Origin of the sequence: Okeania sp. SIO2F5, assembly GCF_010692685.1 — a bacterium.
GTDB lineage: Bacteria > Cyanobacteriota > Cyanobacteriia > Cyanobacteriales > Microcoleaceae > Okeania > Okeania hirsuta.
In genome coordinates this window covers 1-50507 of sequence record NZ_JAAHGU010000042.1, presented here as the reverse complement: position 1 = coordinate 50507, position 50507 = coordinate 1, and the positions used below count along the sequence as shown (strand labels likewise).

At 35.6% G+C, this 50507-nt stretch carries 44 protein-coding genes and 1 pseudogene; 20 read left to right on the top strand and 25 right to left on the bottom strand.

What is annotated here, in order from left to right; all coding sequences use genetic code 11:
• Positions 1-497: 497 nt before the first annotated feature.
• Both F6K27_RS15535 and F6K27_RS15530 read right to left on the bottom strand, forming a co-directional pair.
• Complete coding sequence (locus F6K27_RS15535) at positions 498-1940, bottom strand: sodium:alanine symporter family protein (protein ID WP_287277341.1); 1443 nt, start codon at positions 1938-1940, stop codon at positions 498-500.
• A 426-nt stretch (positions 1941-2366) separates the two neighbouring features.
• The gene (locus F6K27_RS15530; RefSeq protein WP_287277339.1) at positions 2367-3989 is read right to left on the bottom strand and encodes a DUF3352 domain-containing protein; all 1623 of its coding nucleotides are present in this window, start codon (positions 3987-3989) and stop codon (positions 2367-2369) included.
• Between the two features lie 645 nt (positions 3990-4634).
• Between F6K27_RS15530 and F6K27_RS15525 the strand changes: the two genes are divergently transcribed.
• Positions 4635-5558, top strand: coding sequence for a TIGR01777 family oxidoreductase (locus F6K27_RS15525; RefSeq protein WP_287277351.1), 924 nt, complete (start codon positions 4635-4637; stop codon positions 5556-5558).
• Between the two features lie 247 nt (positions 5559-5805).
• On the opposite strand, the gene F6K27_RS15520 is transcribed toward F6K27_RS15525, so the two are convergent.
• The 3 genes from F6K27_RS15520 to F6K27_RS15510 form a co-directional block, all read right to left on the bottom strand.
• Positions 5806-6024 carry a hypothetical protein gene (locus tag F6K27_RS15520; RefSeq protein ID WP_124146484.1) on the bottom strand — a complete coding sequence of 73 codons (219 nt, stop codon included), beginning with the start codon at positions 6022-6024 and terminating at the stop codon, positions 5806-5808.
• A 977-nt stretch (positions 6025-7001) separates the two neighbouring features.
• A complete protein-coding gene (locus tag F6K27_RS15515; protein ID WP_287277337.1) occupies positions 7002-7424 on the bottom strand; it encodes a hypothetical protein in 423 nt (140 codons plus the stop codon).
• A 211-nt stretch (positions 7425-7635) separates the two neighbouring features.
• Complete coding sequence (locus F6K27_RS15510) at positions 7636-7992, bottom strand: iron-sulfur cluster assembly accessory protein (protein ID WP_287277335.1); 357 nt, start codon at positions 7990-7992, stop codon at positions 7636-7638.
• A 451-nt stretch (positions 7993-8443) separates the two neighbouring features.
• Here F6K27_RS15510 and F6K27_RS15505 point away from each other — a divergent pair, with 451 nt between their 5' ends.
• From F6K27_RS15505 to F6K27_RS15490, 4 genes are all read left to right on the top strand, one after another.
• A complete protein-coding gene (locus F6K27_RS15505) occupies positions 8444-10078 on the top strand; it encodes a DUF6930 domain-containing protein (RefSeq protein WP_124146487.1) in 1635 nt (544 codons plus the stop codon).
• Between the two features lie 94 nt (positions 10079-10172).
• Positions 10173-10463, top strand: a complete 291-nt coding sequence (locus F6K27_RS15500; protein WP_287277349.1) for a lectin MOA-related protein — start codon at positions 10173-10175, stop codon at positions 10461-10463.
• A 271-nt stretch (positions 10464-10734) separates the two neighbouring features.
• Entirely contained in the window at positions 10735-12204 is a 1470-nt protein-coding gene (gene zds, locus F6K27_RS15495) for a 9,9'-di-cis-zeta-carotene desaturase (RefSeq protein ID WP_287277334.1), read from the top strand.
• Positions 12205-13083: 879 nt separating this feature from the next.
• Positions 13084-13542, top strand: coding sequence for an SRPBCC family protein (locus tag F6K27_RS15490; protein WP_287277332.1), 459 nt, complete (start codon positions 13084-13086; stop codon positions 13540-13542).
• A 994-nt stretch (positions 13543-14536) separates the two neighbouring features.
• On the opposite strand, the gene F6K27_RS15485 is transcribed toward F6K27_RS15490, so the two are convergent.
• The 3 genes from F6K27_RS15485 to F6K27_RS15475 form a co-directional block, all read right to left on the bottom strand.
• Positions 14537-14770: a 2Fe-2S iron-sulfur cluster-binding protein gene (locus F6K27_RS15485; protein ID WP_124146492.1), complete on the bottom strand. Its 234-nt coding sequence runs from the start codon at positions 14768-14770 to the stop codon at positions 14537-14539.
• Between the two features lie 59 nt (positions 14771-14829).
• Positions 14830-16296, bottom strand: a complete 1467-nt coding sequence (gene cobQ, locus F6K27_RS15480; RefSeq protein WP_124146493.1) for a cobyric acid synthase CobQ — start codon at positions 16294-16296, stop codon at positions 14830-14832.
• 641 nt (positions 16297-16937) lie between these two features.
• The gene (locus tag F6K27_RS15475; protein ID WP_287277330.1) at positions 16938-17345 is read right to left on the bottom strand and encodes an Npun_F0494 family protein; all 408 of its coding nucleotides are present in this window, start codon (positions 17343-17345) and stop codon (positions 16938-16940) included.
• A gap of 359 nt (positions 17346-17704) precedes the next feature.
• Between F6K27_RS15475 and F6K27_RS15470 the strand changes: the two genes are divergently transcribed.
• From F6K27_RS15470 to F6K27_RS15445, 6 genes are all read left to right on the top strand, one after another.
• The gene (locus tag F6K27_RS15470) at positions 17705-18145 is read left to right on the top strand and encodes a peroxiredoxin (protein WP_287241555.1); all 441 of its coding nucleotides are present in this window, start codon (positions 17705-17707) and stop codon (positions 18143-18145) included.
• A 375-nt stretch (positions 18146-18520) separates the two neighbouring features.
• On the top strand, positions 18521-18661 hold the full coding sequence (locus F6K27_RS15465; protein ID WP_287277328.1) for a hypothetical protein: 141 nt from the start codon (positions 18521-18523) through the stop codon (positions 18659-18661).
• 562 nt (positions 18662-19223) lie between these two features.
• The gene (locus tag F6K27_RS15460) at positions 19224-21170 is read left to right on the top strand and encodes a C39 family peptidase (protein ID WP_287277327.1); all 1947 of its coding nucleotides are present in this window, start codon (positions 19224-19226) and stop codon (positions 21168-21170) included.
• 249 nt (positions 21171-21419) lie between these two features.
• Complete coding sequence (locus F6K27_RS15455; protein WP_287277325.1) at positions 21420-22400, top strand: alpha/beta hydrolase; 981 nt, start codon at positions 21420-21422, stop codon at positions 22398-22400.
• Between the two features lie 100 nt (positions 22401-22500).
• The gene (locus F6K27_RS15450; RefSeq protein WP_287277323.1) at positions 22501-23418 is read left to right on the top strand and encodes an AraC family transcriptional regulator; all 918 of its coding nucleotides are present in this window, start codon (positions 22501-22503) and stop codon (positions 23416-23418) included.
• 115 nt (positions 23419-23533) lie between these two features.
• Positions 23534-24142: a hypothetical protein gene (locus F6K27_RS15445; protein WP_287277321.1), complete on the top strand. Its 609-nt coding sequence runs from the start codon at positions 23534-23536 to the stop codon at positions 24140-24142.
• Positions 24143-24408: 266 nt separating this feature from the next.
• Here the strand turns inward: F6K27_RS15445 and plsY are convergent, their stop codons facing one another.
• From plsY to F6K27_RS15420, 5 genes are all read right to left on the bottom strand, one after another.
• On the bottom strand, positions 24409-25083 hold the full coding sequence (gene plsY / locus F6K27_RS15440; protein ID WP_287277319.1) for a glycerol-3-phosphate 1-O-acyltransferase PlsY: 675 nt from the start codon (positions 25081-25083) through the stop codon (positions 24409-24411).
• A 390-nt stretch (positions 25084-25473) separates the two neighbouring features.
• On the bottom strand, positions 25474-26457 hold the full coding sequence (locus F6K27_RS15435) for a DUF3086 domain-containing protein (RefSeq protein WP_353735994.1): 984 nt from the start codon (positions 26455-26457) through the stop codon (positions 25474-25476).
• A 714-nt stretch (positions 26458-27171) separates the two neighbouring features.
• Positions 27172-27576 (bottom strand): DUF3119 family protein, encoded by a 405-nt coding sequence (locus F6K27_RS15430; RefSeq protein WP_287277317.1) that lies wholly within the window; start codon positions 27574-27576, stop codon positions 27172-27174.
• A gap of 29 nt (positions 27577-27605) precedes the next feature.
• On the bottom strand, positions 27606-27728 hold the full coding sequence (locus F6K27_RS15425) for a hypothetical protein (RefSeq protein ID WP_275670421.1): 123 nt from the start codon (positions 27726-27728) through the stop codon (positions 27606-27608).
• 226 nt (positions 27729-27954) lie between these two features.
• Positions 27955-28704, bottom strand: a complete 750-nt coding sequence (locus F6K27_RS15420) for an MlaE family lipid ABC transporter permease subunit (RefSeq protein ID WP_240039106.1) — start codon at positions 28702-28704, stop codon at positions 27955-27957.
• Between the two features lie 127 nt (positions 28705-28831).
• On the opposite strand from F6K27_RS15420, the gene F6K27_RS15415 reads away from it, so the two are divergent.
• The 3 genes from F6K27_RS15415 to F6K27_RS15405 all read left to right on the top strand — a co-directional run bounded on the left by F6K27_RS15415 (position 28832) and on the right by F6K27_RS15405 (position 31112).
• Positions 28832-29239: a hypothetical protein gene (locus F6K27_RS15415; RefSeq protein ID WP_353735991.1), complete on the top strand. Its 408-nt coding sequence runs from the start codon at positions 28832-28834 to the stop codon at positions 29237-29239.
• 827 nt (positions 29240-30066) lie between these two features.
• Complete coding sequence (locus F6K27_RS15410) at positions 30067-30507, top strand: Hsp20/alpha crystallin family protein (protein WP_287300887.1); 441 nt, start codon at positions 30067-30069, stop codon at positions 30505-30507.
• A gap of 164 nt (positions 30508-30671) precedes the next feature.
• Complete coding sequence (locus tag F6K27_RS15405) at positions 30672-31112, top strand: Hsp20/alpha crystallin family protein (protein ID WP_287300887.1); 441 nt, start codon at positions 30672-30674, stop codon at positions 31110-31112.
• A gap of 124 nt (positions 31113-31236) precedes the next feature.
• Here F6K27_RS15405 and F6K27_RS15400 read toward each other — a convergent pair whose 3' ends face one another.
• From F6K27_RS15400 to F6K27_RS15390, 3 genes are all read right to left on the bottom strand, one after another.
• Positions 31237-31551: a type II toxin-antitoxin system VapC family toxin gene (locus tag F6K27_RS15400; protein WP_287277311.1), complete on the bottom strand. Its 315-nt coding sequence runs from the start codon at positions 31549-31551 to the stop codon at positions 31237-31239.
• Between the two features lie 222 nt (positions 31552-31773).
• Complete coding sequence (locus tag F6K27_RS15395; RefSeq protein ID WP_287277309.1) at positions 31774-32040, bottom strand: hypothetical protein; 267 nt, start codon at positions 32038-32040, stop codon at positions 31774-31776.
• A 30-nt stretch (positions 32041-32070) separates the two neighbouring features.
• Positions 32071-32208: a hypothetical protein gene (locus F6K27_RS15390; protein ID WP_287277307.1), complete on the bottom strand. Its 138-nt coding sequence runs from the start codon at positions 32206-32208 to the stop codon at positions 32071-32073.
• A gap of 168 nt (positions 32209-32376) precedes the next feature.
• Between F6K27_RS15390 and F6K27_RS15385 the strand changes: the two genes are divergently transcribed.
• A complete protein-coding gene (locus F6K27_RS15385) occupies positions 32377-33279 on the top strand; it encodes a DNA cytosine methyltransferase (RefSeq protein WP_287277306.1) in 903 nt (300 codons plus the stop codon).
• Between the two features lie 1068 nt (positions 33280-34347).
• Positions 34348-34527, top strand: coding sequence for a hypothetical protein (locus F6K27_RS15380; protein ID WP_287277305.1), 180 nt, complete (start codon positions 34348-34350; stop codon positions 34525-34527).
• 436 nt (positions 34528-34963) lie between these two features.
• Here F6K27_RS15380 and F6K27_RS33665 read toward each other — a convergent pair whose 3' ends face one another.
• Entirely contained in the window at positions 34964-35302 is a 339-nt protein-coding gene (locus tag F6K27_RS33665) for a Gfo/Idh/MocA family oxidoreductase (protein ID WP_353735993.1), read from the bottom strand.
• Between the two features lie 223 nt (positions 35303-35525).
• On the opposite strand from F6K27_RS33665, the pseudogene F6K27_RS15375 reads away from it, so the two are divergent.
• Positions 35526-35756, top strand: a pseudogene (locus tag F6K27_RS15375) (Uma2 family endonuclease); the annotation flags it as partial.
• 317 nt (positions 35757-36073) lie between these two features.
• On the opposite strand, the gene F6K27_RS15370 reads toward F6K27_RS15375, so the two are convergent.
• The 3 genes from F6K27_RS15370 to F6K27_RS15360 all read right to left on the bottom strand — a co-directional run bounded on the left by F6K27_RS15370 (position 36074) and on the right by F6K27_RS15360 (position 39180).
• A complete protein-coding gene (locus F6K27_RS15370; RefSeq protein WP_287277303.1) occupies positions 36074-36352 on the bottom strand; it encodes a hypothetical protein in 279 nt (92 codons plus the stop codon).
• Between the two features lie 171 nt (positions 36353-36523).
• Positions 36524-37480 carry an FAD-dependent oxidoreductase gene (locus F6K27_RS15365; protein ID WP_287277301.1) on the bottom strand — a complete coding sequence of 319 codons (957 nt, stop codon included), beginning with the start codon at positions 37478-37480 and terminating at the stop codon, positions 36524-36526.
• A 353-nt stretch (positions 37481-37833) separates the two neighbouring features.
• Positions 37834-39180: an NACHT domain-containing NTPase gene (locus F6K27_RS15360; RefSeq protein WP_287277299.1), complete on the bottom strand. Its 1347-nt coding sequence runs from the start codon at positions 39178-39180 to the stop codon at positions 37834-37836.
• A gap of 294 nt (positions 39181-39474) precedes the next feature.
• Between F6K27_RS15360 and F6K27_RS15355 the strand changes: the two genes are divergently transcribed.
• A complete protein-coding gene (locus F6K27_RS15355; RefSeq protein WP_287277297.1) occupies positions 39475-40257 on the top strand; it encodes an SH3 domain-containing protein in 783 nt (260 codons plus the stop codon).
• Between the two features lie 177 nt (positions 40258-40434).
• Here F6K27_RS15355 and F6K27_RS15350 read toward each other — a convergent pair whose 3' ends face one another.
• From F6K27_RS15350 to F6K27_RS15330, 5 genes are all read right to left on the bottom strand, one after another.
• Positions 40435-40740, bottom strand: a complete 306-nt coding sequence (locus F6K27_RS15350) for a sensor histidine kinase (protein ID WP_375339714.1) — start codon at positions 40738-40740, stop codon at positions 40435-40437.
• A gap of 97 nt (positions 40741-40837) precedes the next feature.
• On the bottom strand, positions 40838-41017 hold the full coding sequence (locus F6K27_RS15345) for a hypothetical protein (protein ID WP_124146848.1): 180 nt from the start codon (positions 41015-41017) through the stop codon (positions 40838-40840).
• A 44-nt stretch (positions 41018-41061) separates the two neighbouring features.
• Positions 41062-41262, bottom strand: a complete 201-nt coding sequence (locus F6K27_RS15340) for a hypothetical protein (protein ID WP_287277296.1) — start codon at positions 41260-41262, stop codon at positions 41062-41064.
• 186 nt (positions 41263-41448) lie between these two features.
• Positions 41449-41655 (bottom strand): hypothetical protein, encoded by a 207-nt coding sequence (locus tag F6K27_RS15335; RefSeq protein ID WP_287277294.1) that lies wholly within the window; start codon positions 41653-41655, stop codon positions 41449-41451.
• Between the two features lie 597 nt (positions 41656-42252).
• Positions 42253-47880 (bottom strand): response regulator, encoded by a 5628-nt coding sequence (locus F6K27_RS15330; RefSeq protein ID WP_287277292.1) that lies wholly within the window; start codon positions 47878-47880, stop codon positions 42253-42255.
• A 721-nt stretch (positions 47881-48601) separates the two neighbouring features.
• On the opposite strand from F6K27_RS15330, the gene F6K27_RS15325 reads away from it, so the two are divergent.
• Positions 48602-49351, top strand: a complete 750-nt coding sequence (locus F6K27_RS15325; protein ID WP_375339390.1) for a MotA/TolQ/ExbB proton channel family protein — start codon at positions 48602-48604, stop codon at positions 49349-49351.
• A gap of 234 nt (positions 49352-49585) precedes the next feature.
• Entirely contained in the window at positions 49586-50161 is a 576-nt protein-coding gene (locus F6K27_RS15320) for a biopolymer transporter ExbD (protein ID WP_287277290.1), read from the top strand.
• Positions 50162-50507 lie beyond the last annotated feature (346 nt).

Here is a 50507-nt window from a genome sequence, read left to right as displayed (position 1 = left end):
TAAGAGGGAAGATTTGGGGAGAGATAATACAAAAAATTCAACACTCCTTCAACTGAATTTTCCTCAAAATTAATGCGCGAAAAGACTTGACTACCATAATTATATAGATCTCAAATGGGTTCTATAGCGCTTTTCACATAGATAGACTACAGTTAGTATGGGCAACCCAAAAGCATTGATTTTTCTACTCCCTCTCTTTGTGCGCGTTCCCTCTCTTAGTCAACATTCCCTCTCTTGGTCAGCATTCCCTTGCTACTAACTTCGTCGCGGGGTCGCACCGCTACTCCCTACCCAAAAATAATTTTGTGGTCTACTTAAATCAATTGCCCTGTAATTGTTATAGCGCTACGCATTAAGGTGTTTGACATTAATAGAAGCTGAAGCCGTTTTGTATTCCCCTGTTGCCTATTGCCTCTCTTGGTGCCCATTCCCTTGCTACTAACTTGGTCGCGGGGTCGCACCGCTGTTGCCTGTTGCCTTGCGCGTAGCGCTATTTCTCACCCAATAACTTTTGAAGGAGATTCATTGAACATTTCTCCTGCTTGTAAACGCTTCATATAACTTGCTTGGTCTGTTGCCACTTTACCACAGAGAAAATAAGCACCAAGCAAACTCGGAAAAGCAAGAGTTATTTTCATAGCATCACTAAACTCAATGACTGCTTCTGGGTTAGTAACCGTACCGACAAAGATACCTACTAAGAACAAGATTTTATAGATAATCACACCTCGGTTTCCAAATAAATATTGCCAGCAAACTTGACCATAGTAACTACTAGAAATCATCGTAGAAAAAGCAAACAAAATTATACAAATTGTCAAAATAGCAGGAAACCAGTCAATCACAGTAGTAAAGGCGGCTAAAGTTAGCTCTGAACCGTTGAGAGTCGCAAATTCAGGATTATTGTAAACGCCAGTAATAATAACTACTAAAGCGGTCATATTACAGATAATGACAGTATCAATAAATGGTTCTAGCATTGCTACAATACCTTCTCGAACAGGTTCATCTGTCTTTGCCGTAGCATGAGCGATCGCTGCCAAACCCAATCCTGCTTCATTAGAAAAAGCTGCACGGCGAATCCCTTGTATTAGCGCTCCCACAAAACCCCCTGCCATAGCTTGGGGAGCAAAAGCGCTATGAATTATAGTAGAAATTGCGTGAGGAATAGCAGTAAAGTTAGCTAAAATCACCCATGAACCTGCCAGAAAGTAAACGCCACACATTGTCGGTACAATGGCAGCAGCTACTCCAGCAATACGTTGAATACCACCTACTATTACTAACCCCACTATTAATACTAAAATTAATCCATAAACCCAGCTTCGTTGAGCAAAAAAAGGTATCACATTAGCAACAACTACTTGAGACTGGTTAGACTGAAATATGCTGGAACTACCCAAGACAGCAAAGATATTGAACAATGCAAACATTCCACCTAAAAATTGACCTAATTTTTTTTGTCCTAAGTCAGCTAAACCCATTGATATATAATACATTGGCCCTCCAATGCTTGTACCATCTGGGTTAACTACACGATATTTTTGTGCCAAAGTACATTCAACAAACTTTGTACTCATGCCTAACAACCCTGCGATCGTCATCCAAAAAGCTGCGCCTGGTCCGCCAAAGCTAATAGCAATAGCAACTCCAGCAATATTTCCTAGCCCCACAGTTCCAGATAAAGCAGTTGCCATAGCTTGAAAATGAGAGACTTCACCCTCATCATTAGGGTCATCGTATTTTCCCCAAATAACATCTATTGCGTGTTTAAAAGCTCGAATATTAATAAACTGCATTCGGAGAGTAAAAAAGAGACTGCCACTAATTAGCCAAAGTACAATAAGTGGTATCCCTTGGTCGCCACCAATACGATAAAAAATGATAGCATCTATATTTTTTAATAATTGAGAAAAAGTAACAGAAATCCAATCTAACATTTGGTTAGTAGTTCCTAATAATATTTAATACCATATTATACCAAGTAGTATATTTTTTGATTATATTTATTTTAACGACGAAATAATAGTTGTTTTTGTCAAATTTAACTGTAAAAAACAAATAGTTTTCAATCGTTTTCAGCCGATAATTAAGGTAAATTGAAATCTACTTTTGCCAATTCCAAATTTTATTGCCATATCCATAAATAGATGATATGGATGAACAGTATAAAATTTATAAATTACTACTATCTACAAAGTTGGCAAATCTATACAAAAAGAATCATTACCTGAATTAAAATCAGGCTTGAAGTCCGATTTTTCTGTTAGAAAAAATCTACTTTTAAGGTTTTACTCACTTAATCGCTTTTGATAATTTGGGTGCGTTACGCTATCGCTAACAGCACCCTACAAACTACAAACTGACTACTTTTTCTGCAACACCCACAAAATTTCCATCTCATTCGTCAACTCATCCGACCAACTCGCCGTCACCCCAATACCACGAATTGAACTCAAAACAACCTTCATATCCCGTGGTATCATCAGATTCACAAACGGATAACGATTCGCCCAAACCATCATCTGCTCCATATTCAAATAAAAATACCCCTGATTCGATGTTGGTAAAGACCCCACGACTTCCTCAAAATCATCACTCCCAATTAAACCACGATCTGGCATAGTCATCATCACCTCTATCAACGGTTCACCAAGTGCCACAAACAAAGAATCATCATCCAACCACCCATACCCCAAAAAACTACCAATACCAACCATCTGCCACTCCGTCACCGATATCTCTCCCACCTGTTTTTCCTTCAACGACACACCTGGTTTTTCCATCGCTACTCTATTTAACTTTCTCAACATCACATTAGCAGCAAAGCGATCGCTAGTCTCCAAAATCATCGCTCCACCAACGCCAGTCTGTACCAATATTCCTTCATTTGACCCAATTAAACCTATAGCAAACTCCCCATCCATCCAACCAAACACTTCTCGATCTACATCCAAATCTAAATCTTGAAACGTCTTCCTCACCATCTCCAACAGATCCTGCAAATCTTCACTACCCTGCGCTTGCGCCACAAACTGCGACCAAGCTAAACTAATATTCTTCCCACTGACCGACATCATCGTCTCCGCTGGAAACCGTTGCAAAACCTCACCCGATGCTGTTTCAGTCTGCTCTGGAGGCAAGGGAGAATTCAACTTAGTCACTGTCCGCAAGCGCAAACCAGCATCATCCACTCCTATTCCCATCACCACAGAATTTATTTTTTCCAACTGCACTAAACTTGCAGTAGACAACTGTTCATTCTCCGGTAAATCATCAGTAAATGCTTTCATCAACTCACTATAATTAGGAATAAAAATAGTAGCGAGGGCATTTTCCACCCCCGCACTCTGCTGTAAACTTTCAGTAGCATTTTCTTGCATCGCCAAAGAAACCTCACCCTGAAACGTATCAATAGCATCTTCCACTACTGCTGCAACGGTCGCGATCGCTAAATAATCTCCCAAAATTGCCAAATTAAAAGTTTTCCCACTCTCATCAGTAACTTCCCGAATAGTCACCCCCTGATATTCCTTCTCAATAACTTGATTTTCCTCATCTCCTTTTAATTTATTGGCAAATTTCCAAACCTCTAACTTATTTTTAATTCCCACCAACATCAAAATATTCACCGGATCGGTATCTTCCCCTGACTCAGCGGGAACAAAAGCAAACATTATTCCTCCCAACCAAGGTTGAATGTCTTTTTCCCAATCAATATTAGCTTCTGCTAAATTTTCCTGCTGAAATTCTGCATAACTCTGGCTAATTAATTTTCTGGTTTCGGGAGTACCAAATTGTTGTAATTTATTTAAAGCTTGTTGATTAGGATGAATAAAACTGGCCATAATTGCCGATTCAGGTACTATTTGGGCGCTGTTCAGAGGGTTGGAGACTTTCGCGGCCACATTTCTCAAGTAAAGATAGGTAGCAATACTGACTGCTGTAATGATGGTTGCACCAGCAATTAGAAAGTGTGATTTTTTCATAGAATTTTTTTTATAATTTAATATCTACTAGGTAAGTATAAGTAGAAGTAGGTAGACAAAATTCTTTTTAACATCCACTACCCGTTTATATTTTCTCTTTCCTGTTTTCTACCTGTAACAAATATTAAATTAATTTTGCAGACTAGGTAGGGTAGGTTGGTTGGCTTGAAAAATAAAACTCAACATTATTTAATTTATAGGTTTTGATTGGGTTTCCCTGGTGCTTGACCCAAGCTACTATATTGTGGGCAAAGTTTTTTAGTATCAGTCTAGTAGGTTGGGTTGAAGAATTGAAACCCAACATTATTTGGGTTGGGTTTATCCTGTGGATAAGCTGCGCTAACGCTGGTACTTGACCCAACCTACTAAGCTAAGAATCATTAGACATCTCGAGAAAAGAGGGAGTAGGGAGTACAGAGCAAGAAGTAGGGAGAAATAATTGATGATTTATGTGGGATAATTGATGTTATTTTTTATTATTGGAGATGTGTATTTAGATTCTATATTCCCTGTTCCCTGTTCCCTGTTCCCTATTCCCTATTCACTATTCCCTTTGACAAAAATTGGGTATATGGTTTAAATGCAAAACAGCTTATATGATGTCTTACAAGGATAAATTAAGTATTGTGGGCAAATTTTTTAGTAATGAAAGTAGCTATTACAGGAGCAACAGGGTTTGTTGGCAGTCGCTTGGTAGAGCGTTTACATTCGGAAGGGGAACAAATATTAGTTTTGACCCGCAACCCGGAAAAAGCTAAACGAATTTTTCCTGACTCAGCCTACCCTAATTTAGAGATAGTTGCCTACCAACCAAAACAGTCTGGTGCTTGGCAAAAGTTTATAGATGGCTGCGATGGTGTGGTTAATCTGGCAGGAGCTGGTATTGCTGATGAGCGTTGGAATGCTAGTCGGAAGCAAGAAATTATGGACAGTCGCAAGGTAACTACGGAAAAATTGGTGGAGGCGATCGCTCAGGCTAATTCTAAACCATCGGTATTGGTCAGTGGGTCGGCTATTGGCTATTATGGTACGAGTGAAACCGTAACTTTTGATGAACATAGCAATAGTGGAAATGATTTTCTGGCGGAGGTTTGTCGAGCTTGGGAAACTGCAGCTGAACCTGTAAAAGATTTGGGGGTGAGGTTGGTTATTTTGCGGATTGGTATTGTACTCGGTATGGGGGGTACTGTCTCAAAAATGCTAACTCCGTTTAAGTTATTTGCTGGTGGGCCTATTGGTAGTGGTAAGCAATGGTTTTCTTGGGTACATATTGATGATTTGGTTGGTTTGATTTTACATTCTATGCGCCACCCGGAAATAGAAGGTAAATTCAATGCTACTTCTCCTAATCCTGTACGAATGGGAGAATTTTGTCAAGATTTAGGATTAGTTTTAAATCGACCTTCTTGGTTACCTGTACCTGATTTTGCCATTGAATTGTTATTAGGAGATGGTGCAGTGGTGGTATTGGAAGGTCAAAAAGTCTTACCAAAACAGACTCAAGCTTCTGGCTTTGAGTATCAATATTCAACTGTTAAGTCGGCTCTGAAAAATATTTTAGCTCCTTGACATACTCCCGGTGGTACGCTTAGGTGACACCACGGGATTCTTCAACTCAAAAAAGAGTTGCGGTTTATACAGAGGTGATGCCCTCCCCCTGTTTGTTTTCTATTGTAATATGGATGGCTATCATCCTGAGTCTCCCTTACAGGAAAGCGCGGGACTTTCCGTCATGGGAGTAAAAAAAAATTAAGCTGCCTTAAACTTAAAGGCAGCTCTATCAAATAATTTTTAAATCTATAGGTAGTTAAAATCTTTATTTCTGAGCAGTTGCGGATTCTTTGACTAATTCTTTAATTTGTTCCAAGTTATCTGGATCTACATAATGACATACTGCGTCATCTAGACAAATTAAAGCCCAGCCAGACTCATCTATGCTCATTAGTTTATAATCTCCTTGCTGTATAAAAAATCCTTTGTGATTACGAGTTTCTGGCTTTAAACTAACTTCTTTGTTGTTGTTATTAATTGTCATTGTATTTCAACTCCTTTGTATTATCTAAAAATTAGGTCTGGCTCTCTGATATAGAGATTTTTACTAAAGACTAAACAAGTTGTTAAATTTTCCCAGACTTGCTTATGTATATTAGGCACAGCCTCACACTCTAAAAATCTTTTTCTGAATTTATTTGTGCTTTAACTACCTATTCATTTTTTTTGCTTAGTGTATGTTATTGTTTTACTTTCAGCAATTTTTGTAGGTCATAATAGGCTATTAATTCAGACATTTTATCTGTGTTTTAGGATTGTACAGATAATTTCCCCTTATCCTCATTTATGCAGACAACTTTATGATATTATTTGAGTAAATATCTTGAGGAAGTCAACCTTTAACTTGAATTTTATATAATGCCAATATTAGCATTCTTCAAGTTTTCGCTAGATGATTTAGAGGTAGTTTGTAGAGCTAGATGCTCTATGTGGGATGTTCTCAATTTACAGCGATTAAGTAATCTCTTAAAGTTCTAAACATCATAACATTATTTTCTTGGATATTTCATAAAGTTTTTATATGAATTATTAAGTTTTTTTAATATACATATTTTAACTTCTTGAATAAGTGAAGAGTAGTTTAACTAGGAAAAGGAAAAAAAGATTTAATGTTGAGAATTTATGCGAGTTCTATATCTTTGAAAAATAGCTTTTAATGTTTTGCTTCATCTATACAGTTATCAGCTCAACTCAAAACTATTTATTATCATCCTTTAGTGGTTTATGGATGCTATAACACTGCTTTTTTATACTGTATAGTTTATCTTTGAAGAGTTTCATGTGGCTCATGACAAAGATATTAAAACCTGTCATAATTTGTGGCAATTTTCTGATGAATATATAGGGTAGGAAGTGTCCGAATCTACGCCTAACCAGACAGTTCAAATGCTGTGTATCAAGAGCGTTAGTTCTTGAGGGTAAAAAGCTCCACCCTCAAAGAAGTATGGTGGGATATTTCACTTAAATATCGAATAACCAACTCTTAACTCGACTTAAACTAGGCCAATCAGCTCTTCTCTCAAAACCATCCTGAATGTTACTTTTAATTTCCTCAAGCCAATCTGAGTCAGCCATAATCATTTGTTGTGCCCTTTCTACATGAGTTCTTACACCCTTTTCTCCAATTTCCAGCATTGCTAAAGCTAAATTAATTCTCCCTTGTGGATCGTCTGGATTAAGTTTAACTCCTGTCTTCGCTGCTTTGTAAGCTGATTTAGGTTTTTTCTCTAATAGATATAACCATGATAAACTTATCCAACTACTACTACTTTTAGGAGAACGATTTGTAATATCTTTAAATACTGGAATTAAAGTTTTTGGTTCTTCTCCAGCTTTATATCTTTCTAATCCTTCTTTATATAATTCTTCAGGTGTCTGAGTCATAATATTCGATATTTTCTACTTAAAAAAATTAATGACAATAAGTAAGTTTAAGATTGTACATTAATATACTCAATTTACATAGATAGGGGCACAATTAATACTGTACCCCTACTCTCCAGTTTGCCCATTATTAAGCAGTTGCATTTACAGAAGTTCTAGGAAAGACTAGACCTAGATAGCTTCTGACAAATATGATTTGATTTGATTAATTTTAGGCAGAAAAGGAACTACCACAGCCACAGGTTTGAGTTGCATTAGGATTACTAAATTGAAACCCACCCCCAATTAAAGCATTACTATAGTCGAGTACTAAACCGTAGAGATATAGAATACTCTTGCGATCGCAAACTACCTTAAATCCATCATAATCATAAACTTCATCATCTTCTCTAATAGTATTAGGGTCAGCAAAATCCATCGTGTAGGACATTCCAGAACATCCACCTTGACGCACTCCTACTCTGAGGCACAGGTCTTTTCCTTCTTTCTCTCTGAGATGATTAACCTGGGCTAAGGCAGCTTCGCTCATCATGATACCTTTTTGCTGAGACTGAGTAGCTTGTGTCATTTTTATTTCTAGCTCCTTGTACTATTGCTCTAAAATAGTAATTCCTTACTATTTATATATTCTATTTCATATTTATATTTCTAGATAAAGATTGTAACTATACTTTTTGAATAGTATCCTCAGTCAAAAATCATCATTTTTTTAAATCTGGCCTTATTGTGGTTTAATACCTTAATATATGGGTACCAAAAACTTAAAGACTGTCGCTAATAATGTTAAAATTATTAAAATTATAGATAGAGAGTTATATAGTAAGTCTATATATTTTTATGTTAATTATGATTCATCGCTCAATTGATCCGAGCAGTCATTAAGATAGTAGAAAATAAAATTCCCGTCACATTAGCAAAGCTGTATAGAGAAAAATGTATATCAAAGTACATTAAGAATATGGCTTAATGCAACAAGGAAAGAATATTTACCGATTGCTTCACTTTCACAGGCTTAGTCTATGGCAGCTCTTAATCCTTCAACAATTCGTAGGTTACAAAAATTACAACAAGTTCCAAGTGTGTGGGAAGGCGATCGTCGCCCTATATACTCAGACTCAAGCTCTAACCCAGAGTTAGAGTCAGAAACAACAAATGAATGTATTATTTGGGTCGATGGCTCCCATGGAATGGTACGAGCAATGGACATGGTGACGTCAGAAATTGGCCCAGAAGCAATTGTTCGGACACTGCTGCGAGCAATGGAAAATCCTCAAAGTCCAGCTCCAACAATTAGACCTCAAAAAATAGTAGTCAAAGACCGAGAAATTCAATTTTTTCTGAGGGGAGTTTTACAAGACCTAGGAATTACCATTGATTATGTCCCGGATTTACCTCTAATTGATGAAATATTTCAAGGACTACAGGAAGTAGCAGAAAATCGTCCTCCTAACTTACCTCCTGACTATGCGGAAGCTTTACTTGAAAAAGCATATCAAGTTTGGGACGATGCACCATGGGAAATATTAGGAGAACATCAAATTATTTCCATAGAACTTAATCAATGGGATATCAAAAATCTCTACATCTGCGTCTTAGGTAAGTTGGGTATGGATTATGGCATCTTACTATATCGTTCTTTAGATTCTCTCAAAAGGTTTCGGCAACGAGTAGCTTATGAAAAATCTTTTGAAAATTTAGAGGAAGCTTTTTTGGGACAAGATTGTTTGTTTGTCACTTACGATCACCTTCAAGAAGAAGAGGCAGATGATGAGAGTGAGAATATCGACCTCCAAAATTTATCTGCATCAGAAATTCAGCCCAATTTTGGTAATCTACATCCTTTAGAAGGTTTAAGGTCTGTTCTATATGAAGAGGAAGCAGTTACCACATTAGTGGCAATAGAAGCACTCCATCGTTTTTTACGCTCTTGTCGCAAAAAGATGACAGGTAATAAGTTTCCTAGTATCAATAGTCGCTACCGTATCCCTATACCAGAATCTGAACAAATAATTTCAGTCAAAGTGGCCACTATGCCAGAAGTGGCAGAAGAATTATATGAAATGGCTACCGAGGCCGATCTTGAAGGAGATGAAGAATTAGAAATTGAAATGCCCATGCTGAAGAATGATTTGGTCCCGGCCAATTCTTTCTTAAGTTTAGGAATGGTACCTTGGGATACAGTGGCATATCTACGAGACAATACTAAACTACACCAGGCAGCAGAAGTAGATCTTAAATTATTAGGAGAAGGTTTACCAATAGTTTTGATTCAAACTTCTCTGCCAAAAGCAACTAAATTGATAGATGATTTACAAGAAGCTCAAGGACTTCATGGTATCGGGTTTAATATAGGAGAAGATCCCATGGAAGAAACAAGCTACGATTTGGGCATATTTAAAACTTATGATGGTGTGCTTCATTTATTTGGTGAATTTGTGCAGAATGACCCAGTACACAAGAAAGCTAAACAAAAATGGGACAAGCGTTGCCAAGCTACTGATGGTTGGTGTGGTTTAATTATTGCCAGGGGTATTACAGGTGCTTCTCGTGGTCAACCAGATTTTAAGGATATGATGGCTTTGTTTGAAGTGCGCTTTCTCTCTACTAAAGAATTGGGGATAGGGCCATTACAATTAATGCCAATATCTTTGTGAAGAAGGAAGAAGAGATAACTAAGAAGAAGAGATAACTAATAAGTATGTGCCGAATGCCTTTAAGTAGGGAGATAAGTATAAAAATCAAGAAAAAATAAATTACTGTACTTTTGGGATGACAATATATCGTTTTGATTGTGATGATTTTGCTCTTTTGCTCAAGGCTGACTTTGCAAAAAATTCTTATCAAAGTAATAATTTAAATCATTCTCATGCCTTTGGAATTTTGTGGGGCAACTGGATAAATAATGGCGGTCATGCTATTAACTGGATGATTAATGAAGATTGTAAGTTGCGTCTTATAGAACCTCAAAACGATAATGTATTCTTTCCAAACGATCCAGATGGAGAACTATTCAGTCATATTTATTTTATGTTTTGCTAATGAAATAATTGATCAATTGTAATAGAGATTTTAAATAAATAGGTCGTTATATATGAATCAAAACAAATATATGACAACCTATTTCTGTAAGTAAGAATAAATGGTTGTGCGATCTTAATTAAATTATCTTTCCACAGGTCAAAAAGTAATATGCTAAGACTACAATTTCCCTACATTTCTTCAGAGCAAATTACTTTCTCGAAGCTCAAAAAAGTTTCTTAATTGGTATAATTATTAAGAATTGTAAAAAAAATGATAAAGGAAGTAAATAATGCGAGTCGCGATCGCAGGTGCAGGATTAGCAGGTATGGCCACAGCCGTCGAATTGGCCGATGCTGGACATCAAGTAGAAATATTTGAATCTCGCCCTTTTGTTGGGGGAAAAGTTGGTAGTTGGGTAGATGCGGATGGAAATCATGTAGAGATGGGTTTGCACGTTTTCTTTGGTTGCTACTACCAACTGTTTGAATTAATGAAAAAAGTAGGAGCTTTTGAGAATCTCCGCCTCAAAGAACATACTCACAATTTTATCAATAAGGGGGGCAAAACAGGTTCTCTAGATTTTCGTTTCCTGACGGGAGCGCCTTTTAATGGATTAAAAGCTTTTTTTACCACATCTCAATTATCTGCGCAAGATAAGTTACAAAATGCGATCGCCCTGGGCACCAGTCCAATAGTTAGAGGGTTGATAGATTTTGATGGGGCAATGAAAACTATTCGAGATTTGGATAAGGTAAGTTTTGGAGATTGGTTTCGTGGCCAAGGTGGCTCTGATGGTAGTATCAAAAGAATGTGGAATCCTATTGCTTATGCTCTGGGGTTTATTGATGCAGATAATATTTCTGCTCGATGTATGTTGACAATATTCCAATTATTTGCTGCAAAAACAGAAGCATCGGTGCTGCGGATGTTGGAGGGGTCTCCTTACGAATATCTCCACAAACCAATTGTTGAATATTTGGAGGCCAGGGGGACAAAAATTTATACTAGGAGACGAGTCAGAGAAATTCAGTTTATGGAGAATGATGGGGAAACTCGTGTCAGTGGGATAGTTGTCGCTAGTGGGGAGACTGAAGAAACTATTGCTGCTGATGCTTATGTGTTTGCCTGTGATGTACCGGGTATTCAGCGCATTTTGCCGGAAGCTTGGCGCAAATGGCCAGAGTTTGACAAAATCTATAAATTAGATGCAGTACCAGTAGCAACGGTACAGCTCAGGTTTGATGGTTGGGTGACAGAGTTACACGATAAAAACCAACGTCAGCAATTAGAGCGTGCTGCTGGTCTTGATAATTTACTTTATACTCCAGATGCGGACTTTTCCTGTTTTGCGGATTTAGCATTAACGAGTCCAGGAGATTATTATCGGCAAGGACAAGGTTCTTTATTACAGTTGGTGTTAACACCAGGAGACCCTTTTATCAAAGAGAATAATGAGGCGATCGCTCATCATGTCTTAAAGCAAGTCCATGAATTATTTCCTTCTTCACGGGAATTAAATATGACTTGGTATAGTGTGGTGAAATTGGCTCAGTCTTTGTATCGGGAAGCTCCTGGTATGGATTTATATCGCCCTAATCAACAAACACCAGTGCCTAACTTTTTTCTAGCAGGTAGTTATACCCAACAGGATTATATTGACAGTATGGAAGGAGCAACTATTTCTGGAAAGCAAGCTGCTCAGAAAATTTTGGCAAATGTGGAAAATATTTTGGGGCGAACTCCAGTTACCGCCAGCTAAAATCAAGTGTTTAAGAAGTAGTTAGTAGTTAAGAGAATAATATTTGGGTTGTTTGGGCAGTATTCCGGTAGGAAAAGTCAGTAGTTTCTGAAGGCAAAAGGCAACAGATAAATGTCTTAAATTTAATATGTAGCGCTATAGTATTATTTTGGGTTGAATATTAATAAACATCTCCAAAAATCAAAAATAAAAGCAATTTTTATCTATAAATTGTCAATTATTTATCCCTGTTCCTTGTTAAGAGTTCCCTGTTCCCTCTTTTGTGGAGATGTCTAATGATATAGCACGGGAAAGAGTTACTTAGGATATAGGCGTTGCATATTTGTGGGATGAATTGTATGCTTGGACAAAAAAGAAGTATGAAGTATTAAGGATGAGATTTTCCTGTTCAAAAAAGATTCATCCCTTGATTCAGCAACGCCTAGGATATAGGATGATTACCTTAGACTGTCCGATTTTTTTCCCAGTCTTGTTTGTTCCCTGCTATATATCTATATACATTAGATAATTGCTAATCAAGCTGACAGTAGACTACATTTTTAACAACAACTGGCAAAATTATCATACCAGTGTAGTTTCAGCACAACTACTGCCTACTAATTACTCAATATTGAATACATCTAAAACTATAGTGCTACACTATATTTGACTCTTTAGCGCTCAAAAATGCGTAAGTTTTAAAATGTAGCACTCGCCATTATTGTATTTGAGTAATGAAATAGCTGTTTGTGTAGCACTCTGCATAAGAAAAAACGGAACATCAATTATCAAATTTTTTCCTTCTACGATACAAGTAATTTTGCCTTTTAAAGTTTAAATATTTACTTTAAAAAATCGTTCTATATAATAATCAATTTAAAATAATTTAAAATATTACTTATGAGTAATTGGCTAGAACATAGCGTACAGATAGAGGTAGCTGCTCCAATTGATTTAGTGTGGAATCTTTGGTCAGATTTAGAACAAATGCCTCGATGGATGAAGTGGATAGAATCTGTTGAAGTTCTTAAAGATAATCCAGACTTATCCAAGTGGAAATTAGCTAGTGGTAATTTTGAGTTTAGCTGGCTTTCTCGAATTCAGAGAATAGTTACCCATCAAATTATTCAGTGGGAGTCTGTGGATGGTTTACCCAACCGAGGTGCAATCCGTTTTTATGACCGTCATGGTAGTAGTATCGTCAAGTTAACTGTAGCCTATGGAGTTCCTGGCTGGTTAATTAAGATTATGGATAATTTATTTTTAGGTAGGATGGTAGAATCTACTTTGATGGCAGATATGGAAAGATTTCGTGATTATGCTGTTGCTGTCAAGCAGAATGAAGAAGGAAAAAGTTGAAAAAGTTAACTATAATTATGGGTAATTGGTAATAGTTTAAGTAGTTTAAAATTTTATTTAATTCACATGAGATGAAAAGGCAAGCTGATGAGTTTTCCACCTTTTAAATCAATGAGATATAACAATTTTAAGAAAAAAAAATTGAAATCTCTGGCTAGAATTAACTATTTAAATCTAATTTAGTTAATATGTTTTTGCTTTTAAAGTTGGGTATTGATTTGGCTAAACCACAACCTAAGTCTGAAATGATTATGGATAATCTTCTAGTAAAATTTTAATTGTTGAATAATGAAATTATTTTAATTAAGGCAAAGAAAAAAGGATTGGAAATTTTAATTTCAACTTTTGAAGAAGTGCTTAAAGGTATAATACCAATTTTCAAAAATAATGTTAGGAATAATAAGTGCAATAAAAAAATTTTGCAGGAAATGTACCTTTGACAAAAAAGAGAATTTATGACCTAAAAACTGGTATTAAATCTATTCATTCTGACTCCTGACTCCTGACTTCCCCTCCCCTCCTGGGAGGGGTTAGGGGTGGGTTGACTTCTAAGAAGTACCCTACCTATTTGTAGCAAACATTTATAAAATTGGTATAACAGGAGGATTTAATGCTCAAATAGGTGCTGAAAGAGAGGAAGTTCAAGAATTACTTTTATTAAAAAAATACCTTGAGAAACTTTCGATTCTCAACAAAGTCAAATATCAACTATAAAAATCCCAATTGTCAGTCAAACAGCTTAAGAATATTAAAACAAATTTTAAACGAAGCTTGTAACGGCATTAAAATTTTAGATTTTGAAAACAAAATAGGAACAAGCAAAAATAAATTAAACTCTTTGCTGGATTTAAGTAGCAACTTATATAGTATCGATACAACAATAAATATAAGTCAAAGAGTTAAACTTCTATTAAGTAGCTAAATCAAATTAATTACTATTATTTATACCCCGTAATTTTTTACTAGAACCTACAACCTATCACCCAAATTAAGATTACCAGTCCATGTCTACAGACAGATTTATCGTCATTTTTTTCCGTCCTGGAGGAACTGCTGTAATACAAGCGCAAATAATTTGACCACCATCAATTTCAACTTCACAAGCATGACAAGAACCCATTAAACAACCTGTAGGAATAGTTACTCCAGCACGTTCAGCAACTTCTAGAATAGGTTCTCCTGACTCTGCCTCAACAGTAACATTATCTGGCAAGAAAAGTATTTCCATAATTAAGCAATAATTATTTGATTAACTGTTAGCTTATAGTGAATTTTAATCAGTAAATTTTAGTTAAATATCAACTTTAAATTTAAGTGACGATTAACTTGATCTGTAACTGAATCTAACATTATTTCTCTTTGTTCTCTATAGTTAGCAACACCAGTCGGCAGACCTTCGAGACCTCGTTTTTTACGCAAGAGATTTAACCAGGAACGACGCCAAGGACTATTATCAAAAATTCCATGTAAATAGTTACCCCAGACAGACTGATTATTATTAATAAATCCCAAATCACGATCATTAAATAAAGGATTTACCATATCTGGTTTTGTAATTTTGGTTCTACCTTGATGAATTTCATAACCGATTACTGGTAAATTAGCTAGAGGATAATTAGCAATAACTTGTCGCTGACGAGAAATTTTTTGAGCAGCAATTACAGTTTTGAGTGGTAGTAGTCCTAGTCCTTGATATTCTCCCTTTTGTCCTTCTAAACCCTGAGCATCAATTAAAACTTCACCAAGCATTTGAAAACCACCACAAATTCCCATAACTGTACCGCCAGCAGCTTGGTAATCCTTGAGAGCTGTTGCCATGCCACTTTTTTGTAATATTAATAAATCGCTAATAGTAGTTTTAGAACCAGGAATAATTACTGCATCAGGATAACCTAAATCATCATTAGGATTGAGATATTTAATCTTGACACTAGACTCTGCATCTAAAGGATCAAAATCAGTAAAATTAGAAATTCTTGGTAATTTAATAATTGCAATTATAATCTCAGTATTAGATTTAGTAGAACGTTGGTCTAAAAGACTTAAAGAATCTTCGGCAGGAAAGACTTCATCAATCCAGGGAATTACGCCAATTACAGGAATATTAGTTCTTTTTTCTAACCATTCAATACCTGAATCTAAAAGCGATCGCTGTCCTCTAAATTTATTAATTACAATCCCTTTAATTAAACTTCTTTCTTCTGGATCTAGCAGTTCTAGAGTACCAATAATATGAGCAAAAGCACCACCTCGATCTATATCAACTACTAAAATTGTAGTCGCATTCAAGTACTTGGCTACTCGCATATTAGTTAAATCTCGGTGCTTTAAATTAATTTCTGCTGGACTACCTGCTCCTTCACAGACTATAATGTCGAATTCCTGAGATAAAAGTTGTAAACATTCTTTAATAGCCTGCCAACCAATATTAAAATATTTCTGATAATAATCTATGGCTCCTACTGTATCTAATACTTTTCCTTTGAGGATAACTTGAGAAGTCATATTTCCTTGAGGTTTCAACAAAATAGGATTCATTTCTACTGCAGGTGTAACTCCTGCGGCCCAAGCTTGTACTGCCTGAGCATAACCTATCTCTCCACCACTAGATGTGACATAAGAGTTCAAAGCCATATTTTGTCCTTTGAAGGGGGATACTCTCCATCCACGACGTGATAAAATTCTACAGATAGCTGCAGTGATCAGAGATTTCCCCGCATGGGAGGTAGTTCCCACTACCATAATTGCTTTCATAGCTGTTTGTAATAAAGGAATTATAATTAAGATTTTTCTATCTGCAATCTAAAATATATATAGCTAGCTTTGTGTAATCTTTTACTATACCAATTTTATGTGAGGCTGCACAGAATTATGAAATTTATGAACAAGTCTTTCTTGAGCTACAGTCAACTCTGATTAAAATTTTTTCTATGGAACTTCTTATGAATTTGGTAAAATACTTGTATTTTTGGCGTTGGTGAGTCAAGCTATGAAACCTAAATTTAGCGAAATATAAAATGCTTTTCAGTTAATAGTTAGACAATTGCTATTAAAGCACAATCATAGCCACGCATCACCAACGCCGTATTTTTTTTACTTTACAAGCTGATAAAGTATATAAGCTTTCGAATAAGGTAGATAAGAAATTGAGAGAATATTTGGTGGTATATGAGGTACAAATATTAACTATAAAGTGCGGGCATCTTGCATACCATAGAACCTCACTGATATTAAACATATTGTAAGAGCAAAAGAAAAGCATTTTGAGCTATTAGCGCTTTTTTTTGAAGTTAATAATCTATATTCACTTAATTTCAGAATCTATAACTATAAAGTTGAGGTTTGACTAAAAAATTACGATCGAATTCTTCAAAACTTGAATATTTTTGGCCCATCTAAATAGGAAGTCGAAACCAACGATTAATTAAATTATAGAAGCGATCGCTCACAGAGGGTTGAGACCAACTTCCCTTTGGAGAATATTTTTTAACTAACTTATGGCCCAGAGGTGTGAGGCGAAAACCATCTGTAATACCCTGTCCATCAACTTCTCTCCTTAATACACCCACCTGAATGAGCCACATTAGATAATTTTCAGCAGCTAATTCTGATATAAGCGAACGAGTATAGGCATTTTTGAAGCCTATCTCTGATGCTATTGATTTTAATTCCACACTTCTATCCGACATTGTTACAAATAAGCTGATGTTAAACGGACTACAACTAAGCGCTATTTCCGCCCTTTTTTCAGTATTAGTAGGGTATTGGAGTGATATTAAGTTTGCAGATTTTATAGAGGCCATTGTTATTATTTTTTTTTATTAATTATACCATATAAGTAAGTTTTTTTATCTTGTTCATAATACAAATAATATTACATTAAAATAAGCTATACAAATAATACTTGATTTTTTTTTACTAAGTAGTTTAGAAAACAATTTATAGGGTAAGTAATGCTAAATCCGGTTTATAGAGCCTCACAATTGTAAAAATGCGGAGATAGGGTGTGGGGAAAATAAGGAAGAGGTTTAATCTTAGATTATATAAAATATTTTTGATAAGCGGATTTGGTATAAAAAGTTTTTCAAAGCACAAAATATCTTAAAATAACAGAAAGAAAACAAGGCCATACTGTAAACCTATTAAGGAGAAAACAAAATCTATGCCATTATCTGTTGGCACTAAAGCACCAGAATTCACTGTAAAAGATACCAACGGCAGCACCGTTTCCTTATCTGATTTTGCTGGCAAAACAGTTGTCCTATATTTTTATCCCAAAGATGATACTCCAGGTTGCACTAAAGAAGCTCAAAGCTTCCGAGATAACTATGCTGAATACCAAGGTAAAGATATGGTTGTTCTTGGTGTAAGCATGGATGATGAAGCTTCCCACAAAGCTTTCACTGAGAAATATGGTTTGCCTTTCCAACTATTGGCAGATGTTGATGGCGCTATCACAAAAGCTTATGATGTTGAAGGTGGTGGATATCCTAAGCGTGTCACCTATATTATTGACTCCACAGGGAACATTTCTCACGTCGATGAGAATGTGAAAACTGGTAGTCACGCTCAAGATATTTTAGAAGTTATCGGTGCAAAATAATTATAGCCAGGGAATAGGGAATAGGGAATAGAGAATAGGGAATAGGGAATAGGGAACAGTGGGAAAAACATTTCCCTGTCTTACGGTTTATGATCAGTCTATGTCCTCAGCAACCCATTCTTTGCTATAGTTTGTACTAGACATCTCCGATAATAAAAAATAAAATTGATTATCGCACAGAAACTATCAATTCTTCCCCTCCTGGGAGGGGTTAGGGGTGGGTTCCCTACTCCCTACTCCCTCTTTTCTGGAGATTTCTACTAATTTTCAGTATCTAATAAATTTTCCGAAAAATATTTTTTTACTCATCACCTGTAGAATTATCTACAGGTTTATTTGTTGTAGTAAATTTTAGTTTTAGAATAAATAGAAATTATGAGTAAAGATACCCTTTCCTATCTTGGTCCGACCGAATTTCTAGTTAATCAACCTACTATTATTACAAGTAAATTTAATCCCGAACAAATCCATAGTATTGCTCTATTAGCAGAAGATAAATACTTTGAATGTTACTAAAAATCTAGCTACAGGATGATGGCACATAATTTTAGAATCAGGGTTTAATACTTCAGGAAATCGTTGGTTACGACTGAAAGGAACGGATATAAATAATATTTTAGTTATTGAACAAACAATTAATATTACTGTTAATACTGAACCGAATATTTACCCATCATTAACATTAATTACCCTCACGAATACTGTCTTTCAAGAAAGATTAGAATATCTAGATAATTTAACTGCTCAAGAAAAAGCAAATCTATCAGCAGGTCAAACTTATCGACTGCTAAATTATCAGTTAGTAGATAACTATCTACAAGTTGAACTTGCAACACCTATTCCACTCATTGGCAAATTTGGCTATTTTAATTCTCAACAAGTACACTTATCTAAATGGGCAAAAATTCTCTACTTCAATCGTGCTAATTTACCTGAAGCACCCCCAGATAAAGCCTTACTATGGGTCAAAGAAAGAACTCAAATTAAACTTAAACCGGAACCTTATTCCCAACTAGCATCCAATGAACAAATAGAACTTTTTTCTGGAGAAACTTATGTTATCCAAGGTTATGCAAGTGTGGAAGATCATTTTCGAGTATCTTTAACTAAAGCTATCCCAGGTTTTGGCGATACAGGATATATCGATCCACAAAAAGTGGAAATTATCAGACAAGGGGAAACAGTAAAATATAATCAAACAGCGATCGCTCTGAAAACCCTCAACAATACCGTCATCAAAAAGCAACCAACAAACGAAGCATATTTAAAACCAGATGAAAAATTAATTCTGCAAAAAGGAATGGTTTATGGTGTCTCCAACTACACATACCAAAATAACCATACCAGAATATTACTCACAGAAAACCTACCCGACTTTGGTAACGAGGGGTACGTTTATCCAGATTTTGTGCAATTAACTGAAGCTAGTCAAGCTTTTGCTACTGCTGCCACACTCAAATTTTTAGGTCCTACAGAAGTTTTGGTGAATCAAAGCACAACTCTCCGGGGTACTTATGATCCTAGTCAAGGAAAAACTGTAACAGTGACTGCGGAAGATAAATATCCATTGCCAGTGAATCTTGACTCAGAGTCTGGTTTATGGGAAGTCAAATTAAGTAGAGGATTTAATACAGCGGGAACACGGTGGTTACGCTTACAAAATCTTGATAGCAAGGGAAATGTTGTTGATAGTAAAGTAATTAATATTTATGTAAGTTCAGAACCAATATCTGCGGGAAAAGATGTTAAGTTGAAACTTGTCAAGGATACTTTTTTTAAATTATATCCTATAGATAGTTCTAAGCTTAACGATCAACAAAAAGTTAGGGTTGACGCAGGAGAAATTTTTACTGTTGAAAAATATGGGTTAGTTGATGGGCATTTAAAAGTAGTATTGAGTAATGGGATATCACCGATAGGAAATTTTGGCTATTTTTATGAACCCTATGTTGAAATGACAAAAGGTTCTAAACTTCTACTATTTGATTTTACCGATGTTCCAGATACTTATATCAGCGCTAAAATATTAGTAGTTCAAAAAACTTTTATTAAGGGTAGTCCAGAAGATTCATCTCAACTTGATGATAATCAAAAAGCAGAATTATCTCTAGGTCAGACTTTGGCAATTACTGGTTACGCTTCCACTAAAGGACATTTTCGCGTAACTCTGCTGGAATCTATTCCTGGTTTTGGTAAAGTAGGATATATATATTGGCAGCACGTTAGAATCAAGAAACAAGAAGAGGAAATACTCTACGATCCTAATGCTATTACGATGACGGTTCGAGAAACTACCGTGATTAAAAAGCGACCTTTGTTTTCATTTTTGTTAGGTCGCTCAGAAAGGGTAACGTTACCTATTGGTCGGGTATACGGGGTGAATAGTTATGCTGTAGAGGGAAATCATCTCAAAGTTGCTTTGACTGAACAAAAGGGTGAATTTGGTAATACTGGTTATGTGTTTCCTAGTTACTTTTTGTTTAAACGTGGGAATAAATCTTTTAATCCCATTAGAAATAAAATAGAACTGAATGTACCCTATTTCTCTCAACGTGATAACCCTCGGTTTTATTGGTCTACTTGTAATGTGACATCGATCGCCATGATATTTGCTTATTATGGAGTACGGCCTTATTGGGGTGGGCAGTTAGAAGATGAGTTATTGGAATGGTGTTTTAATAATTATGGTCAGGGTTCAGAAACAGACCACAGTGTATTATCAGCTTTAATTCGTGCTTATGATTTTGAGACAAGTTTTAGTACTACCCGTGAGTGGTCTGAGGTAAAAAATGAGTTGAATAACCGTCGTCCAGTAGTTGTGGCAGGAGACTTTACTGCTAGCGGTCATATTTTGACAGCGATCGGATATAACTACAAGGGTTATATTGTTAACGATCCTTGGGGGAATGCTTTAACTGGTTATTCTGATACTGAAGGTACTCGTTTAACTTATCCTTATGATTACATGGATCGAGTTGCGGGTCCTAATGGAGGTGTTTGGGCGCATTTTATTCGGAAAAAGTAGTATAGCGCGTAGCGCTAGGGAATAGGCAATAGGCAATAGGGAATAGGAAGTCCAGTAGGGTGTGTTAGCAGTAGCGTAACTGAGCAAGACCCTACATCTATTGTCAGATCAGTGCCTAAGTCCTGTTCATTTAAAACATAAGTTGCAAAAATGTATCCAAATTCCGCAGTTTTGTTTATTTACTCATCTCAAATAACTCAATAACATAGTAAATGTAAGCAAACTTCAAACCTAATTGAACAGGACACCATGATGAAATTACAAAATTTAAAATCTGGAAAAAATGATATTACCTTTAAATCTCAAGGACTAAACCTTTCAGCTCACCTCTACACACCAGAAGGTTTTGATCCAAATGGTAGCTATCCCGCTATTGTCTTTTCGCCACCCTTTAACCAAGTGAAAGAGCAAACCGGAGCCGTTTACAGTCCTGAGCTTGCCAAACGCGGTTATGTAACTATCGTTTTTGATCATATCGGTTATGGCGACAGCGAAGGGGAAATTCGTAACAACGAAAATGCATTTGTGAAGATTGAAAGCATCCGCGATGCGGTTAGCTTCATGGGTACACTTCCCTTCGTTGACCGTGACAACCTCTTTGGCATCGGCGTTTGTGCGTCAGGCGGTTACATGGCTTTGACTGCCACGACAGATAAACGCTTGAAAGCGATTGCCTCTGTGTCCGGCATGATGGGCAATAAGGCTAGCTACTTTGAAGCGATGGATCGTGAGACTGTTACGGCCTTAATCGCTACACAGAATGCAGGGCGTCAAAAAGCCTATGAAACAGGCGTAGTCGAATATGTTGATGCGCTTGGCATGGGAGCAGAAGCGGAAGCGATAAAGAATGGAGCAACACCAAGTGAAGGTTATGATTATTACATGACCAAACGTGCTGGTGCGGAAACTTACCCCAACTACTCGCACCTGTCGCCATCCTTCATGCTTGAAGCTCCAATGCTGGCCGATGCGACAAGTTACGCACCTTACCTCTACACGCCATACATTGGCATCATTGGTGAAAAGGCGATGGAGCCTGCTAGTGGTGTTCTCATGACAGGACCACTAACAAAAACTTTCTTCGATAAAGCATCTGACCCGAAAGAGTTTGTTGAAATCGAAGGCGCATCCCATGTTGACCTGTACGACAGAGACGAATTTGTTTCTGGAGCCATTGACGCCATAGACAGGTTCTTCAAAAAGCATGGTGGCGCACAAGTCAAAGCCTAACTACAAGCAAGTCCCAGTGGTGGCCTAATGTGGCTAAATGAAGTGGATCGCCCATGCCTCCTCTAGGCAATCTACTTCAAAAAAGATAAGGTGATTTAATATGAATACAAAAAAGATACATTTCAGTAATTTGACGAAGTACCACAGCTTTTTAGGACTTCCAGATCCGGAGCATCCTTTGTTTTCTGTGGTAGGTATGTCGTCCAACAAGACAAATGATACAAAATGTGCCGATCGGGATATTACACTAAGCGGTGATTTTTATTCGGTATCACTCAAGCATATTACATCCGGCGAAATCTTTTACGGTCGCACAAAATATGACTGTAAAAACGGCACAATGATTTTCATGGCTCCGAAGCAGGAAGTGAAGGTTGTGGGGCTAAATGTAAAATCAACAGGCCGCACAATTGTTTTCCATGAGGATTTTATCCGTGGGTATTCGATCAAGGACGAAATCAAGAAATATAACTATTTCAGCTACGCAGTAAACGAAGCCCTACATTTGTCGCAAAAAGAGGAACAGATGATTTCAGGGTTGATTGATCAGATAGAATATGAATATCACAGCAACCAAGACGAATTCAGTAAAGAGCTTATTCTCTCACAGCTAGACACGTTGTTAAAATATGCCAATCGTTTCTATCACCGTCAGTTTTTGCATCGTAAAGAAAATAACTCTAATTTACTTGATAAATTCATTGATGAAGTTGAGCGTTATATGAATGAAGATCAGATTTATGGAAAAGCAATTCCAACAATTGAAGAAATTGCAAATAAACTGAACATGACTCCTCGTTACTTAAGCGATGCTCTAAAGGTAGAAACAGGCAAAACAGCTATAGAAAATCTTCATTTACATTTGCTTGATAAAGCAAAAGATTTATTGTTAGATTCTAATGCAACAGTAGCAACAGTAGCTTACGCTCTCGGCTTTGAATATCCTCAATATTTCTCACGATTATTCAAAAAGAAAACAGGTATAACACCAACCGAATACATAAAATCCTATAATTAATTAGATGAAACAGTCTACTACTTCTACTTATTTTTTTCCTCAAAAAATGGTTTTGTAAGATTTGTTTCTCAAATATGTATAATATCTAAAATTTCAAGCATTATTTAAGAATATTATGGAAGATTTACTAACAATAGAAACAGCAGCTAATTCAGTTATCAAAAATTCTCCGAATAAACCCTCTCCAGATTCTGTGGTTTCTGCACTTATTCAAATTGAAAAACAGTCAAAAAAACAAGACAAAAAGTACAATATTGAACAATTATCAGGCAATTGGCAATTATGTTTTATTACTGGTACGAAAAAAACTAGAAAACGAGCGGGTACTGTTCTGGGAGCTGGACGTTATATTCCGAATTGGGTAAAAATTACGCTCTCCTATTTTTCTCCTCTCAATACTTCTGAAACACCTGAGCAATTAGAAATAGGTAGAGTAGAAAATACCGTGGAATTTGCTGGTTTAAAACTATCTCTTTCTGGTCCGACAAAATTTATAGATAAAAAAAATATTTTGGCGTTTGATTTTACAAAAATTACAGTCAAGTTATTAGGAGTAAAACTCTATTCTGGATATATTCGAGGAGGTCAAGAAAGTGAAGATAAGTTTGCGACTGAAAGTGTGGGAAAGCAAGCTTTTTTTGCTTACTTTTTGATTCAAGAAAAATTTATTGCTGCTAGAGGTAGAGGTGGGGGGTTAGCTATCTGGGGAAAATTGAAAAATTAGAATTTCAACAATTAATTCAGAAGGAAGAAGGAAGAAAGTTTTAGTTATCTAGGAGATTAGTTATCTACAACATAAGAAAGAATCTTTGCGTTGTCTGAGTTTTAAGCTTTTGATCTTTTCTTTTGCAGGTTTAATACCCCACCGTTAACGGGAATGCTTAAATTTTTTTGGGGTTTGTAGACACTAAGTGGGGTGTCGAAGACTATCAATAAGCAATTTTCCCCTCTGCCTTCTGCCTTCTGCCTTCTGCCTTCTGCCTTCTTCAACTAAGATTCCGTTGACAACTTTTGCCCAATTCTAGGTTCCTTACCAGCTAAAAGTCGTTCAATATTGCTGCGGTGGCGCCAAATTACATACATACCACCAGTAATAGCAAATATTTCATAAGGTATTGGCTGACCTGTGAAAAACATTAATCCAGAAACAGAAATAGCCGCAATTATAGAACTCAGAGAAACAATACGACTAATAGCTAAAAATACAGCAAATACAGAAAGTGTTCCTAAACCGACAACCCAAGACATTGCTAACAAAATACCCAGACTAGAAGCAACTGATTTGCCTCCCTTAAAACCAATCCAAATAGACTTAGTATGGCCGAATATAGCTATTAGTCCTGCTAAGATTACCATCCATTCTTTTACTATATAAACATCAGGTATTCCAGCAGCAATAGTTAAGTTTTGCACAAACAAAAGAGAGTAAATATAGCGGACTAGAGCGATCGCTAATACCCCTTTTAAAATATCAATAATTAACACAACCAAAGCAGGCCATTTTCCAATGGATCTTAATACATTCGTCGCACCTGTAGAACCCGAACCTTGTTCGCGAATATCGATTCCGTAGAACCACGAACCTATCCAATAACCACTAGGAGTAGCACCCAATAAATAGGCAATAATTAATATTACCCCATTTAAGAATAACCAGCTAATCATTAAATTATTCCTTTTAAAAAGCATCAATAGGAGGGACAAATTTAGCATAACTAATTATTGCTTCTATATCCAGAATCCCTCAGAATTAGCTTTTCGCTTGCTCCAATCCAGAAATATTTATACTTCTTTGACATGTAGCAGAAGGAAGAAGGCGATTAGTTATCTAGGAGAGAAGGAAAAATCTTGCATTGTCTGAGTTTTAAGCTTTTGATATGTCTGTGCCCTTTCCTTCGACTACTATATAGTCATCAATCTAGCCATTAATTTTCTATCTTTTTATTTTGGGTTTAATACCCCACCGTCTAGAGGGTGTTTACAATTAGTTGGGGTTTGAGTGCCCATCCATTTTTTCTTCCTTCTTCCTTCTTCCTTCTTCCATTTTTAGTCTGATCAAAATCTATCTATTGAGTTTTGAGTTCCAGGTTCAGGAGCAAAGGCTAACCATAGAGGAAACTGTAACATTGAGAGACTAATTTTATCTTCCGTATCATCAATCACAATTATCGGTAATTTTCCCTGTTTCACTAACCGCTCTGCTTTTTGGGCCAATATCTCTGGATCTTCAAATAGAGCCACACCTCTATCTGGACTAAAATCACGGCGGTCAATGCCTAAACAATCTTGTAAACCCCGTCGCCATTCTCCTAAACGTTCCGGGGAGTTAGCAAGTATCAGAGCGCGTACTCGTGTATCGTACAAATCTCTTAATACAGAAACAATTGTCGAAGCAACCAAAATATTTTGCAAGCGACTGCCCATAGTTCGCAGGGCACCACGACCACCCTGAGAAAAAAACCAGCTAGAAACTCTTTCTGCATGAATAGGTTCAAATGTACGCCGTAATTTCCAGGGCGGGCCATAATAATCTGGCATCTTCCGATATTCATCAAGAATTTGGCGAATTTGTCTAGCTTGATCCTCAAAACCCATTTCCGCAAATTGGGGATTTTCAGCATTTCTGACAGACCGAGGAGAATTTTCCATAACAGAAGGAGTTGGAGGTTCCTGTATCTGTGGAGTTAATTCTAACTGTTCGGCAGCAAGAGCTAAATCTTGTAAACTTCCTACTAAATAATCTTTAAATCCCTGAATTCTAATTGCCAAATCCTGAGAAGCACCTGCAAAAGTAGTTCGCATCTCTTTCTGAATACGTTCTTTGCGACGTTCTAGTTTTTCGACTTCTACTTGCAATACTTGTCTACGGGACTCTAACTGATTCAAAGCTTCAGGTAACAGACGCCCTATGGCCTCAGTTTGCGCCATTACTTCTTGCTGTAATTTGGCCTTGGTTTGTTGTAGGACAGCTATTTCCTCCTTCAAATTTTCTTCTTGCTGTTGAAGGCCATTAACTAGTGGTGTTAATTCTGTTTCAATTTCTGCAACTGGGGGAGTGGTAGGTTCTTCTTTGATATTAGGAATATCTGTAAAATTCTCTTTTACAAATGGGGGAGTTGTAGATTCTTCTTTGATATTAGGAGTATCTGTAGAATTCTCTTCTACAAATGGAACATACTCTGCATCTATTTCTGTAACTGGGGGAGTTGTAGATTTTTCCTTGATATTAGGAGTATCTGTAGAATTTTCTTCAACTAATGGAACATACTCTGCATCTATTGGTTGAGTCGTGGTAGACTTGTAAGTCCTGACACTTTGTTTATCTGTAGGAATAACTTGAGTCTCAACCTCTTCATCTAAATCCCAAGGTGAAGGAACTATTTCATTTATATTATCTGAAGTTGTTGTTGATTGGTCTTTTTGTTCTTCTGATTGTGTTTCGTCTGGGTACATAATGGAAAAAAATTATCAAGACTTTATGCTATTTTCATTCAGGGTTTTAAACTGAATAGTTTTTATTTTCTACTTTAAGCTTTTGTAGATATTAGCTCAAAGGCAACGATTCATTAATGTCAGCATTCAGCGGTCAGCTATCAGCTATCAGCTATTGTTTTTAGTCTTAGATAAAAGCTTTACTAATTGAGTCAGAATTAAATCTTACTACAAAAGCTGGCTTTAAAGTCTATATATTAAAATCCCCTCATCAGAGCTGAGAGCTGACAGCTAATAGCTGAATGCTTAGATAGAAATTTACTAAGCTTCTATTGAATTCTGATTTGAGGGTAAGTGTTTTTCTAGGCAATTTTTTAGTGTTTTAGGGTCAAAAATAATTGGTAGAAAGTGAATGCTTTTAACTTCCCTAAAATAGAACAAAATTGGCACGGGAGACCAGAATATTTCCCAGTTTAGCCAATCTTGATAAGGAAAGTTTCGTATTAGTTTTTCTGAACGATATACTTCTAGGGTTGTATCAGTAAATTTGAGACGGATAGTTGCTGTTTGAAATAATAGAAATATACCAAATAGAGCGATCGCTAGACTTACCCACAGTTGCCAAAAGGCCAAAGGCAATGCACTAATTATTAGCACAAGAGGTATTTTATAACTAGGGGCAAGTTCGGTAGTTTGTTGTGTTTCGGATGTAGAAATAGTAGTCATTTTAGTTATCAGTTATTAGTTATTAGTTATCAGTTATCAGTACCTCTAGTTAAAGTCAGAGGCTTGAAATATTGAACTTTATTTTCTTTTGGTCGATTAGATAAGGCTTGCTGATTAAATCTAAAAGCATTGACATATAAAGGCTTTAGCATTTTTGGCCTCGAAAAAAAGTGCCTGGTTTTTAGCTCTATTATGCTCAAAAAGGAGCGTATTTTGGCAAGACTTGGGCAGAAAAATCATTCTTATAATTCTTACTCCTACCTCCTCTAAACTCCAATTTATCCTGTCTCCTGTCTTCCCCTCCCAGGAGGGGAGGGGTTAGGGGTGGGTTGTCTCCTGTCTCCTACCTCTCTACTCCCTACTCCCTATTCCCTAATATTAAAAACTTTGCTTCATTGCCCCACCAATTCCTTGAAACATTGCCCAAGATAGAAAGAAATTAAAGATAAAAATAGATATTAAGGCTGTCACAACTGCTGTGGTTGTAGATTGGCCTACTCCTTTTGCCCCACCAGTGGTAGTTAAACCCCAACTTGTACCAATTACAGCAACTAAAACACCAAATACCATTGATTTAAGCAATCCACTGCATAAATCCCAAAGAGTTAGAAAAGTATGGACAGAACTAATATATATACTCTGGGAAATATCGTACATATTAACTGCCACTATAAGTCCACCTAATATGGCAGCTATTAAACATAACAAAGTTAAGATTGGCATCATTACAGCACAAGCAATAACTCTAGGAATAACTAAATAATCTACCGGATCGGTTTTCAGCATATACAGAGCATCAATTTGTTCTGTCACCTTCATCGTGCCTATTTCCGCTGCAAATGCCGAACCTACTCGCCCCGCGACAACAACTGCTGTCAATACAGGGCCTAATTCCCTGGTTAAAGTTATAGCCAACATACCCCCAACCATATTAGCTGTACCGAAGGAAACAAGTTCCCTGGCAACCTGAATGGTAAATACCATACCTACAAAACTAGCTGTCAGTAAGACAATAAGTAAGGATTCTGGACCAACTATCGCCATTTGCTCAACAGTGTTACGACGATGAATTTTGCCCTTTAGGACATGAAAAAATACTTGGCCTGCTAAATATGCTGCAGCCAACATCCGTTGTCCCCATACCCCGAAAATTAACTTAAAAGTAATCTTACTCAATAGAAATTAATAAATTAGAAGACTAAACAAAACTAATGAGAGAAATTTACCAATCTTCAACAAGATTGTTTAACCAACGTTGAAGTTTTCTGACAGATTGAGTGATTTTGAGCGATCGCTCTCTATCTTAGAAAGTAAGTTAGCTATATCAGCTGACTTGCTACTAAGTGGCATTATGACTGAACTTATTTTTACATATATGAATATTTTGCCTAATCTTCTACGTTCTTTGTTACTTACAAGTATCTTTAGCTTTGTAACTCCTATTCTGTTAATTGGGGTTAGCTGGACGAGCTTTGCCTTAATTAGTCATTTTCCCAGTTTACGGACAATTGGTCAATCTGGTGTTGCCCAAATTTGGCAATTCTTAGCGACTTTTGGTAGTGGCCATCCCGCCCAAGGATGTTTGGTCATTGCTGTCACTTTTAGTTTAGTAGGGGCGATGTTTGATACTTATGCATTTTGTCAAAATCCCAGAGGACATTAGAAAAGAGGGAGATGAGGAGATAGGGGGATGGGGAGATGGGGAGATGGGGAGATGGGGAGATGGAGAGATGGGGAGATGGAGAGATGGGGAGGCAAATTTTTACCTTTTCTTCTGTTTCTCTAGTGCAGGATGGCGGAAATAACTGACCAGTTATATCATGTCCGGTTGAACAGTGATAAATAAATAACTACGGAGTCCTCAGGAGTCAACCCACCCCTCGCCCCTCCCCCTCCGGTGGAGGGGAACGACCGAGTCAGGAGGGAAGAGAGAAGAAGGAAGAGGAAGAACTTAGTTGAAGGAAAAAGTTTTTTTATAACTAATTATCCGGGCATGATATTACAAAATCCTAAAACAATTACAAATCAAAAATGATTGACTCTCTTGAGTGCGTCTTACATTCTGAGGAAACTTCGCCAATTAGCACTCGCTTTTAACTTCCGCGTAGCGACACTAGCTTCTGGGTTCTGAGTTCTGCTTCTGACACCTAAAAACACGTATCGCGCGCAAAGATACCAAATGACTTCTATAGAAACTAATAACGATATTTTTTTCCAAAAAATTATAGATGTTCGGCAATTGCGATCGCAATTTAGGAAGGAACCGAATTTCATTGTTTGTCTACCTAAATTATATTAAAAACAAGTTGAATGAAAACAACTTCAACTGAGTTTTCAAGGTAAGTTTTGGTAGTTTAAAAACTGAAGTACGGGAAATGCTATCGCATCTCTGTTATTAACCGAACTTACTGATTACCAAAACTCTACTAAAATTATCAACAACAACGAATTCAATTAATACATAAAACATTTATTTAGGAGGCAACAACTATGGCTATTGTACGTTTTTCCCCATGGCGTGAAATTGATTCATTACAGAAAGAAATGAATTGTGTCTTTGACAATTTTGCTCCTTATTTAAACGGTGAAGAAAAAGGAATAGCATTTACACCAGCAGCAGAAATGGAAGAAAACCATGATGCTATTGAGTTAAAATTGGAAATTCCTTGTTTAGAGGCTAAAGATTTAGATGTACAAGTAACTGCGGAAGCTGTAGCAATTAAAGGAGAGCGTCGTCAGGAAGTTAAAACTGAAGAAAAAGGTATGACTCGTTCTGAATTTCGTTATGGTGCTTTCCAGCGAATAATTTCTCTACCAGTTCGGGTTCAAAATGACCAAGTCAAAGCTGAATATAAAGATGGTATTTTGCATCTACATTTACCTAAAGCGGAAGCTGAAAAGAATAAAGTTGTGAAGGTAAATATTGGCTAATATTATCTCTACAGAGATGCGAAATATCAGAAAAACTGAAGTACGGAAAATGCGCTCGCATCTCTCTAAGTAACCGAACTTACTGATTACCAAAACTCTACTAAAATTATCAACAACAACGAATTCAATTAATACATAAAACATTTATTTAGGAGGCAACAACTATGGCTATTGTACGTTTTTCCCCATGGCGTGAAATTGATTCATTACAGAAAGAAATGAATTGTGTCTTTGACAATTTTGCTCCTTATTTAAACGGTGAAGAAAAAGGAATAGCATTTACACCAGCAGCAGAAATGGAAGAAAACCATGATGCTATTGAGTTAAAATTGGAAATTCCTTGTTTAGAGGCTAAAGATTTAGATGTACAAGTAACTGCGGAAGCTGTAGCAATTAAAGGAGAGCGTCGTCAGGAAGTTAAAACTGAAGAAAAAGGTATGACTCGTTCTGAATTTCGTTATGGTGCTTTCCAGCGAATAATTTCTCTACCAGTTCGGGTTCAAAATGACCAAGTCAAAGCTGAATATAAAGATGGTATTTTGCATCTACATTTACCTAAAGCGGAGGCAGAAAAGAATAAAGTTGTGAAAGTAAATATTGGCTAATATTATCTCTAGATAGAGATAGGAAAAATTAGTAGGGGCGAACAGTTGTTTGCTCCTACTATCTATTGGGAGTTACACAATTTTTAAACCCAAATAATGAAGCTAATATAGCTCCAAATTCTCCTCACTTTCTCTCCTCTTCCCAATCTTCATAAATTAGCCAGTCAATTCGTTCAAATTCCCTAGTATTATGAGTAACTAAAGTTAAATTATTTGCCATTGCTATTGCAGCAATTTGTAAATCATTACTGCCTACTGGTGTCCCTTTTTTCTCTGAATATGCTCGAATTATTTCATAAACTTCCGCTGATTTATCATCAAAATCAAGTGAAATAAATTCTGACAAAAACTCCTTTTGTCTTAATAATATTTTGGCAGGATTATTACTTTTATTTGCACCATAAAATAACTCAGCTTTGACGACAGAATAAACAAACATGTCCTTAACAGCGACTTGCTATAGCCGTTCTCTGATTAGAGTAGAACGCCGATTCAAATACCTAACAATTACATTAGTGTCTAATAAAAAACCCATTTTTTACCGAAAAATCCTGGTCTAAAGCCTCCCCTTTTAAGGGGATAAAAAAAGAGAATACCATATTTTCTTGCCTCCTTATTGCAGAGGTACTGATAACTGATAACTGATAACTGAAATTACCCTTCAGAAACATTCTCGCACACTATCATCTAAACTTTCATCAATGCCTCCATTATCAATTACAATAGGGTCATCTGCACAAGAACCAGCCGTTCTTTCAAAGAAACCTCTACTCCATCCTAATTCTTCAGGAGTTTTAATTGTTTTACTTGCTAATTCTTTCGTTAGAATAACTTGAATCTCCTCTGTTAAAGTCCTACCGTTATGTAAAGCTTGATCCTGTAATTTTTCCAGGATTTCTGGTTCTAAATCATCAAGAATAATAGTCATAATATTACCTCCTTATTAGTTCTAATTTAATCATTTAATAACAGCTCCTAATAAATCGCTCATTTCTCCCTGAGATTTATTCAAATTATGATCATCAACTGTCAAAGTTTTCGGATCGGCATGACGAGAAAAATCCTGAGCTTTCCTAATATTACCACCATATAACAATTCCCAAAAAGTGTGAGGTATAAAACTCTATGCTTTAGGCAACAGGCAATAGTTAAGTAAAGATAAGAGTTTAGCTCAGGGTTACTCAGAAAAGCTATATACAATATTGAAAGCTGACAACTGATAACTGATAACTGATAACTGAAATGACTGCTATTTGGAATATAGATGCACAAAATCAACGTAATTGACCTTTTCTGCGGATGTGGTGGTATGTCGTTAGGCTTTCAAAATGCAGGCTTTAATATAGTTGCTGCTTTTGATAACTGGGAACCAGCAATTAAGGTATACCACCAAAATTTTCATCACCCAATTTATGAATATGATTTGAGTAAAACTGACTTTAATTATCAAACTTTTATTCAAGTTAAACCAGACCTAATTATTGGCGGTCCTCCTTGTCAAGACTTTTCTAGTGCAGGTAAGCGTAATGAAGATTTAGGTAGAGGAAATTTAACTATTTCCTTTGCTCAAATAGTGACTAATATTTTGCCTCAAATTGTTGTGATGGAAAATGTTAGTCAATTTATTAATTATACAAAATATCGCATTACTAAAGACATTTTTAAAGCTGCTGGATATGGTATTAGTGAAAAAATTATTGATGCAAGTTTATGTGGCGTACCTCAAAAGAGAAAGAGATTTTTTTTGATTGGAATTTATGGAGGTAAAGACAAAGAAATTGAACCATACTTAGAATCTTCTTTGGCAAAAAAACCAATGACAGTTAAAGATTATTTTGGAGATAAATTAGAAATTCAACATTATTATCGTCATCCCAGAAGTTATAAAAGAAGAGCAATATTTAGTATTGATGAACCAAGTGCTACGGTCAGAGGAGTGAATCGACCTATTCCCCAAACTTATCAAAATCATCCAGGAGATTCAGCAAAATTATCCTCAGAAATTCGACCATTAACAACTATAGAGAGAAGCTATTTACAGACATTTCCTGAAGGTTTTATCTGGGAGGGTTGTAAAACAAATTTAGAACAAATGATTGGTAATGCTGTTCCTGTGAAGTTAGCTGAATATGTGGGAAATAGTATTTTAGAGTATCTGAAAAATTAGGGTAAGCATTCAGCATTCAGCTAATAGCTGTTTGCGCAGCATTCCGCAGGAAATGCTTACAAATTAAGAATGGGAAGTTAAAATAACGAACTCTCTATGTTTATATAACGAAAGCAAATATACCTTTGTTAATCACAATTTTGTCCAATATTGAGAAAAAGAGAGTTAATTTTTAATCATTTTCTACTTGAAAAAATGTTCCTAAAGCACCACCAAACCAACCTAATGTTGTAAAGAAAGCATTTTGAATAATATCTGGAACTGACTTTTTACTTATGCTGGAGTCAATCAAAGATGGTTAATTATTGAAAGTGCAGGGCGGAAAAAAAGCAACATTCAGAAGTTATAGTCAAAAATTGAACAATAAAAAAAGACGGCATTAAAGTTATAAAAAAAATATAAACAACCGGATTTTATACAGTTAATCAAGCTCAAAATCACTTAAAATATATCAACAAAAAACTAAAATTATGGAGTGTATAATCCACATAAATTAGGGATAAAATTTTAAATCAACAGTCTATAGTCTATCATGATAAAATCGAAATTAAACCAAGAGTCTCAGAGATATAAAGAAGAAATTTAGTGGCTGGCCGATTTATTTTAGCAACAAATATTGAGTCATCTTCAGAAATTCAAAGCCCAGAAATATTTTGGAACTATAAAAACAGAGTTGTGAAAGGGGCTTCAGATTTCTGCGCATACCCACAATTTTTTACCGAGAGTTTTTGTGTGGAAAAACCTTAAAGAGTGGAAACAATATTTTTTGTTATGTCACTGTGTTTATTAGTATATAATCTCGGCAAAATAGAGTTGATAAATACTTTAAAAAGAACCAGTAACGGAGTTAAAAACCAGTTAGGAAAGCTGACAAATACTCCCACATTAAGATGGATATTTCAATGCTTTCAAGGGATTCATTTGTTAACAATACATCAATCCCAAAAAGTTGTTAATCTCACTGAAGAACGGAGCTTGACTTTAGAGTTTTTACCCTCTTGTTGTCAAAAATATTATCTGTAATGCGCAATAGCACGGGATCGCAATACCTGAATCCTTACGAGAAAATTGATTGATACTATCAACGGGAGTGTAGTTGCTCCTGTGTTTTCTGCTGCCAACACAACTCCCTGGTTCACTAACAATACTCGTGCCACTGATTTTTTTATGTTCTATAGAATTAATTTGTTTAATTTGTTGGCTCAAATTCTGATGATGATTCATGTATCTTTTTGTGCTACATTATGAAGTGCTAAATGTAGGCTACTACTTCACTGCAATTAATATCTCCTGTTAAGGCTAAAATACCTAGCAGCTCAGATTTTTTTACCTGATAAATAGCATTGACAAATGTATTTGTACCACTAATTTCTGGGAGTGAAAAATAATTATTAAAATCAATTATTCCTATTGAAGAGAGTAATTGTAAAGCATGGGGAAATTCAAGTAATGGTGGGTCTGTAGTATATGCTAAACCATTTTCTTTAGAAAAATCAATTTCTACTTTATATAAATTAGGAATACTCGAATGATTACTTGAAGTTAGGGAAAGCTTTTGTTTTTGTTCCTTGATAAATTTTGGGATTTATCGTTTAATAAATTTAGGAAAGTCTGAATAATACCACTGATAAGCAACTGCTGCTTTTATTTGATGTTTATGAATTATTTCTGTGAGTTGCAGCATTTATTCTAGGTTTGTTACAACTGGCTTAGGTAAAATAAAGTGTTTTACACCAGCTTCGATATATAACATTAGTTGTTCATAAACTAATTCTGGCTTTAAAGCTATCTCAATTACTTGTCTTGCTTTTTGCTGATTATTTAAGTATTTAAAATAGTTATCATGCCATTGACGAAAACTCTGAAATAGATAAGTTTGTGGTTGATTCTGACCTAAAATACTATCAGCAAATAAGGAGGAAGTAATTACTGGATCGACAATAGATACTATTTCCCAAAAATATTCATTTTTAGCATATTTAGTTCCAATATAATTTTTTCCGTAACGTCCATAACCAACAATTGTTGTTTGAAAAATTGAAGCTTGATCGGATAGATGAAACTGACTGTCAGGATTTTTGGTAGCAACCGAGTCAGTTTGATGTTGTAGTAATTTTTTTGCCCTTTCATAATTTTCTTATAATTTGTTTAGGTTACTATAACATTATTAAAAAAACTTAAACTATGACAGGAGATAGAAGGTTAATTATTGATATTCGGTCGCTTCAGACTTTCCATCACAAACATTTGGTCAACTCACAGCTAAAGCTAAAGATTATTTAGATGCAGGTGTATTAAGGGTGTGGGTTGTTGATAGTAAAGCTAGGAGTATTACAGTTTTTTATCCAGATGCACCGCCACAAACTTATATGGGAGATACCCTATTGATAGATTCTCTATTTGAAGGATTAGAATTAACTGCTGAACAAGTATTTACCAAAGCCGGAATTCCTACTTTTTTTCATAAAAATGTTTAAATAATAAATATTGTACTAATTGTACTATATGATTTGAGGCGTTGGTTATTTGAGATATGATATCATGTCCGGATAAGAGCGCGAACAAAAAACTTTCTCTTCTATTACTCTTTGTTCTTATTTCTTCCCTCCTGACTCGCTCCTTCCCCTCCCCTCCCAGGAGGGGTTAGGGGTGGGTTGATTCCTAAAGAATTAAGATTAATATCATACACGCTCTTCAGCAACGCCTGATTTTAATATACATTTAATTCCCTAATAATTTTTTCTCGTTTTTATGGAGAAGATTGTGACAATTTATTCCCGAGTAAAAATTCCAATTATGGAGAAATAATTATAGTTCTATTATTGTCTATTATTAGGTGTTTATTTACCTCTTGCTCTGTTAAAATCTGTTTGTTTATATAAGTTTGTAGTAATTTATGAAGAATTAGAAAAGAATGATAAATAACTGATGTTAATTTGGCTCCAGGAATATGAATATATTGTTCACCAGTTTGATGCTGATACTGATAACGAATAGGATTATGATCTCTTTTAGCAGTTTCTAATTCATTTGCTGGTTCTTGAGCGGGATAAACTTGAAGATTTTTTTTCAATTCTATTGGTTCTAACTCTGCTACCCAAGGTATCCATTGAGATACTCCTTTTTGAATAGCTTGGAGAATAGAAGTTTCATTTCGATTACCAAAATAGTCAGTTTCACCCTTTATCCAACTTATCCAGTTTTTAGGTAAATTGATTGGAGTTTGAGTGAGAGGAACATAGAATTATGCTTGATTATATTCTAATCCATAAAAAATAGCCAAATTATCCCCACCTGTTTTGATGATTCCTGCGTATTGCCCACGAATTAGTAATGTACTGGAGAAACCTTCTATCAATTGAGGAATTTTAGTCTTGAGGGTTTCTGGAATTTTATATATCCCATAGGCTTTTAATTTAACAATATTTCCTGCTTCTTTCTCTCCTGAAAAAGAGGGGATTGAAATTTTCAATCCTTCTGCATATCCTGTATTAATAACTGTGTTAAAGTACAAACTTTTTTCATGGTTAATATTCAGTTCAAATCCTTGGTTGCTGAGTTCAACATTAGTCACTTTATGATTAGTTTTCAGATTAATTTTTTCCTCTTTTATTAATTGATTAAGCAGTTGAATTAAATGATTACAATATTTGTCGATATTTAGAACTGGTTGTTTAACTTTAACTGCCCCATTGAAGAAATTTTTGTCTCCAGTTCCCCATAAAATTTCTTCTATATCAATCTCCTGAACCAGTTCTTGTACAGAGCCGAAAATTTGATCTGATGGATAATTATTAATATGATTATTATAAATTTTCATCAAATTTTTACTAACATCTTTGAGAGTTATACCTTCTCGATCAATTGCTGTATTTCCTTTAATATTAGGAACTAAATAGTTCACATATTCATCTTCAAAAACATAGTCAGGCATAACTTTTTTAAACAAAAGAGTTTGTTTAAACAAAAGTTCTAACGTAGAAAAATGTCCTCCATAAACAAAGTGATGTAAAATCCCTGTATTATTAACGGAAGCACTGTAATGATTTAAGGGAGTAGATTCAGCTTCTAGAAGTGTTACTTCAGCAATTCCTAATTGAGAAAGAATAGAAGCAAGGGAAATTCCCATAGTTCCCCCACCAATAATAGCGATTTTTTGTTGTGCTTCTGGGGGAATATTAAATAGTTTTTTGTCAGACATAAATCACCCATTTCAGTTATCAGTTATCAGTTATCAGTACCTCTGCAATAAGGAGGCAAGAAAATAAAGTTATTTCTAAAGTCCTGGACAAAACCTTAGAAGTAATTATTTATTAATAATTGCTGTTAACGTAGTTCCTCCGGAGGAGGCTAGCTAACTGCTAATATCTTAATGCTTACGGTATAATACCAGTTTTATATCAGGTTGCATAGAATGATGAAATTCATTCAATCGATCTATCTTTATCTACGCTTAACTGTGGTCAATTATGGGAGAAACTTTACTTATAGATGCTTTATTTGAAGGATTAGAATTAACTGCTGAACAAGTATTTACTAAGGCCGGAATTCCTACTATATTTCCGAGAAATGTTTAAATAATAAATGATGAATAAATTGATAGCGATCGCCTACTCTTTGCAATAATAAACGACTAGCAGCATAATTGAGAAAACGACGATAATTCCAGGGAATATGCCCATTAAAAAATAGAATAATCCGCAGCACAAGATTTTTTAGTCCGGGCAAACCAAAGAACATCCCAATAATTACACCTCCAATAGCACCAAGAATTAAACCTTGGTATAAATCGAAAACCAAGGTAAAAATAAACCCAAAAATAAACCCCCAAAATAACACACTAATCAAATTAACAATTAACTGATATGCCTGTAACTCGCCGTTAGAATCTAACCAAGCTGGCCGTAGTTTTTCTATTGTAAATTCCTGGCTGTTATCTGCGGCCATTCGTTGTGCTAGCCATGCCAACCATCGTCTTGTCTGTTCCGGCAGTGGTTCCTGACTCTTAGAATACCAATTATAGTTATTCTCTCGCCCTAATTGACGACGAATATAAGCATTTAATAAATATTTTTCTCTTCCCTGTTGAGAAGTAATTCTTCTCCAAGCAGCAATTAAAATTTCCTCATAAGCTAAGGTCATCATACTCAACATTAATGGTATTTCAGCTAAGTTTAATAACTCTGGTTCATCCTGAAGATAATACCAAAGTTCTCTACTACTAGCTGCTAATAAATAATCTTGAATCTGACCTGTTGTTAAAGACTGTAATAATACAGCAGCATTTAATTTAAACTTAGTCCGACAATTTTTATAAGTGGCAAAACTACTACAAATAACTAAATCCTTTGGTTGCAAATATACTGATAATTTATTAATTTCTTCTAAGCAATTTTTAGATAATTCTGGAGATACTCGATCAAATCCATCTATGAGAAGTGACAATTGCTGATTTTCTAGCCAATTCCTAATAACCTTTTTGGGTATCTTGTACTTAAATTTAATTTGATTAACTAACCAATCTGAAATATCCTGATTTTTATCTTGCCATGTCGAAAGGTCTAATAATACTGGAATAGATGTTTTGGGTTCTTTTTCCGCCCGAATTACTAACTTTCTAGCTAATTCTAGTAAAGTTGTAGTTTTTCCACCCCCAGGATTTCCTAATATAAGTAATTTTCCTTTCATTCGGTCAAAAACTTGAATAATACTTATTTTTGCTGGTAGTTGAAAACTAGGACGCTTTCCTACTTTTACTTCTATATCCCAAGAACGTTTTAATTGTTGGGGTGGTCGCTGACGAACAAGATTAACTATCACTGCATGGTGTAGAGACTGCGATCGCAGTTGCAGAACTTCTCTTTTAACTGTATTTAATAGTTTATCGCGATTTCTTTGCACCTTCGTATATTTCTATTGTTAAATGAGTTAGTTAGCTGTTATCTTAAAATAACTATATAGCAGGGAATAGGGAATAGGGAACAGGGAACAGTGGAAAAAGCTTTTTCTCTGTCTCAGGTTCATCATCAACATAAGTCAAACACCAACTCGTTCCTTTCTATGTTTATAGTTATTTTATCGTTAAAATATTAACAGCATATATCTGTCTTAATAGCTGATAGTGATACCTGTGATAAAAATGCAAATTAGCCAAGAAAGTTAACATAAAATCTAGTTTATAAAGGGGTAAAAATTATGTCATTCAACATGGGAAAACTAATCGTTACAGGAATAACTGGCCTTGCTAGTGCTACCTCTGTTGCTTATTTCACAATTCAGTCTGATTTGTCACAATTTACTACTAATTCTTTACAGACACAAAAATTGGATAGCAACCTAGTTTCAGTGGTTCCTAAACATCAACTAAAATCTTCACATTCAACTCCTAATTCCTCAGATTTAGTTAGTCAAAATTCAACTCCAGTTGTGATTACACCACCAACATCGGGGTGTAAAATTCGTATGGCCATAGTAGACGACCCTGAACCACCTCTAAATGTTCGTAGCAGTCCAGAAGTTAGAGAAGGCAATAAAGTTGCTCAACTTAACAATAATACCTTTGTTTCTGTCGCAGATGAAAAATCTGGCTGGCTACGAATTACTAATCCAGTTATAGGTTGGGTTGCCAAGAACCGAACTCGTAGCACTTGTGCCAGGGTAGATAAGACTATTACTTTTTCCCCAGAAAGTAACACAGCTATTGTTAGAGGGGAGATGATTGGTACTGGTAGTCATAACTATCGGGTTAGGATGATCCAGGGTCAGACCATGACTATCAAAAATTTTGGGGATGTATTTCCGGCAATTATTAGTCCTGATGGCCAACTTATGGCAAGGGAACCTAATATTGAAGGTAATGAAAATGAATGGACAGATACTATGCCTATCAGTGGAGTATATACTTTACAATTAGATTCTAATTTCCGTGGATTTGAATATGAATTTTTAGTAGAAATTAAAGACAACAGAAATTTTTAATACAAATCTCAAAAAAACTGTTGATTTTAGTTCTTTCTTTCTAATACTATACTGAAGTGACGCTTAAATTATTAAGTAATTAACACAGACTGAATAAATTTTTTGATAATTAGCACGCCAGTTATTGTTAATTATTCTTATGTTTACTTCTCTGTACGAACGTTGCATGGAACGTCCCTACCCACTCCCCCACTCAATAAAATGGGGAATTGTTATCAGAAATTCTGTGCCTTTTCCTAGAGCAGAAATACATTCTAATTCTCCCTGATGATGTTCAACAATAACTTGATAGCTAATTGCTAAACCTAACCCTGTACCTTGACCCACTGGTTTTGTGGTATAAAAAGGGTCAAATATTTGTTTTTGTACTGCTTCACTCATACCTATGCCATTATCAGCTATCCTAATTATTACTTGATTTTTTGCTTCTATTGCCGTAGTAATAGTAATTTTGGGAGGTGAATTGCTTAATTCTTTTCCCATTGGTTGTACTGCATCAATAGCATTACCAATAATATTAATAAATATCTGATTCAGTTTGCCGGGATAGCATCTTACTTTGGGTAATTGACCGTAATTTTTAACAACTAGCTTCTTGCAATTTACTCTGAGTAATACCAGCTTCTATCTTGATTTCATAAACTTTGATTTTATCCAAGAGTTGTGCGGCTTTTTCTAATACAATGTCAACCAACTTCTCCATTTGCCCAAAATCACCATTCAAGTAGTTAGCTTCTGCCCCTTCTTCATATAATGCCAATTTTAGTTGATATTGAGTAGACCAACTATTTTCAGTCAGTAGATTTATCCCTGTATTAAAATAAGATATTGCTGTTTTATAAGCAGTAGATACTTTAGCCTTGATTCCCGTTTTAAATTTAAATTTGCTAACTCTTCCCTTACTTCTATTTCTGTAATTAATTGCACACCATAATTAAGTTGATTGACAATTTCAAATATTTTTTCTTCTAGTTGTTCATCCGCCCTATTGTTTAACAGTAGCATCCCAATTTTTCGATGAGTTTCTTGTTTTTTTTGTTGCGAAATGAGACTATAAGCTACTTGTTAAACCCGGTCGTGGAGAAAATGATAAATTGGTGTTTGTAAATCAGTTATTTCACGGAAATGATCGTCGTTTTCTCCCTGATAAAATTTATAGGTTTCGTCCTCTGGCAAAATCAATCTTTCTGATCAAGCACCCCATAAACATAAGGCAGTTTCCGGCAGAGATTTTTCAGATACAATAGATAGAGTTTTTACATCAAACTTGTTGCTAATACAAGCTGCTAATTGCAATATTTCCTGAGTTGAAGGGGGAAGTTTTTGTATTTGGGCAGCCATTAATTCAACTACATTTCCTCTAGCTGCTAAGATTTTAATTTCTGGCAAATTAAACAACCACTTATCCTGTTGATAGCGATCAAAGATTAATCTTTCCTTAACGAATAAAAATCACTCCTAACGGGACTTTAGCAAAAAATGCCTTAAAAATAGTTTTAAACCCTTGCTGTGTAATGCTTTAACGTCAAAAAAGCCTATTTCTTGATATATCTAGATTTGAGCCATTTTTAGCTAGAGCAACGTGTTTTCATTGCTACGGTTGAGTTTGAAGCCATTTTCAGCCTAAAAAATATCAAAGTCCCGCTAAGTAGACCACAAAATAATTTTTGGGTAGATAGTAGGGATGTAGAGGCATTGCATGCAACGTCCGTAGGTCGTAGAAAAATGCTTTTGGGTTGCCCATACTAACTGTAGTCTATCTATATGAAAAGCGCTATCAGGAGAAGTAATTGTTGAACTAAGCTAAGAATCATTTAGATTCTATATTCCCTGTTCCCTTTGACAAAAATTGGATACAGTATATTTGGTGATTAATGTGGTACAATTGACGGGTGACGGGGTAAATTTTTTGCTTGTTCCCAACCCCCAACTCCCAACTCCCAACTCCCAACTCCCAACTCCCCATCTCCCCACCCTCCCCACACTCCCTTGGTATTATACTCCTCTATGTTGCTGTATTTCTTGGGTCAACTCTTCCTTAACTCGTTCCCATTCAGCTCCAACTAGAGAAAGAATTTCAAGAGCTTTTTTTAAATTAAAATCTGCTCCAGACTCAACCACAGCACGAGTCATGTGCTCTAACTCTTGACACAATTCAGAAAAATTAATTGCTCCTAGTAAAGCACTACTAGACTTCAGAGTATGAGAAGCTCCTTTTAATGCAGTATAATCATGTTTTTTGATAGATTTCCTGATAATATCCATGTGCTTATTACCATCAACAAGATAGTCTTGTATCAAAATAATTAGAGTATCTGGTTCATCATCATAAAGATTGCGGAAATCTGCTAAAGTTTTGGGATTTATCGCTGATTTTTTTTCATATTCTGCTTCTAATATATTATCCAATAAATCTAAATCTTCAGCTATAACTCCATCGGTTTCTGGTGCATTCTCTAAATCAATTAAATGTTCGTCAAGTTCTGCCAATTCTTGTAAACCTGCTTCAGAAATAAGTATCGTTTCATCATCATTAGTAGGAAGCAAACTACTGCTTGATGTTGGAGTGGGAAATATACTCTTAACTAACGCTTTTTCCTCCAACTGAGAGTTCAACTGGACTTTACCGTTGATAAATTTCTGCTTATAAGTAACTGGTTTCTTAGGAGGATCTCTTTTTACCAATGCTGAATCATTTCTAGGCGTTGACTTCTCGTTTCGTATTGGCAGCTTGCATTTGTTGAGAACTTCCACTAATTGATCACGACGAATTGGTTTGGTCACATAATCATCCATACCAGCATTGAGACATTTATCACGATCGCCCTGCATAGCATTAGCTGTCATAGCAATGATCCAAGGACGTTTTTCTTCTGGATAATCTTGATGAATACGACTGGTGGTCTCTATTCCATCCATCTCTGGCATCTGTACATCCATTAATACCACATCGTAGGGTACTCGCTTGAGAGCATCTAAAACTTCTATTCCGTTAGCAGCTACATCTGCACGATAACCTATTCTTCCTAGCAAGTGTATTGCTACTTTCTGATTAATTACGTTATCTTCTGCCAACAAGATGCGGAGATGAGAGCGAGCGCTACTTCTCTCGCTAAACCTTTGAAAATATTTCAGACCTAAACTAGGAGTTTTTGCATTAGCTATTTTATCTGCTGTAGTACCAAATACTTGCAATAAAACATTATAAAATTGAGACTGTTTCACTGGTTTATTCAAAAAACCAGCTAAATTAACTTTTGCCTCTTGAAGTTCTCGGAAAATTTCTGCCTTGCCGAGATAAGTAAACATTAATAAGGGCAAAGATAACGAATAATTTTGCTCGACATTTTGTTGAGTTTCCAACTTCCGAATCTTTCTCGCTAATGTCAGTCCATCCATATCTGAAAGATTCATAGCAATAATCCCTATATCAAAATCTCTTCTCTGCTTCAACCAGTTCAAAGCTTTTGTACCAGAATCAGCAATTATAGGTATCATTTCCCATGAATTAACTTGTTGTTTTATTACCTCTTGATTAACAGGATGACTTTCAACAACTAATAATTTTTTACCTTTTAAGAAGGTATCAATTTCTTCAGAAGAAGGAACTGTAATTGCTTCTGCTTGAATCGTAAAATAAAAAGTTGAACCTTTACGATCTGCTTCGGGTTTAACAAAGTAAGGAGGTGGAGACCCTGCTATATTTACTAGAGATTTAACAGTATTTGAGTTGGCAAAATTCAGACCAGTTTCTCGGTTATTAATTCTGCTGTTATTATGATTAATTTTTGATTTAATAATTTGCCTATTTTTTTCTTTTAATTCATCTGTTTCTTTCCACTGAGAAACCACCCACATTTTACCGCCCATAATTTCACTTAAACGCTGACTAATAACTAATCCTAAACCCGTACCACCATATTCTCTAGTTGTAGAAGCGTCTACTTGAGAAAAAGCTTTGAATAAGCGGTCCATGTGGCCTGGGGGAATACCAATACCTGTATCTTTCACGGCAAACTGGATGTCATAAGTACCTGTGGTTTTACTAGGAGCTTTATCATTAAATATTCCCTCGTAATTCATATCTTCTAATTGATTATTTTGACAAACTTTTCTAGCCGTTAAAGAAACAACCACCTCTCCTTTTTCTGTAAATTTAACAGCATTTCCTAGCAAGTTAACCAACACTTGACGCAGCCTTGTTACATCTCCTACAATCATTGCTGGCACAGAACTATCAATTAAACAAGCAAGCTCTAAATCTTTATGTGCTGCCCTCGGTGCTAATAACTCTAACGCCTCTTCAACACAGTTTCTAATATCCAAAGAACTTTGTTCTAATTCCAATTTGCCAGATTCTATTTTAGTAAAATCAAGAATATCATTAATAATAGTTAAAAGCGCATCTCCACTGGTACGAATAGTTTCCACAAAATCTCGTTGTTCTGTCGTTAATTCCATATCTAATAGCAAACTTGTCATCCCAATGACACCATTCATTGGAGTACGAATTTCATGACTCATCATTGCGAGAAATTCACTCTTGGCACGGTTTGCTACTTCTGCTGCTTGTCGAGCTTGTTCTAGAGCTTGATTTTGAGCTTCTAACTGTTGTTTATGAGTAACTTCTGACTCTAATATGTGCGCCTGAGCTAATGTTAATCCTACCTGAGCTGCGACATTTTCTAATAAGTCTATTTCATCCTGCGTCCACTGACGCATATAATCACATTGATGTAAATTAATAATACCATTTGGTTGTCCTTGATAAGAAGTGCGAACTGCCAACATTGATCTAACATTTAGCCTCCGATACATCGGTGCAGATGATTTTAATAAAAGGTCTGAAAATATATCTGCAGTAGCGATCGCTTTGTCTTCTGATAATAACTTTTCTGTATGAGAATTGTAAGTAACTACAATATCTAAATCTAAAGTTGATTCGTAACCAGTTTCCAAATATTCAGCAACACAAGGGAGGTGGGGATAAGGTTGAGAAAGATAATTATGGATTGAACAACGGTTGACTCCAAATACTCGCCCAATTTGAGTAGCAGTAGTCTGAAAAATTTCTTGAGTGTCTAACTTAGAGCGAATTTCTTGAGTAATTTGTTTGAGCAATAAAATGTGCTGATATTTTTTCTGCAAGGTTTCTATAGCATCTTGTCGCAACAATTCGCCACCGATATAAGTCGCCATTAACTTTAAAACTTCTATATCTGTTGAGTTCCATTGATTCTTCGCAAAACGACTGGTAAAACTGAGGGTGCCATAAATTCTTCCTGATACAAAAATTTTCGTGCCAAGATAAGATTCTACGCGACGCACAGTATATGCTGGATGATGTCGCCACTGGGAATTTTTAGCAGATCTGATCGCTAGAGGTTCATTGGAGCGCAATACTTCCCGATCGAATGTCTGTTGGAGGGCAAAAGCGTCTCCTTTCGCTATTCCAAATAGGAAATCTTCTGGTAAGTGAGCCGCAATGACCTCATAACGTTCTCCTAAAACTTTTCCTAATAGTCCTATATCCATGCCAAACCGACGGCATCCCATATCTAATAATGCAACTATTTTGCTTTCAAAAGAGTTATCTGCGTTAGTAGTAACTTCATATAGTTCTCTAATTGCTTTTTCATTAGCTTGCAAATTTTCTTGGGTTGCTATCCTCGCAGAAATGTCACTGAGGGTACTTACCATACCAGTAATATTGCCTTTGTTATCAGCTATCAATGTACTCTTCATTTCTACTGAACAATAATTTCCATTTTTGGTTAACCACTTCAATTGATAGCAACCTGCAACTAATTTTTTATTACTAGCAACCAACTCTATATTTTTTGGGGTATTCTCTGCTGAAGAATTTAATTTTTTTCTATCTTCTGGGTGAATGAACTCTAAATAATTTCTACCTAAGCTATTTTCACAAGTAAAACCTGTAATTTTTTTCCAGGTCTCATTTAAGAAGATTAAATTACCTGTAGCATCAGTTTTAAAAGCTATCTCTTGAATATTATCAACTATTTCGGTGTACTTTTTTACTTGAAATTTTAGTTTTATTTCTGTTTCTTTAAACTGAGTAATATCTATCAAACTTCCCACCATTCTCACTGGGATTCCCGATTGCCATAATGTTTTTCCTCTATCTAGAACCCATATAAAGCTATTGTTTTTGCGTTTTATGCGATATTCTATTCGGTAGAAAAGAGATTTTTTTGCTAAATGTTCTTGAACGGCTGCACTAACTTTTTCGATGTCTTTTGGATGAATTCTATTTAACCATTCATCTATTTTATGGGAAATTTCATCATCTCTGTAACCCAATAATTTTTTCCACTGAGATGAGTAAAATATTTCATTTGTTTTGATATTCCAATCCCAAACTCCATCTTGATTTCCTTCAATTGCTATAACTGTACTTTCTTGTGTTTTGAGATAAACTTTTTCTAAATTTTTCCGTTCTACAGCAGACTGCTTAAATTTTTCATCGATTTTTTGCAGTTGAATAGATGTTTTTTTTATATAATTATGAAAGCGAATTAATGATTGATATAATGATTTAGGTAACAGTATTTGTTGAATTATTTTTGTAGCAGTAATAATATTAGTTATTTTGCCTGTGGGGGTTTGTACAATTAGAGGCAATAGATAATAATTTTTTTTCATTAAACCTAAAGCTACTTCTAGACTGGCCTGAGAACCTACTAGGACTGGTAAAGTATTACAAACTGTCTCAGCTTTAGTTTGATTAAAATCTATTTTTAATGCTTGTAGTTGTACTATATCTCTACTGCTAATTGTCCCTAATATTTTAGTCAATTTCTGATTTTGAGATTTATTTTCTTTGCTTTCAGTAATCAGAATATAACTAATATTATAGGTAAACATTAGTTGGGTAATTTGCCGAATTGATAAAGAAGATGCAGCTTGAATAATTTGAGATTCAGGGATTTGTTCTAATTGATTAATTTGGATTAAGTTAGCTGGTAGAGTTAAAGATGAGTCAAAGGTTGTTTTTGTTGCATTATTTTGAGCTTCTAATTCTTGTTTTTGGGATGCGACCTTAGTACCATTTTTATCAATAGATGGTTCACCTTGCCTGTTGGCTATTAATCTTAAACTGTTGTCTTTGATCTGAAGCTGATTGAAAATTAAACTACGGGTAGTCACTAGGCCAATAAGTTCTTCTGCCTCATTAACGATTGGTAAATGGGTGATTTGATGTTTTTCTAGTATTGCTAAGAGAGCAAAGATATCTGGAATTTCCGATAGTTGGGCTGTTATTATGGATCTAATCATTATTTGAGCAATCGGAAATCCACTTAGGGAAGCGCTAATAGAGGCTAGCTGTACTAAGTCTTGCTCAGTAAATATACCTATGATTAGCCCTAAAGATTGTAACTTTGTATCTTGAGATTTGGAACCATTACTTAAGTCTTGAGATGTAGTGCGATCGCTTTGTGGAGGTGTTCTGACAACATTAGAAGGAGAGGATGATTCTACAATTAACACACAACTTGCACCTGTAAGACTCATAGAAGTAATTACATCTTCTACAGGAGTTTCTGGTGTAGCAGTAAAAGGACTATAATTAATGGCCTGACTGATGGAGGGAATAAACATTTTGGATGACTCTGATGATGTTTTATCAAAAATATAACAATCTAAAATTTTGTACCGAATAATGCAAGTTTAAAGGTTTACTTTTGTTTGACTGATATAACTTTTCTGTCATACTTACCTCTATTTCCAGAATAATTTTTAACTAGTGCTAATTTCCACATTTTGCAGCTATTTATTATCATCAGGGACTTTGAAGCTCTATTAACAACTTGCAAGCTCCAAAGTAACACCTATGAGATTAATCATAGAGGTCTTAAGCCTAGTCTATCTAGGATAATTCTTGTCAAACTAAGAACCAAACAAATTACAATACAGAAATTATCATTAACAATACAAAAATTATCAATTTATCTCAATTTTTGCACGAGTGAGTTTTGACTTCTTTCTGTAAAATATCTACTGTACAACCTGTCATCAACTTCTATTTTGGACAAATTTTCAATTATAGTACTTAAAGTAAGCCTGCACTTGATAGCTTAAATTAATTATGCTGAAGGTTAATGCTGAAAAAATGAAAAAATATGATGCAGAAATTTAATAGTTTTATCTTAATTAAGAGATATCATTTAATTTGAATTTTGTCAATCTATGATTCCCATAGCATTACAGTTCCTTAGAACTTAAAAATAAAGTAAATAGACAAATAATTGTAATCAGTTGAAACTGCAGGAGCGAATATACTGTGACCTTTGAAGAGTTGATTCAGAAAGGAGGCCCTGCCATGTGGCCTCTGTTAGTTTTATCAATTCTGTCCCTCAGTACCATAATAGACCGCCTATGGTTCTGGACAAATCTATTAATTAAGGAAAAACAAACTGTTAGCCGAGTATTAGAAGCCGCACGTCGTGACTGGAGTATAGCGACAGAAATGGCTAGACGCACTCTAAAACAACCTATTGGTCGCTTTCTCTATGCTCCTCTGCGATTACAAAACCCAGAACCTGAAGTGTTTAAATTGGCACTAGAGGCTAGTGCTGATGATGAGTTGGCCTCAATGCGTAAGGGAGATAAATTGCTGGAAGGTGTGATTGCTTTGGCTCCGATGTTGGGCTTACTAGGTACTGTTTTGGGTCTTATTGGTTCTCTTGGTTCGATTCGCCTTGGGGACTTGGGCACTTCTTCAACTGCGGGAGTGACAGTTGGTATTGGTGAAGCTTTAATTAGTACTGCTGCTGGTTTGGTAGTAGCTATTGTTAGTCTAGTATTTTATCGATTATTTCAAAGTTTGTTATTTAATCAGATGAAGGTTTTTCGGAAATCTGGCAATGAATTAGAATTACTCTATCGACAATATTGGCAACAGACGTCTTTAAATAAATACAATTCACCAGATAATAATACTTATTTTCCTCCTACATGGACGCAGAATTCTCATAATTTTCCAGATTCTTTAGAACAGGATACAAAACCAACAGATTCTCCAGCAGAAAGGGATATTGATAGAACTGCAGATGAGCCAGATAATAATTAATAATTAATAATTAATAATTAATAATTGTTGAAAGGAGGTACTAATATAGCAATGTGCGCTGGCTTATGTACAAATTACAAGAACTGTCCAATAGCTAAAAGTTTTATATTATTCCTACGGAATGCTTGCGCAAACAGTTTTTTATTTCCCCTGTTGCCTGTTGCCTGTTGCCTGTTGCCTGCACACAGCGCTATAACTGATAACTGAAGTGACTTTTCTCCAAACAAAAAAATAATGAAACTTAATCAAGAATTTGCTACTGAAGAAGTTAGAATTGAGTTAATACCTCTAATTGATGTAATATTCTGCATTCTAACTTTCTTCCTTTTAGCCGCTTTACAATTAACTCGTCAACAGGCAATTAATGTTGACTTACCAAAAGCTAGCACGGGTAAACCTCAATCACAAGATATGTTACTTGTAAGTGTGAATGAGGTGGGAAAAACTTTTATTGAACAACAAGCTGTGAATGCGGTTGAACTCGAAAAGTTTGTGCGGAGATATCATCAAGTTAATCCTCGCGGAGTCGTTGTATTGTATGCTCCTAAAGAAGCAAGATACAATGATGTTGTGCAAGTTCTAGATTTATTGCGAGAAGTAGGAGGCGATCGCGTAGCTCTAGCAACTTTACCAGGGGCACCTCAAACAGGTCCTGGTACTACTACCAATACTAATACTGATAGTACCGAAGAGTCAGTTACTCCCTCTGAGTCTGAGTCCAAACAACAACCCACTCCAGCAAGGACAGTCAACCCCAGTCAATTTCAGTTACCTACTGCTCCTGAGTCATCTCAACCATCTAATCAATAAATAGGGAGGGTAGCAAAATCAAGCCCCACTTATATACCAGTTATAATTGTACTTAATTTGATTCGATTAGTTATGGAATTAGGAGATCTTCGCGAGCAGCTTCGTAACCTCAATGAGGTGAGCCAGACTCTAATGAAATGCTACAGTGTTGAAGATGCTGTGCAAAAAGCGTTAGTTGAAGTTCGCAGCAAATTAGACGTTCAAGTTGCATCTATATTCTCAGGACTTACGCAAAGACACTATATATAGAGTATGGTCATCTAGAGCGATATAGCTGCCGCACTTGCTCCGCCAACGCTTAAAAATGGAGAGCGATTGCCTCAGCAAAGCTCCGCTAACGCCTCAA

Excerpts from the sequence above, each read along its gene's own strand:
- F6K27_RS15525 (WP_287277351.1), top strand. The coding sequence starts at position 4,635 with ATGAAAGTAGCTATTACAGGAGCAACAGGGTTTGTTGGCAGTCGCTTG.
- F6K27_RS15405 (WP_287300887.1), top strand. The coding sequence starts at position 30,672 with ATGGCTATTGTACGTTTTTCCCCATGGCGTGAAATTGATTCATTACAG.
- F6K27_RS15350 (WP_375339714.1), bottom strand. The coding sequence starts at position 40,740 with ATGGGAAAAGAATTAAGCAATTCACCTCCCAAAATTACTATTACTACG.
- F6K27_RS15395 (WP_287277309.1), bottom strand. The coding sequence starts at position 32,040 with ATGACTATTATTCTTGATGATTTAGAACCAGAAATCCTGGAAAAATTA.
- F6K27_RS15530 (WP_287277339.1), bottom strand. The coding sequence starts at position 3,989 with ATGAAAAAATCACACTTTCTAATTGCTGGTGCAACCATCATTACAGCA.
- F6K27_RS15515 (WP_287277337.1), bottom strand. The coding sequence starts at position 7,424 with ATGACTCAGACACCTGAAGAATTATATAAAGAAGGATTAGAAAGATAT.
- F6K27_RS15430 (WP_287277317.1), bottom strand. The coding sequence starts at position 27,576 with ATGACTACTATTTCTACATCCGAAACACAACAAACTACCGAACTTGCC.
- zds (WP_287277334.1), top strand. The coding sequence starts at position 10,735 with ATGCGAGTCGCGATCGCAGGTGCAGGATTAGCAGGTATGGCCACAGCC.
- F6K27_RS15475 (WP_287277330.1), bottom strand. The coding sequence starts at position 17,345 with ATGGCCTCTATAAAATCTGCAAACTTAATATCACTCCAATACCCTACT.
- F6K27_RS15490 (WP_287277332.1), top strand. The coding sequence starts at position 13,084 with ATGAGTAATTGGCTAGAACATAGCGTACAGATAGAGGTAGCTGCTCCA.
- F6K27_RS15455 (WP_287277325.1), top strand. The coding sequence starts at position 21,420 with ATGATGAAATTACAAAATTTAAAATCTGGAAAAAATGATATTACCTTT.
- F6K27_RS15450 (WP_287277323.1), top strand. The coding sequence starts at position 22,501 with ATGAATACAAAAAAGATACATTTCAGTAATTTGACGAAGTACCACAGC.
- plsY (WP_287277319.1), bottom strand. The coding sequence starts at position 25,083 with ATGATTAGCTGGTTATTCTTAAATGGGGTAATATTAATTATTGCCTAT.
- F6K27_RS15400 (WP_287277311.1), bottom strand. The coding sequence starts at position 31,551 with ATGTTTGTTTATTCTGTCGTCAAAGCTGAGTTATTTTATGGTGCAAAT.
- F6K27_RS15505 (WP_124146487.1), top strand. The coding sequence starts at position 8,444 with ATGGCAGCTCTTAATCCTTCAACAATTCGTAGGTTACAAAAATTACAA.
- F6K27_RS15325 (WP_375339390.1), top strand. The coding sequence starts at position 48,602 with ATGTGGCCTCTGTTAGTTTTATCAATTCTGTCCCTCAGTACCATAATA.
- F6K27_RS15510 (WP_287277335.1), bottom strand. The coding sequence starts at position 7,992 with ATGACACAAGCTACTCAGTCTCAGCAAAAAGGTATCATGATGAGCGAA.
- cobQ (WP_124146493.1), bottom strand. The coding sequence starts at position 16,296 with ATGAAAGCAATTATGGTAGTGGGAACTACCTCCCATGCGGGGAAATCT.
- F6K27_RS15485 (WP_124146492.1), bottom strand. The coding sequence starts at position 14,770 with ATGGAAATACTTTTCTTGCCAGATAATGTTACTGTTGAGGCAGAGTCA.
- F6K27_RS15425 (WP_275670421.1), bottom strand. The coding sequence starts at position 27,728 with ATGCTAAAGCCTTTATATGTCAATGCTTTTAGATTTAATCAGCAAGCC.
- F6K27_RS15535 (WP_287277341.1), bottom strand. The coding sequence starts at position 1,940 with ATGTTAGATTGGATTTCTGTTACTTTTTCTCAATTATTAAAAAATATA.
- F6K27_RS15355 (WP_287277297.1), top strand. The coding sequence starts at position 39,475 with ATGTCATTCAACATGGGAAAACTAATCGTTACAGGAATAACTGGCCTT.
- F6K27_RS15320 (WP_287277290.1), top strand. The coding sequence starts at position 49,586 with ATGAAACTTAATCAAGAATTTGCTACTGAAGAAGTTAGAATTGAGTTA.
- F6K27_RS15470 (WP_287241555.1), top strand. The coding sequence starts at position 17,705 with ATGCCATTATCTGTTGGCACTAAAGCACCAGAATTCACTGTAAAAGAT.
- F6K27_RS15465 (WP_287277328.1), top strand. The coding sequence starts at position 18,521 with ATGAGTAAAGATACCCTTTCCTATCTTGGTCCGACCGAATTTCTAGTT.
- F6K27_RS15520 (WP_124146484.1), bottom strand. The coding sequence starts at position 6,024 with ATGACAATTAATAACAACAACAAAGAAGTTAGTTTAAAGCCAGAAACT.
- F6K27_RS15420 (WP_240039106.1), bottom strand. The coding sequence starts at position 28,704 with ATGTTGGCTGCAGCATATTTAGCAGGCCAAGTATTTTTTCATGTCCTA.
- F6K27_RS15330 (WP_287277292.1), bottom strand. The coding sequence starts at position 47,880 with ATGTTTATTCCCTCCATCAGTCAGGCCATTAATTATAGTCCTTTTACT.
- F6K27_RS15365 (WP_287277301.1), bottom strand. The coding sequence starts at position 37,480 with ATGTCTGACAAAAAACTATTTAATATTCCCCCAGAAGCACAACAAAAA.
- F6K27_RS15385 (WP_287277306.1), top strand. The coding sequence starts at position 32,377 with ATGCACAAAATCAACGTAATTGACCTTTTCTGCGGATGTGGTGGTATG.
- F6K27_RS15340 (WP_287277296.1), bottom strand. The coding sequence starts at position 41,262 with ATGCTACTGTTAAACAATAGGGCGGATGAACAACTAGAAGAAAAAATA.
- F6K27_RS15410 (WP_287300887.1), top strand. The coding sequence starts at position 30,067 with ATGGCTATTGTACGTTTTTCCCCATGGCGTGAAATTGATTCATTACAG.
- F6K27_RS15445 (WP_287277321.1), top strand. The coding sequence starts at position 23,534 with ATGGAAGATTTACTAACAATAGAAACAGCAGCTAATTCAGTTATCAAA.